The sequence below is a fragment of the Acidobacteriota bacterium genome, from assembly GCA_040756905.1.
Classification (GTDB): Bacteria; Acidobacteriota; Aminicenantia; order JBFLYD01; family JBFLYD01; genus JBFLYD01.
The window spans coordinates 1-54,468 of sequence record JBFLYD010000056.1 but is presented as its reverse complement, the minus strand read 5'-3'; the positions used below and the strand labels follow the sequence as shown (position 1 = coordinate 54,468).

The window sequence follows — 54,468 nt, the reverse complement described above, 5'->3', positions numbered from 1 at the left end:
TGAAGTTGCTTAGCCATAATTTAAACCTCCTTTATCGAAAGAAGGTTTAAATCATAGCGTGTCCAAAAAGTCCACTTTTAAACTTTAAATCATTGAATAATAGTCCATTTTTAATTTTTAGTTGACACATTTTTAATTTTTAGTTGACAGGGCGCATTGAGTTATATTAGCAGTTAAGGAAGTTCGAGAATTAGTTTTACAATTTCTGAGCGGGAAAAGAGCCTCATGGGTGGACCCCATGTTCCAGTTCCTGAGGTTGTGTAAAGATAAGAATTTTTGTAGGAATAAAGTCCATAAGGGTATTTAAATGATAAGAACACGATCAAATCCATAGGAGGAATTTGACCTGCATGGGAGTGGCCTGAAAGTTGAAGATCTACCCCTGATTTAGCTGCCAGTTCAAAGTTTTTAGGCCTGTGGGAGAGAAGGATAGAGAATCTATTTGAATCCACATCACTTAATAGATTTTGAATACCATGTCTTTCACCTTCAAATCTGCTTGAAGTATCGTCATCAACTCCAATAATCTCCAGATTATTAGACAATATAAGCTTTTCATTCCTTAAAATTTTTATATTGGATTTTTCAGTAATCTTTAAGAATTTATCGATTCCAGCATAAAACTCATGATTTCCCGTAACAGCTACTACTCCATGTTCAGCTTTAAGTCTTCTAAGAGACTTACTGAATCCATTAATATTAGAAATGTCCTGGTCAATGAGGTCTCCTGTTATTACTATAAGGTCAGGTTTCAGGTTGTTAGTTGTATCCACAACCTTCTCAAGCCATTTCAAGCGTGATGTGACCCCAAGATGTAAATCAGAAAGCTGGACTATGGTGAATTCTTTAGATTCCTTAGCTAAGTTTCTCGAACGAACCCTAATTTCTTTTACTTTGGGCGGAAGATGAGCGTTATAGGTTGAGAAGATTGTTAATACAATAATTAGAGATAACGAAATATATGAGATTAGAAGCTTTGAGGAAGGGAAAATAGCCCTGAAAATCTCAGAGACAAGAAATATGGAAAGGGTAATGGAGATTACTCCAAGCCAGATTAGTCCAAAATAGATTAAAGATTTAACAAGAATTGAGAATTGCCTGTTTAGAATTTCTCCTCCTATAAAAGATATAGACCCGATCAGGAAGAGAAAAAATAAGTATCCTTTTAATGGATAAGATATTGAAAAATCTCTGACTAACCTCGTAAAAATATAAAAATGCATTAAGAAGTAAATAGAAAGAGTAATTGAAAAAAATACGGCAAAATATATTCTATTCATTCAAGATTCAATCCAGTCTTTCAATGCTCACTTTTTCACATTTCTTCAAAAGTTCCAATACTCCGGAGGTCAATTGTTATGGGAAGAAAATCCCTTTTCATCGTGGAGATTATATCATCAGAAACTCAAGCCATTCAACAGAAATAGATTATCGGAAGCAAGTAAAGTTTTGTGACAGAGTTATCCAGGTAACAGATCGTGTAGAGTAATGAAATGAGGAATTCAGAAGCTGGTTTACTTATTTGGGTTAATTTATTGTTAACTTTTGTTTACTTTATTTCTAAATATTAGAAAAAAATATCGATAATTCAATGATTTCTAAAATGGCATCGGTATTGCTTATATTTTTTGGAATGGAGAATCTGGAAGAAATTTTAAAAAGGGTTTTGATATGGAGACTGAAATATTTCTGCCGTCCCGTTGTTTTTATGACAGAAGATGAAAAGGAATTAGAGGCAAATAGAGTTCTTTTTATTATTTTAACCAATTATGAAATTTGGAAATTTTTAACGGATAACATAGGGAAAGAGATTAAAGAGCTTGAGAAGGGATTTCTTTTTAATCTAGAACAGATAAAAAGAGATTACGAAATAAAAATCTATCCGATTGACGAAGCAATTTTATATGCTCTTTCCGATATGGGAAAAATCATGTTTGAAATGAAAAAAATTGTTAAATTTAACGCCTGATACTATTTTTTATTGAGAGGAATAGCTCTTTTTGAGTAACTGTTGCAGTTCCAAGCTTTCCCACGACAATACCAGCTCCATAATTTGCCAGATTAGAGGCTTCATAAATGTCTGCTCCTGAGAGCAAAGAGAGAGCTAAAATAGAAATTACTGTATCTCCTGCGCCGGTTACATCATAAACCTCTTTTGCCTTGGCCGGAAGATGATAAAATCGGGTTTCATCCTCGAGCACACTCATTCCTTTCTCTCCTCGGGTTATTACTACATATTTGCAGTTTAGTTCTTCTTTAATCTTAATAGCTGCTTTTTCAATGTCCCCTTCGTTTTTCAATCTAATTCTTGTTATTTCTTCTGCTTCCGTCTGGTTGGGCGTTATTAAATAAGTATCTCTATATAGCTCGATATTTTCAACTTTTGGGTCTACAAATATGGGGATGTCCTTTTCCTTGGAAAAATTTACGATTTTTTCCATTAAAGTTTTAGTTATTATGCCTTTATTATAGTCAGATACAATAATTCCATCAGTTTTATTTTCCTTAAGTTTCTTGAAAAGGCTACTCTCTATTTCTCCAGATATTTTTGTCGTTACTTCTCTGTCCACTCTTACGACCTGCTGTTGATGAGCTATAACTCTTGTTTTTAAAGTAGTTGGTCTTCTTAAGTCGGATACAAGGCCTTTATCTTCATTAACTAAATTCCTGAGTAATTTTCCGTCATCATCATTGCCAATTATGCCGTAGAGGATACATTTCCCACCAAGAGCTTTTACATTGAGAGAAACATTACCTGCTCCTCCAGCTCTTATTTCTTCTTTCTCTATTTCTACTACAGGCACTGGGGCCTCTGGTGAAATACGTGAAACCCTTCCAAAAATAAACCTGTCTAACATAACATCTCCGATTATTGACACGTTAACGTTAGAGTAATTCTTTATAAGTCTTTCAATCTTTTTTATTTCCATTTTCCCCGTTATATTTAATGGCAAGAGGTGCTGAGATAAGATAAAGAAAGAGCATTTTAACTTCTGAATCTCCGAAATTGTATTCGAAAAAGCCAGAAATAAAGAAGCCAAGAACTCCGCCAAGAATTCCTAAAGATAGATGTTTTAAATAAGGATCCTGGGATTTTTTCCATTTTTTATATAAAAGAATGAAAGAAAAAATAATGAATGAAAGCCAGGTTATTAGAGCGGGGATTCCTCTTTCAGCTGAGATCTGAATTATATTGTTGTGAAGATGAGGGTTTGTTTTTTTTGCTCCAGCAGGCCTGTATTTTTTATCAGCGTATAGATATTTAATTGTATTAGGTCCGCCCCCAAGAACAGGGGATGACTTAATTATTTTGATTCCTGCTTCAAGCATATAGATTCTGTCCCTGTTAGAAGCATCTTCAAGGGAGAATGTGCTCAGAGCTCTTTGTTTAATATTTTCAGGAGAAACCAGGAAAAATATCACGAGAGCCATAGGAATTGAGAGGGCAAATTTTGGTTTGTAAATTATGAATATTAAAAAAGCAGAAAATATGGCACCTATCCATGCCCCTCTTGTCATCGTAAAAATTAATGCAAGGGTAGATAGTATGAAAATAAAAAGCCAGTATATTTTTTTATTTTTCTTTTCCCCCAGGAAAAGTCCTAACGAAACAGAGAAGATAAGGAGCATGATGCCTGCCTGAGTCATGTAGTGACTTAGAAATCCAGTAGCTCTTTTTTCTATTGAAGGAAATACGTAAAATTGAAGGAAAGAAAGAATTGAACTTAAGATTATCGGTATTGAAATCGCATAATTTAAAATTTTTAATTCATATGTATCTTTAATACTGTTAAAAATAAGGATCACAATTAGAAACAGAAGAATTTCTTTTATGTCTTTAAGACTTTCATCCCTTCTAACTGAGAATATGGCAGAAAAAATGGTTAAAATTGCATAGATTCCAAGGGGAATAAAGAAGGCAGGGATTCTTATTTTCTTCTTGTTTTTTATTAAAATAATTATCAAAAGTAATGATGAGAGGGTATAGAAAACCTGAGACGATGCAATTGAAATGGGGATGAAGACAATGAAGAACAACAACGAAAAGAAAAAGAATATCTCTATAAAACTTCTATCTTTAATTTCCATTTATGTTTAAAGTATTTTTTACTTTCTCAAATACCTCTTCAGGGGAAATGCTTCTAATACATATGAATTCCTTTTCACACTTTTTCTGTTTGCATGGCCTGCAATCGAAATTTTTTTGAATAACGAAAGCATTTTCACTCCATGGCCCAAAGATTTCTGGGATTGTAGGACCAAATAAAGCTATTATCGGGGTTCTTGTGGTAGAGGCTAAATGCATTGGTCCACTATCCGGACCCACGAAGACATCAGATTTGATAATGATTTCTCTTAACTCCTTTAAATTTAATTTTCCCACAAGAGAATATACATTTTTTTCATTTTTTAAATAATCTACTCTATCTAAATCTTTTTCTGAACCAACAAGGATTACCTTCATCGATTCTTCCTGGGAGAGATACTTTATGAATTTTTTTATGTTATCAATTCCCCAATCCCTGAATTCATTTCCTGCAGATACATGAAGCAAAACTCTTTTGTAATTTTTTAGATAATTATCATTTAATATTTTTTCAATTCGAATTTTTTCTTCTGAATTTGCATCAGGAATATATACAGGAGGAATACTTTTTATATCTATTCCCATTGGTTTTAGAAGGTTTATCTGAGATTCAATGCTATGAATTGGCTTATCTGTTTTTCTTCTGACGTGTATATCATATAATAATTTTCTGTATGGTATATTATACCCGATTTTTAAATCTGCTCTTGAGAAGAATGCGATTAAGGAAGCTTTAGGTCCTCCATGGAAATCTATTGCCACATCATATCTTTCTTTTCTCAATGATTTTATAAATTTAAGAAATTCTATCAGGGAAGACTTTCTTTTTAACACAATTAATTTATCTATCGAAGGATTTCCTTCAATTATTTCTTTCTGTTCGGTTTCCACCACATAAGATATAAATGAATTGGGGAAGGTTTCTTTTAATATTCTTAGAGCAGGCGTTGTCATTATTACGTCTCCGATAAGTCTTAATCTTACGAGGAGAATTTTTTTGAGTTTTTTTTGTTCAACTTTGTTCAACTTTTTCTTCTTCGAAATAGGCCTCTTCTATAAGCATCACTGGTATCTCATCACGAATTGGATAAATTCTTTTGCATTTTACACATCTCAACCCTTTTCCTTCTTTTATCAATTCGACTGATTCTTTGCACAAAGGGCAGGCAAGTATTTCAAGGAGCTCTGGGTCTATGGTCATTCTCTCCTCCATATTACAAATTTTACATAACTTAAATATGATAAGAAAAATGAGAGAATAAATCAAATAAATTTGAATTATGTGATTATCTTTGATATAAATTTAAATCAAACATAACTTTGAATAATTAATAAAGGGAAAGGAATAAGGATGAATATTCTTGTGCTTGGCGCCCAGTGGGGAGATGAGGGCAAGGGGAAAATCGTTGATTTATTGAGCGAAAGATTTGATGTTGTTTGCAGATATCAGGGTGGCCATAATGCTGGCCATACTGTTGTTGTGAATAATCAAAGAATAGTGCTTCACTTGATTCCTTCGGGAATAATTCATGAGAATACGATTTGTATAATAGGTAATGGAGTTGTGGTGAATCCTGATTCCTTTTTGAAAGAGGTTGAGGATATTAAAAAATTTAAAGTAAATCCCGATGGAAGATTATTCATAAGTAAAGATTGTCATTTAATTTTTCCTTACCACGAATTGCTGGATAGGCTGAACGAAGAAAGCCTTGGAAAGAAAAAGATAGGAACAACATGCAAGGGAATTGGCCCCTGCTATGAAGATAAGATAGGAAGGAAAAGTATAAAAATATCAATGCTTTATTATCCTGATCTGTTTAGGGAAATTTTATTTGAAAGGATTGAAGAAAAAAATTTCATTTTAAAACATAAATTTAATCATCCAGAGCTGAATAAAAATGAAATATATGAAACTTATCTAAAATATGGTGAAAAAATCAAGTCTTACGTGATTGATACTGTGAAGTTTATCAACGATGAGATAGAAAAGGGTAAGAAAATATTATTTGAGGGAGCCCAGGGAGTGTTGCTCGATTTAGACCATGGAACTTATCCTTTTGTTTCAGCATCAAATCCTAATCCTGGAGGAATATTGACAGGAATGGGAATTAGCCCGTCAAAGATAGACTGCATAATTGGAGTCTCAAAAGCTTATACAACAAGAGTGGGAGCAGGTCCATTTCCCACTGAACTTCATGGAAAAATAGGCCATATTTTAAGAGATATAGGAAATGAGTATGGAGCTACAACAGGAAGACCCAGAAGATGCGGGTGGTTAGATGGGTTCAGCCTGAATTACGCATGCAGAATCACAGGAATAAATTATCTTGCTATCACTAAATTGGATGTTCTGGATGATTTTAAAGAAATAAAGATCTGTACTGGCTATAAGCATAAAGGTAAAAAGTTAGAGTTCTTTCCTACAGAGTGGTGGATATTGAATGAAGTTGAGCCTGAATACATGGTTTTTGAAGGGTGGATGGAGAAAACAAAGGGGATAAAAAGCCATCAAAAACTTCCAAAAAGAGCAAGTGTATATTTAGAGGCAATCGAGAAAATTACTGAAACAAAAATTTCTATTGTATCCACAGGTTCTGACAGGTATGAAACTATAATTCTGAACGAGAGCTTTCCTTTAACTTTCTAACATATTGGCTCTCTTCTTATACATCAAAAAAGATAATGAAATCCAAGGGATGCAGTGTGCTATTCTTCATACACTCTCATTTATAAGAATTTCAAATGAAAGGAATAGTAAGAGGATGTTTCTTAAAAACACACCCCAGCCTACTTTAACTCCAAAACCAAAACATCCACAATCTACACTAAGTCCTTTTTTTATAGCCATAAGCACTGCAGAAGAGAAAATTAAAAGAAGCACAAAAACGATCAATGCATTACTTTTTTTCCATATCCCAGCTAAAAGAAAAACTCCTGATGTTATCTCTATCCAGGGAAGTATAATTGAGAGAAGATTTATCATGAATTGATGATTGGATATTATCCCATAATTTATAATCGCTGATAAAAATTCCTCTTGATGATTTATCTTAAAAAGTCCTGCATAGAGAAAAAGTCCACCCAATAACAATCTAATTCCTGTAAGAATGTACTTATTTGAGATTTTCATCTACTTCTCTCAGAAGGGAAGGAAGATTTTATCCAATCATTCCATCCTCCGAAAAAAACCTCTATCTCTCTGTATCCTCTCTCCATTAGCTTTTTTGCCAAAGTGTAGCTTGATGAGCAATGAGAGCCACCACAGTATACAATGATTTTTTTACCCTTTGGGTATTCTCTCTCAAACTCTTCTATCATTTGGTTAAAGTTTCCTAGAGGAAGATTTACTGAGCCTTTTATATGACCTATTCTGTAGAGACTCTCTTCTCTTGCATCTAAAAATAAATGAGCACCTTTATCAAACCTTTCCTTTGCCAGAGAGAGGCTTATTTCTCTGTAGGATGGGCTTTTAGTAGAAAGGATAAAGAGGCTATCATTGGTTAAAAGATTAAAGAGAAAACCAATAAATGTGCTAAATGTTATTATAATCAAAGATTTTATTATTATACCTTTCCATCCTTTCATTTATTCCTTATTATTTCGTTTATGGGTCTTATTATTTTTGTGTTCAATCAATTAATTTTCCTTTAAAAAAATTTGATTTTAGTAACTCTTGAAGCTAAGACTTTTTTTCTCTAAATTCAATTTTAAACTTGGCAATGTGGGGATAAGGTTCTACGAAATTTAACCATATATATCCCTTACTATCTGATTCAATTTTTAAATTATATTTTCCTTGAACACCAAACTTCTTTTCTGGAATAGTGATCAAGTAATTTCCATGCATATCAAAAATGTCAAAAAATCTCTCAATATCTAAAGAGGGATACGTATGCCGGATAACGTTTACAATTTTACCATCGGGTAGACAAGTCATACATAAACTACCCCCCTCTGACAGCGAAAGCGGGGATTTTTTATTATTAGGATCACTTAAAACTTTGTGAAAAAATTCAGTTTTTCTTCCAAATCTTCTTAATAAACGGCTATCTTTTGAAAAAACTTCAATTTCATAAGGAGATGCATGAGAGATTACTATTCCATCATTTTTTTTGTTTATACAAATGGTATCTGCGCCCGTAAGAATTCTCCAATTTTTTTTTAACCAATCTGATCGACCCATAGAGCCAACATAATTTCCCTCTGGAAGGGAATACATTTGGAAAATTCCATCAAGCTCTTTATTCCAAAAATTTAATTGTGATATTCCGACAAATAAAATTGAGTTTTTGAAAACAGCAATGTCATTTAATGGTATTGTATTTTTTTCTGTTCTAAATGACTTAATAAATATATTCATTGGATCAAATATTGAGATTCTCCTATAAGAGGAATCACTTACATAGACATTTCCACGATTATCAACACATAGATTAGCCGGGCTTCCAAATTCGCCTGGTCCCTGTCCTTTTCCATAGCCATAATTTTTTATAAACACACCATTTGAATTATACTTGGATACTTTGAAATTCACATGATCCAAGATAAATACATTATTTTCCTTATCAATTGCGATATCTGAAATAAATCCAAATAAATACTCTGGATTGCCAAAATCATCAGTTCCAATAGTAAGGATCTTATGAATGATAACATCTACTTTGTTTTCCCAGATTGGCTTTTCATTAAGAACATACTTGGTTTTCTCTTTTGAACAATAAATTATAATAACAAAAGAGAGAAAAACACAGACTATCTGAATAAATGATATAAATTTAAATTTTCTAATAATCATTTTTATATAAATTATACCTCTTCCTTTTTAGATATCAAACACAATAAATAATGCTCTACTTCTTTTTCTAATTAATAAATAGGAACTTCATAGCACATGCAACATTTCGTGCCTGTACCTCTGCAAAGGGGAAGGCCTTGACCACAATACTCTTCTGCAACGCAACTTCCACTACAACTAGCATCACACTCACAGTAGTTAGTACATTGTGGACAACAATCACCTAAAATAGTAACATTTGCAAAAAGTTTGGAGTAATAAGAGGAAAATACGAGGAGAAAGCAAAATGACAATAAAACTGTTGTTGTTACAAGAACTGTTCGCCGCTTTAGCAGGTTTTTCATATCGACCTCCTTTTTTGATTTAATTAATTAAAAAATGTTACTAATATCATTTATTTATTTTTAGTTTTCATAATTAATGACTCTATCATGGAAGTGATATATTGCTGATGTTCAGTTGTAGTTAGAGTATATTCAATGTCAATAATACTATTATTTTGATCCAAAAGAATTCGTAAAGGAGATTGACGGAATTTCATATGGGTTTTAACTTTTCTTTCGGGATCCCAGATTACTGGAAATTTTATTCTTCTATCCTCAATAAAATTTATTATAGATTGTTTCTCTCTTGTGGTACATATTGCAAATATCGTTAATTTATTGGAGGGATAAGTTTCATACAATTTTTTCCACAGTCGATACTCATTTAGACATAAGCCACAATCATTTACGTCAAAAAAAATTATCATTTTTAATAAAGATTGAATGGAAGCTAATTGATAATATTTTCCATTTAAATCTTTCAAACTAAAATTAAAGAATGGAGTTCCTATAAGAGAGGTTCCATCGGGATTTAATGTTGGGTCTTTTAAAAGCTTTAAATATTGAATATTTTCTTCCAAGGTTTTTGAATTTGACTTATTTGTTTTATGAAGTGAAATTCCCCATAAAACTAAAATAAAGCAAAATGTGATTAATATTAATATTTTAATACTTTGTTTATCCATAGCAGATTAATCACCCGAAATTCTATTTTTAATTGTTATTTGAAGTTGTTCAATTTTTTTTTCGATATTTATTTTCTGAATGAGTAAATAAATATCTATTAAAAGAAATGTAAAACACAGCCATAAAAGAAAATATACAATTTTTTTCTTCATTTTAGATAAAGATCCAAATATAAATTCATGACTTGAGCCAAAACATCTGTAAAATATGTTTCTTGAATGGAGTATGAGCAAGAACGATAAAGACAATCACATGGTATTTGTGATTCAAACAATTTATTTACTTCCTCAATTAATATAATCATTTTTTCCTCAATTAAAAATAAGCAAATTATATGCCAAATTGATTTGTTAGATTTATCAATAACTTAGAATTTTTTAAAAATCGAAAATTGTAACATTTTAATACATATTTTGAGAAGATAATAAATCTTTTATTCACGAGCCTTCTTAGCTGGAAATTTGTAACAAAATGTGACACTTATTTATATTAAGTTTAAATCCTTTATTTAAAAGGTTCTTTAGAGCAATTAAATTAACAAAATGTTACATATTTTTAAATGTTTTTATTTATTCTATAAAATATTAGAGGATATCTATGTGAAATCTCTTTATTTTTCTATAAAGGGTCATCCTGCTTATCCCAAGAACCCTTGCTGCTTCTCTGATACTATTTGTTCTATTAAGGACATATCGAATATGTTCCTCTATTATTTCATCTAAGGATTTTATTTTCTCTTCTCTGAGAAGAATCTTTATCTCTTTTTGAAGAATCTCTTTTCTTTTTTTGTAATTTTTTTCTAATGAAGAATATAAATGGACTCTGCTTAAGAAATTTTTAAGTTCTCTTACATTTCCTGGGAAGTTGTATTTTAAGATTTGAGATACTTCATGTTTGGAGGGTGGATCAATGGTTGTATTTCTCTCTTCATTTAATTTCATCCAGTAGTAATCTACTATTTTAGGAATCTCTTTTTTCTTCTCCCTTAGGGGAGGTATATAAAAAAAGAAGGAGTTTATTCGGAAGAGAAGGTCTTCTCTGAATTTTCCTTCTTTTCTTAATTTATCTAAGTTTTTGTTTGTTGAGAGAATAAACCTCCCATTGAATTTTCTTTCTTTATTTTCTCCAACTCTTGAGAATCTCTTTGTCTCCAGAACTCTTAGAAGTTTTGCCTGGGATTCTAAAGGAAGTTCAGAGATTTCATCTAAAAATATAGTTCCTCCATCTGCATATTCAATTTTTCCTTCTTTATCTTCATGAGCATCTGTGAATGAGCCTTTTTTATGTCCGAAGAGTTCTGATTCGAATAGTTTCTCTGGAATTGATGTACAGTCAACTACTACAAATCTTTTCTCTTTCCTTTTACTTTCATTGTGAATTGCTTCTGCAAACATTTCTTTTCCTACACCTGTTTCACCCTGGAGGAGAATATCTACATCCGCTTTTGAGAGAAATTGAGCTTTCGCCTTTATATCATCATATCCAACGATATCTTCAAATGTGTATTCTGCTGATTTTATTTTTTCTTTGGATTTAAATATTTCTTTTTCCTTACTCACCCCTCACCTCCAATTTACCTTTTTAGTATATTAATAATTATTAAATTAAAATTCAAGTAATTTTTAACATCGTGACAGAAAAAGCTTAAAAGTAAAATTAGCACTATTAATTTTTTATCTCCCAGAAATTTAGAAATGAAGAAAAAGAGTTTGTGACCTACATTTAGGGCACGTTGTCATAAGAAGCCCTCCATTTGGTGGGAAGTATTGCAAGCACGAGAACATATAATACGGACGTGCTGTGAGGCAATTTGAAAATTTGACATTCTATGAAAATGGTGATAAAAAATAGACCCTATTGTTCCGCTAGGATAGAGAAAGATGGATAAAATTAATTCTGTAATTAAATCCGACCCTCGATGCCATAAAGGTGTTTAGATGGAAGAGGATAAAGAATATTTCAATCAGGATTTGCTTAAAATAGAGATATCCCCGATAGTTGCAATAAGTGAGGCGATGAAGGGGAGAAATGACGTTTTCCATTTTTATAGAGGAGAGATAAACCTGAACACACCCCAACAGATAATAAACAATATTAAAAAAGCGCTTGATGAGGGAAAAACAAAATATCCAAAAAGTGCTGGTGAGCCGCCCCTAAAACAGCACATCCTTGAGAAATTAAAAAAATATAACAAAATAAATGGTCTGATTACTGATAATATAATTGTAACAGCAGGAGGCCAGGAGGCACTCAACATTTTATTCCACCTTTTTTATGGTAGAGAATGTGCTTCCTTCTCGCCTGTATGGAGTGTTGTTGTAGAGGATTTCAATCAATATTCCCATCAAAATATAAATGAGATCCCTTTTAACAAAGATATGTCTATTAACTGGGAAAGGACAGAAAATGCCTTAGCAAAAAGCAGGTTTTTATATCTCAATAGTCCCCATAACCCTACAGGAAAGGTATTCTCAGAAGACGAACTGAGAAAAATCCTTGAATTGTGTAAAAAGAATAATACATTTATTATCTCAGACGAGGCATATGAACATATTGTATTTGATGACAAAGAACATATAAGCATTGCGTCCCTACCTGAAGCAAAGGACTATGAAAATTCCATTGCAACTGTCTATACTTTTTCAAAGACATTCGCCCTGACTGGCGGCCGCGTAGGTTATATTGTAACCAAGAATGAAAAATTAAACAAAGTAATAAAAAACACCCAATATACCCATACTGCAGGCATATCGACTTTCATACAATATGGACTTGTGGGCGCATATGATCTTGAAGATGAAATAAAAAATAGAAGAAATGAACTACAGAAAAGAAGGGATATGATATATGAAACAATTGCTAGAATAGATAAAATCTCATGTTCAAAACCAGAGGGCGCCTTCTATTTCTGGCTCGACCTCTCAAAAATTGCAGAGGATGGTTACAATTATATGCTTGAAAAAACACGGATATGTGGCGTCCCCGGTACTGCCTTTACAAAACAATATATGGCTGAGTATAAGCCCTGCGTACGGCTCTCTTACTCTGCAGTAGATAGTGAAATAATAGAAGAGATGATAGATAATCTTTATAATAAGATGGTTGTATAGGGAATTATTCCATTTTTTTCTTTCAAAATTTATTTTTCGAGAAAAACTGCAAATATATTCATCCAGGTCTAAAATAAATGGATATTTTTTCATAATAAGTGCAGAGAAATTGTTCCACCTTAGATCGATTCTTGGATTGTGAAAAAGCCTAAAAACAATATTAATTTTTTATCTCCCAGAAATTTAGAAATGAAGAAAAAGAGTTTGTTGAACCAATAATTTCCGGGGTTATTTTTAAATCCAATTTTTTACTACTTCCCATAATGTAGAATGGAGAAAAAAGAGGAAAGATTGGCATCTCATCCCAGAGTATTTCCTGAACTTTATCATATATTTTTTTTCTCTGACTTAATTCAATTGTAAATTTTCCCATGATCAAGAGTTTATCGAGCTCTCTGCTTTTAAAAGATGAATAATTCATAACTCCTTCTGAATGAAATACATCGGAAATGTTTGGATCAAGATCGAAGAGAACTGAGGAGATTGCCATATCGAAGTTGCCTTTTTTTAACTTTTGAAGGAATGTTCGATATTCAATAAATTCAAGTTTTACAATAATTCCAATATCTTCCAGGCATTTTGCAATCGAAGTTGATACATTTTTTCTCAATAAGCTTTCTGAATTTGTTAAAAGAGTTAATTTAATTTCTTTTCCATATTTTTCGATTTCTTTTTTTGAATTAATCGGGTCAAATTTGTATCTTTTTAAATTTTTATTTTTCCAGTCTTTTAAGATTATATGGGAATAAGGAATCTCTCCATAATTCCTCAGAATATTTTTTAAAAGAGAATCCCGATTAATTGATTTTACGATTGCCATTCTGATTTCTCTTAAATTCAAAGGGTGTTTTTCCAGATTAAAAACAAGATATGTGTAAGAATTTTTTTTGTAGAAATTAAAATTAATTTTTTTAAAAAATTCAGTTTTGTTCATAATTGAGAGAGCAACTTCTGGTTCAATTTCTCCCAAATTAATCTCTTCGTTGAGTAACTTGAGTGGAGTTAGGAGAGAGTCTGTATTCAATACGAGTGTGTATTTTTTTATATTTGGTTCACCCCCAAAATATTTTGAAAAAGAACTTAATACAATTTTATTCTCTGGAATTATCTTTTCAAACTTATATGGACCTGTGCCGATGGGATTTTCTCCGAATTTTTCGATGGAATTTATTTTTCTAAGGATATGGGAAGGAAGAATTTTAAAAGTAAGATATGTGAGATAGGGTGCAAATTTATTTTTAAAAGTTATCTTCAGAGTGTTTTTATTTATTTGTTCAATTCTGTCTATAAATTCAATGTCAGACTTATATGGAAATGGAGAATCAGGGTCTTTCATTAGATTAAATGTAAAAATTACATCTTCTGATGAAAATGGTTTTCCATCGTGCCAGAGAATGTTTTCTTTAAGGTTGATTGATAATTCATTTTCATTGAGTTTGTAAGAGGAAGCTAAGTCCATTTCTGGAAAACCCTTTCTGTCGAACCTGAACAACCCACTGAATATTTTATCCACAATTCCTGCAGATATTTCGTCTGTAGCAAGAATTGGATTAAGGGTTATGGGAAATGACCTTGCTGATTCTACAACTTCATTTTTTATGCTTTGACGGCAGGAAATGATAAATAAGAATATAGCACCTATTACTATTTTCAGTCTTTTCATTTTAATAGGCATTCGAGTCCCCTTTGCTTAATTTTTTCTTTGGAATTACGAGACCAACCATCCCCTTCGCTCAAATAATCTCCTATCTCTCAGAGTCTTATCTTCTCTTATCTTTTAAATCCTCTCTCGCTCTCGTTCGTTTCATCATTTCTCTTTCGGAAATCTTAAATATAGGAGATTATTCTCACTCCCTTCGCAGATTTTTAGATGCTCGTCGATATGTCGCTCAGAAGATGCTTGGTCTCTCAATTTAAACTAATGTTTTCGGATCACCCAATATATCAATAAGAAACTTTGCTCGCTTACTTTTCTCTCAGCTGAAATCTTTTGTCTAAAGAATTGAGGATATTCACAATACCTCCATATTCTAACTCTGAATATGGAAGCATCGCAGGCCCTGAAAAACCCTGTTTTCTTATAGAAACAGCCTTTTCTGATATCTGGGTTCTGACATAGTCCCAGAATGGATGGTCAAAAACATCTATCGGTCCTGTAAGTTTTCCATCCTTCATGGAGAATGCTGCTCCAGTTACAAGAGGAGGTCCATCGAAGAAAGAAACAGTTGTTCCAAGTTTACATGGCATAAGTGGTCCTGCATGGCTTCCCCTCATAAAACCTGCAACAAAATGGCCAATCTCATAAGGAGCTAATACTTCTCCTGTTGCAGGGAAAGCTCCCTGGACTCTAACTATTGCTATCGGATCATCTTTTCCAGTATACTTCCCTGCAATGTGATGAAGTCTTGTTGTGCTTATTGATACAGCTGGCTCTCCGGTTGACCTGCTGTGAATGCTTTCTATGGCAAATCTTTCATTATCCCTTAGAAGTGCTGCAATGCTGTATAAATCTTCTGGAGAGTTTAATTCAATAACTTTATCTTTTTCAATATAGTCAACATCAATTATCGTGAATTTAAACCCATTTGTCATCTGAGGACTTAATATAAGGCCTGAGCAGTACATGGGGTCGGCAAAGGCTAAGTAAAAAGGTAAGTTAAAAGCACCTGGATCTGTTTTATCAGCTGCGAAAAAGATAAATGGTTCATTAGGTCTTTCTTCAAACTCCATCTCTGCGACACCAGGCCCTAGTCCCTTTACATTTCCCGAGAATGCATCTTTTAAAAGATCCTGTCCAGCACCATAAAGTCCCAATTTTTTTGCAACTTCAGTCCCTGTTTTAAAAGCATCCCATGCAAGTTTGTGAATTTCTGGGTTTGCAACCCCTCTTTTATGTGTCATCAATATTGCAATATCATCCCCGGTGAAGCTGATATAGCTATCGATTATAAGATCTTTTCCATTTTTTTTCACAAAATTTTTTATTTCATTAAATAATTCCTGACCGGGTGTTATATGTCCTCCAATACTTCCTATATCTGCTTTTAAGACGCTTACAGTAATTTTCATTTTCATCATCCTCCTAAAATAAAAATTGATTTCATATATTTACATAAAAAGAAAAAAATAACAACTATTTTCAAAATTTGTAGGGAAAATAAGTTAAGAAAAAAACCAAAATTTTCTGCAGTTGAAAAATGCAACACTAAATATATTATATATGGAAATATAAATAAAAGAGGATATAATAAGGAGGGAAGATGAAAAATAAAGCTAAAATGAAGAAGTTGTCTTTTGTTATCATTCTTTCTATCATCTTAACTTTTCTTCTCCTTAATTCAATTGGAGAATTAAAAAAGAGATTCTCTTCGAGCACAAAGTGGTATAACAGTTAGCGCTCATTACTATCCGTGGTATAGAACATGGAATTTCCAGCTTGGTCAAACAGTTAGAGCAATGCCCATGATTGGTGCCTATGACACATCTAACCCTTCAGTAGCTTCTCAGCATTTAGATCAAGCAGCAATAGGAGGAATAGATGTTTTCTCATTAGAATGGACAGGACCTAATCCTTCTGATACTGGATACACAGAGACAGAGTATGATATAGATAATGGATTTTTACCTGCATGGTGGCAGAAGGCTTATGTTATGTTCTATATGTTCTATGATCAGGCTATAAGGATGAATAGAAAGTTTGGAATAACCATACCTGAAGAAGCTTATAATTTTAACGATTCCAGAGTATACAACCAATTCATATCAGATATAGACCATATCAGGGAGAAATATTTCGGTCATCTTGGATATTTTAAGATGGATTATAGTCCTGTTATATTCTGGTATCTTTCGAGAATTACTTCTGGTCCTTGGTGGGTAGCGCTTCAAACTGTAAGAGATCATGCAGGAGGAAATATCTTTTTTATAGGAGATGAGATATTCAATACTAAACTATTTCGCCCAAGAAGGATAGAGAAATTTGATGCTATAAGCTGTTATGGAGTTGGGTTGGATCCTACTTATTATTCTGACGGAGCTAATGTGAGAGATGTAGCTGACATTGCAATACCTGTTTATGAATATTGGCAATATCAAGCTTCTGACTTAGGAGTCTGGTTTGTATGGCCGTTGGAAGCAGAATATGATGATGATCATATCTCTGGAAGACCATGGAATGGGGAATTTTACTCTTTCTCTAAATCTGACTTCTCCTACTTTGCCCAGAGAATAAAAAACTCCATTTCATCAAGGGGAAATCCTTATGTCTCTACTACATCATTCAATGAATGGTATGAAACAACCTCAGTTGAAGCCTGCTCAACACCTGGAGAGCCATATATATACAACTGGGGATGGGATTTCTTAAATGTAATAAAAGAAATATTTTTTTAAGGAGTGAATAAAATGAAAAGACTATTTGTAATATTAATTTCAATTTTTTTAACAATTAATATTTCATCCTGTAAATCTCCTACCTCTCCTGATGAAAACAACCCTGTAACTCTAACAATCTATGTTGATATAAACAACAAAACAGGAATAGAGGATGGAACAATTACCTACCCTTACACATCCATCGTAAAAGCTGTAACAAAGGGAACACAAAATACACTCATAATTGTAAAACAAGGCCATTACAGAGAGCCAGAGCTTTATCTAAAAGAAGGGATGAAGCTACAGGGAGCTGGCTCTGAGACAACAACAATTGAAAGATCAAAGTATGGACTTATAACACTTAGCTCTGGATGTGAGATATCAGGGTTTACGATAATGTCTCAATGGTCAGGAACAGTTTTAGATCCAGCAATCAAAGGAGGCGGTGTTAAAAATATAAGAATTTCAAACAATAGATTTAAGTATCCTGACCACAGAGCAATTTTTTTAGAAGGTTCAAGTGGGTCGATTTCAAATAATCAAATCTCAGGATCGAATAAAGTAGGAGGAGGGATAAGCATTAACGTATCTGACGAGATTGTTATAGAAAATAACTTAATATTTTCATCAGGTTATGCTTTAAGTATCATCGGTTCTTCTCCAATAATAAGAAATAATACTATTCGAGATTGCCGATTAGGAATAGATATTTCCATGGCAGTAGGAAATGTTATCTCTTCTCCTTTAATTTCCAATAATACAATTGAAAATAATGATGATTATGGAATAAGGATTGCAATGTTTCCCTGCAATGCAGACTTAGGAGGTGGAGGAAGGGGAAGTCCAGGAGAAAATATAATAAGAAATAACAGAAAGTATGATCTCCTTAATCAATCTCCATCCTCAATCTATGCTAAGAATAACTGGTGGACTCATTCAACAGAATTTGAAATAGACAAATCCGATATCTCAGATGATGATGAAGGAACAGGAGGCCAGGTAATATTTCTTCCTTTTAAGAAATAAAAATGTAGAGATTTTAAGGATTAAAACATTTAACATAGGAAACCCTGACTTTAAGAAAAACATCCCTTTCTAAATTTATATCTTTTACTCTTTTTGTATGCTCTTTTTTTGTGAAATCTTTACTTCATTACACATGAAGGACATACACAGTACTTTCTTATCCTTGGACTTATTACTTTGATTATATTTTTCTTCATTGATAGATACTCTTGTTGAAAAATCTACCAATTTAATTTCTTTAATACTAACATATTTCATATTTTTTTAGCCTCAAATTCGGGACAGATTCAAAAATTTTGCTTGACAATGAAAAAAAATTAAAATAATATTTTTGAAAATGGGAAAAAATGGGAAAAAATGGGAAAAATAAAACCAGCTTCTGATTCTCGGTTAAGAGGAAAAGAGATAGTTAAAATTGATGACGGAGGGAGACTGAAAATTCCAAAAAGATTTTTAGACATTATCAGAGAGAAATTTGATGATCAGGTATACATTACATCCGTTAACGGTGATTGTGTGTGGGTTTATCCTATGAGGAGATGGCAGGAGATTGAGGAAAGATTTAGGGCTGATATGCCTTTTAATACCAAAGCTCGGCAATTTTCCCAGAGAACAAGTTATTGGGGGAAGCCGGAAAGAATCGACAGTAAGGGAAGAATATTATTGCCATCTGACTTAAGAAAGATTGCCAAACTGGATAATGAAATTATCGTTATCGGAAATGTGGATTATTTAGAAATATGGAACAAGGAAGTAATGGATCAAAAGATATTGAATGAACCATTTGATGAAAATGAAATGCTGGAAATAATTTATCGAAAAGATTGATTATGGAACATGTACCTGTAATGGTTGAAGAAACCTTGAAACATCTAAATCCTGAAAGGGGAGGGATATATTTAGATTGTACAGTAGGGTTGGGAGGTCATTCTAAAAAAATTCTTGAAGCTTCTTCTCCGGATGGAAAATTGATCGGGATCGAGAAGGATGAGGAATCTTTGTTGATTGCCAAGAAAAATTTAGAAAATTTTGGAGATAGGGCAACGCTTTTTAGAGGAGATTTCAGGGATGTATTCAATTTAAATCTAAATCTTTCAAAAATAAAAGGCGTTCTTTTCGATCTGGGAATCTCTTCATATCAACTTTCAGTTTCAGAGAGAGGATTCAGTCATACTTTCAATGGACCCCTTGATATGAGAATAGACAGGAATCAAAAAAAAACTGCCTATGAAATTGTTAACCATTATTCAGAAAAGGATTTGAAAAAAATTTTTGAAGGATTCATGGAAAGAAGATGGATATATAAAGTTGTCAGGGAAATTTTAAAAAAGAGAAAGGAAAAAAGAATAGAAAGTACTGAAGAATTAAGGCTTATAATAGAAAAAGTTTTTCACTGGAAACCAAAAAGAGGAAGGACCCATCCAGCTCAAAAAGTATTCCTGGCAATAAGAAATGAAGTAAACGGAGAACTTGATAGTTTAGGAAAATTTTTTATTGATTTTTTTAGAGCTTTACAAGAAGGTTGCAGGATAGTAATAATTTCTTTCCATTCTCTTGAGGATAGAATCGTTAAAAATGCTTTTAAAGAGCTTAGTAGTAATTACTTGTCTATACTTACGAAAAAACCTGTATGTCCATCAAAGGAGGAAGTTATCAGAAATCCAAGAGCAAGGTCATCAAAGTTAAGGGCAGCAGTCAGGATATAAGATTGATGAAAAATTCCATGAATTTAAAAATAACGATAGTCACATTATTTTTGATATTTTTAATAGCAATTTTTTATATATATACTCATGTAGAGATAATAAGGCTTGGATATAAAATTGAAGATTTGAAGAAGAAGAAGGATGAATTGGAAAAAGAAATAAAGAGATTGGAAATTGTAAAAACTAATTTATTGAATTTAGAAAATGTTGAAAAAATCGCAAAAGAAAAACTTGGCATGGTTCCAGTAGACTCATCCAACATATTTATATGGGATTTTAAAATTGATAGTAAATATTTAAATAAAAATGATTAAAGTATTGATGAGTATTTCTAAGAGAAGGTTAGAAAATGTTTTTATTCTGTGTTTAATATGGACCTTCCTGATAGTAATAAGGTTGGCTGAGCTTCAGATATTCAAGCATAAAGAATTCAAATCGAAAGTTTTATCCCAGAATCAGAGAGTTGTTGAAGTAAATTCGAAGAGAGGTTCAATATTTGATAGGAATGAGAGAATCCTCGGAGAAAGTATTGAAACTGATTCAGTTTATATAATTCCCTCTCAGATTGAAGATTTAAATAGAGTAATTTCTATTCTCAGGAATACTTTAGAAATTTCTAAAGACCAGGAAAGAAGTATTTATGAAAAAATAAAGCAGGGAAAGCCGTTTATCTGGGTGAAGAGGAAATTTCAAAGTGAGAGAATTTATGAATTGAAAAATATGAAACTCAGAGGGGTTGGTGTCTTAAAAGAATACAAAAGAATATACCCCAACGATAACTTGGCTTCTCATGTCCTGGGTGGTGTTGGAGTAGATGAGCAAGGTCTCGATGGAGTGGAGAAGGAATACGACAGACATGTTTTGGGAAAGCCTGGCAAGATGATTCTTTATCTTGATGCTTTACAAAAAGAATATTTAGTTTCTTTAATGGATGAGCCTGAGGAAGGAAGAGATTTATATCTTACAATTGATGAGGTAATCCAGTTTATCCTTGAAAAAGAGCTCAAGGAAGGAGTGAATAGGTTCAGGGCAAAAGAAGGAATTGCAATAGCAATGAATCCATACTCAGGGGAAATTCTTGGATTGGCAAATTTTCCTGACTATAATCCAAATAATTATTCCCAGACTGACTCACGATTCATCAGAAATAGAGCAATCCAGAAGGTATTTGAGCCAGGATCAACGTTTAAAATTATAACTGCCTGCGCAGCGCTTGAGGAAAGACTTGTTAAACCTACTGATGAATTTGACTGTAGAGGAGGAGGCATTGAGTTGAGCGGGATATTTATCAGAGATCATAAAAATTTTTCTATACTTTCTTTTTCTGAGATTTTGAAATATTCCTCAAATAGCGGAATAATTCAGGTCGGATCTCTTTTAGGTAAAGAGAATTTTTTCAGATACATCAAAAATGTATTTCAATTTGGAGAAAAAACTGGAATAGACCTTCCTGGAGAGGAAAGAGGGATCTTAAGAGATATTTCTAAATGGTCGAATATATCATTAGGAGAAATATCGATGGGTCAGGAAATTGGAGTAACAGCCATTCAGATGATAAGAGCTTTCTCTTCAATTGCAAATGGAGGATATCTTGTTAAACCAAGAATTGTAAAGAAAATATCTGGATGGAATTCTGAAGAGTTAATCAAATCCGATTCTTCTAAAAAAATTCTTACAGATTATACGGTAAACATAATGAAAGGAATTCTTGAAAAAATTCCAGAGGATGGCACAGGAACTCTGGCTTCTTTAAAGGGATTTAGAGTTGCAGGAAAAACTGGAACTGCCCAGAAGATTGGAGAAGATGGGAAATACTCAACAGAAAATTTTATCTCATCTTTTATAGGCTATGTGCCTGCTGAGAATCCGATTTTTTCTCTAATAGTTGTAATCGATGAACCAGAAGGTGAGCATTACGGAGGTAAAGTTTCAGCACCTATCTTTAGAAGTATGACAGAGAAGATTTTAATGTATTTAGGCGTGTTCTCTAATTCTCAGGAAAGAATTAACATCCATTTAGTTTCATTGAGAAGAAGCTATGAAAATTAAAAAATTATTGGAAGAGTTAAGTTTTATAAGCTTTAAAGGAAATTTAGAGCAGGAAGTTACCGGAATCACCCATAACTCAAAAGAAGTAAAGCAGGGTTTTATATTCATAGCTATAAAGGGAATGAATTTTGATGGAAATAATTTCATAGAAGAAGCAATCAATCGAGGAGCTGGATGTATAGTTAGTGAAATGCCTCCCAAGGCTAATATGACATGGGTTCAGGTAAATGATTCCCGGTCAGCTCTATCAAGAATGAGTAAAATTTTCTTCGAGAACCCAAGCGAAAAGTTAAATCTGATCGGTGTAACTGGAACTAATGGGAAAACTTCTGTCACATTTATGATGAAAGACATTCTTGAAGAAGCAGGACTTTTACCAGGAATTATCGGAACTTTATCCTATCAATGGCTCGATAAGGAAATAGTTGCGGATAGAACCACTCCAGAGGCTGACCAGATAACCAAGATTTTAAACGAAATGGTCTCAGATGGAATAACTCATTGTGCTATGGAAGTATCTTCCCATTCGCTGGAACTAAAAAGAGTTGAAGATTTGAATTTCAAGATTGCCATATTTACAAACCTGACAGGAGATCATCTGGACTATCATGGGACGATGGAAAATTATTACAGAGCAAAAAAGAAGCTTTTTTCTCTGCTGGATGAAAAAAATGGTTGGGCAATCATAAATGTGGATGACCAATATGGTAAAAGATTAATTACTGAACTAAATTCTTGCTATTTATTATATTCAGTAAATGAAAAATCTGATGTTTATCCTGTAAAATATAATTTAGGAAAAGATGGAATCAAATCTTTAGTTTATACCCCTTTAGGAGAATTTGAGATTGAGAGTTCTTTACTGGGAAAACCAAATCTTTATAACTTGCTGGCCTGTATTGGAGCCTGCCTTTCGTTGAAAATTCCCCTGGAAAAAATTTCTTATGGAATAAGGAAAATTGGAGATATAAAGGGAAGATTGGAACTTGTGCCCAATGATCTCGGACTTAACGTATTTGTAGATTATGCTCACTCTGATGATTCTTTAAGAAATATTCTGGAAACTGTAAGAGAATTGAAACCAAAAAGAATAATCCTTGTTTTTGGAGCTGGCGGCGATAGAGATCGTTTAAAAAGACCGAGAATGGGAGAGGTAGCTGCGAAATCGGCTGATTTCACAATTATCACTTCAGATAATCCGAGGTCTGAAAATCCAATCGATATCATAAAGGATATTGAGGTTGGGTTTAATAAAATAAAAAGTACTGATTACACAATTCTTCCAGATAGAGAAGAGGCCATTTTTAAAGCGATTGAGATGGCAGAAGATGGAGATGCAGTAATTATAGCAGGAAAAGGCCATGAGAATTATCAGGTTTTCAAGGATAAAATTTTACCGTTTAGTGATAGAGAAGTAGCTGAGAGAGCATTGAAGGTTAAGAGAGAAAATGTGTGAGCTGACACTTTATGAAGCTGCAGAATACATGGAAGGGAAAATTTTGCAAGGTGATAGGAACATGAGGTTTCGAAAGTTCAATGTGGATACAAGAAAGACAGTAGAAGGAGAGCTCTTTTTTGCAATCAGAGGAAAAAGAGATGGGCACCAGTTCTTAAGGGATGGCCTTGAAAAGGGAGCTTCAGGAGTTGTCGTATCTCAAAAGATTTTTTTAAATGATTTTAAAGATAGAGGCGTTATTTTTGTGGATGATACTCTTGTATCCTTGCAGAAACTTGCAAAGAAAATAATTGAGAAATTTAATCCTTTGGTGATTGCTATTACAGGAAGCATAGGGAAGACTACTACAAAGGAATTTACCCATGAACTTATATCATCGCGGTTAAGAGCAAAAAAGTCATATGCAAATTACAACAATCATATTGGAGTTCCTCTTTCAATAATGGAGCTTGATGAAAAAGATGAAGCTATTGTTCTTGAAATGGCAATGAGTTCTCCTGGAGAGATAAGGAAATTGATAGAAATTGCTCCTCCCGATGTTTCCGTCATTACAAATGTGAATCCAGTGCACTTAGAATTTTTTCCTTCAATCGAACAGATTGCTTTAGCTAAAAAGGAAATTCTTGAAGGAACCAAAATCAACGGCAAAGCAGTTTTGAATGGAGATGATATTCTTGTAAAAAAAATATCCAATGATTTCAGAGGAGAAAGGATATTTTTTGGAGAAGGCGAAAAAAACGATATCTGTATAGAAAATATAAGATCTTGGATGCCATACAGTTATTCTTTTTCCATAAGATATGGCTCGAGAGGAGAATATCCCTTGAACCTGAATAATTTCAGTTATTCAATGGTATTGAATTTAGCCGCTGCTCTCGGAGTGAGTTACATTCTTGGAATAGAATTTCCTTCATTGAAAAAAAAGATCGAAAGATTAAGACCATTTGAGATGAGGGGTAATATAATCGAACTGGAGAATGGTATTCTTTTAATAGATGAAAGTTATAATTCAAACCCGAAAGCTCTGGAGATGGCCCTTAATGAGTTCTCAAAGATGAAAAATAAAAAAAAGATTGCAGTTCTGGGAGATATGCTTGAACTCGGTAAAGATTCTGAAAAATATCACCGAGAAATAGGTAAACTGATAAGTAATCTCCATATCTCCATGCTTATCACAGTAGGAGAAACATCGATGCTTATTTCAGAAGAAGCTGTTAAGAATGGATTAACCCCTAATAGAACAGTTCATTTTTTAAATTCAGATGAAGCCAGTAATGAAATTGAAAAATTTTTGGAATCCGATTCGTTCATTCTCATAAAGGGTTCGCGAGCAATTGGAATGGATAAAATAGTAGAAAGACTGGTTAAGAAGTTTGGAAAGACAGAGTCTGAGGAATTCTGAAATGTTATATTTTTTACTAGTTCCCCTCTATAAATATTTCTTTTTCTTTAACGTATTCAGGTATATCACAGTAAGGACTGCAATAGCTTCCCTTTCAGCACTTGTAATGACGTTAATTCTTGTTCCATGGCTGATAAATAAATTAAAAAAGTTCCACGTAGGACAGCAAATTCGAGAAGAAGGTCCACCCACTCATATCTCAAAAAAAGATACTCCCACGATGGGAGGGACTATAATCATTTTTTCCACAATTATTCAGACCTTGTTGTGGGCAAATCTGAAAAATCCTTACATCTGGATATCTCTTTTCTCCCTTGTTTCTTTTGGAATGATAGGGTTCTGGGATGATTTTATGAAAATTAAAAGGAGGAATTCAAAAGGAATTTCAAAAAGAACAAAGTTAATTTTAGAAATTTTCATGGCATTTATTATTGGCCTGGTGCTTTTAATCTTAGCAAAATATGGTCTTTTTAACCTTCATTTGAGTTTTCCATTTTTTAAAAAATGGGCTCCTTATTTAGGATGGGTTTATCTCCCTTTTATTATTTTAATAATCGCTGGTTCGTCAAATGCAGTAAACCTGACCGATGGTCTTGATGGACTGGCTACAGGAACAACATTAATTGCTGCAAGTGCCATCACTGCTCTTTCTTATGTCTCAGGCCATGCAGTTTTCGCCACATATCTAAATATTCCAAAAGTTCCCCTGGGAGGAGAATTAACAATAATGGTTGGCTCTATGGTTGGAGCTTCTCTCGGGTTTCTCTGGTATAATTGTTTTCCAGCAAAGATTTTTATGGGAGACGTTGGTGCTCTTTCAATGGGTGCTTTACTTGGGACGGTAGCAATATTGATTAAACAAGAATTGCTCCTTTTGTTCGTCGGAGGATTGTTTATAGTAGAGGCACTTTCTGTAATTTTTCAGGTTCTATATTTCAAAATTTCTGGAGGAAAGAGAGTTTTCAGGATGTCACCTCTCCATCATCATTTTGAAATGATTGGCTGGTCTGAACCTCAAATTGTAGTAAGGTTCTGGATTGTAGCCATCGTTTTTGCATTGTTCAGTTTAACAACTCTAAAGTTAAGATGAAAGACTATAAAGGAATGAATGTTTTAATCCTTGGTTTTGGGAAATCAGGAGAAGAATCTTTCAAATTCCTTTTAAAAAGAGGAGCTACAATAACAGTATCTGATGTAAATGAGAATATTATAGTTCCAGATGAATATTTAAAAGAAAATGTAAAATTTGTCTTTGGGCCTCACAAGGTTGAGGATTTTATAAATAAGGATATGATTGTGGTAAGCCCTGGTGTTTCCTGGGATGTAGAGCCATTGAGAGTGGCAAGAGAAAAAGGAATTAGAGTTATCCCTGAAGTTCAACTTGCTTATGAAAATATCAAGGGAAATATAATAGGAATCACTGGTTCAAATGGAAAGTCCACAACCGCAGCTCTTGTACATAAAATATTAAACTATTCAGGAATTCCAGCGTTTTTGGCGGGAAATATCGGATATCCCCTTGTATCTTTTGTAGATAAATCTAGTGAAAAAGATTTAATCGTAACAGAACTCAGCTCTTTTCAACTCGAAGGAATTGAAAATTTTCGGATAAAACTATCATCAATTTTAAATATAACCCCTGACCATTTAGACAGACATCGATCCTTTGAAGAATATGTAATGGCAAAGAAAAGAATTTTTCTCTTCCAGACAAAAGAGGATTTTTCTTTGTTCAACTCAGATGATCCAGTTTCTTTCAGTCTTTCTAAAGAATCCAGGGCTAAATTGATGATGTTTTCAAGAGAAAGAGTTGTTGAGTATGGTAGCTTTGTAAGGAAAGAAAAGATAATTTTTTCCGATGGGATAAAAGAAAGAGAAATAATAACAATTAAAGAGATTCCTTTAAAGGGGATTCATAATTTAGAAAATGTACTCGCTGCTGTTCCAATCTCAGCGCTTTTTGTAGATGACGATGAAAAGATAAGAAATGCAATAGCAGATTTTAGAGGACTTGAGCATAGGATGGAATTTGTGGACGAAATAAATGGAGTTGAATTCTATAATGATTCCAAAGCAACCAATGTAGATGCAGCTCTGAAGTCTTTGCAGAGCTTCGAGAAGAAAGTTGTAGCAATCTTAGGTGGAAGAGATAAAGCTGGGGATTTTACTAAATTAAGAGAGACTGTGAGAGGAAGTACTAAAGCAATAATACTGATAGGAGAAGCAAGGGATAAGATACGGAAAGCATTAAACGGTACAACTTCATTTTTTGAAGGAACATCGATGGATGAGGCAGTGGAAAAAGCTTATGAGTTAAGTTTACCTGGAGATGTAGTACTTTTAGCACCTGCCTGTGCCAGTTTTGATATGTTTAAAAATTTTGAAGATAGAGGAATGAAATTTAAGGAATCTGTTTTTAAATTAAAAAGAAGAGGGAAGACTTTTTAATGGAAGGAAAGATCGATCGCCTTTTTCTTATCTGTATCATACTTTTAGTTTTAATTGGATTGATTATGGTTTTCAGTTCCTCTGGTGTTATTTCTGGAAATCCTTTTAAGTTTTTTATCAAGCAGTTATTTTTTAATGTATTCGGATTCATCATTTTATTCTACATTGTTTCCAAGAAAAAACCTTTTTACAGTAACGTAATTTTTATTCATGTTCTTCTGTTCCTTTCCTTTATTCTGCTCATCCTTGCTCTTTTTTCAAAGCCAATAAATGGAACCCGCCGATGGATAGAATTTTTTGGTTTCACATTCCAGCCCTCAGAATTAGCCAAATTGAGTATCATTCTTTTCTTATCCTATTATTTTTCTCTGAAAAGAGTAGAAAAAATCTCTTTTTATGCAGTGCCCGCTGTGATTGTGATTGTTTTTTCATTCCTTATCATTTCTGAACCAGATTTTGGGTCAGGGGTATTGATTTTAGCAATTGCTGCGGGAATGTTTTATTTTTCTGGGATAAAAATAAGATATCTTGGGATTGGCTTAGCTGCAATTTTACCTTTTTTAGTATTTTCAGCTGTTAGTTCAGAGTACAGGCTTGATAGAATATTGTCATTTTTGTTCCCTTTTACTGATATAAGAGGAAGAGATTTTCAAATTTATCAATCTTTACTTGCTGTGGGGTCTGGAGGATTTACTGGAGTGGGTTTGGGTAAGAGTGTCCAGAAGCTATTCTATCTTCCCCAGGCGCAAACAGATTTTATATTTGCTGTGATAGGTGAGGAGCTCGGCTTTGTCGGGTGTATATCAGTTTTAAGTTTAATTTTTATAGTTCTCTGGAGAATATTTCTTATCTCAAAGAAATCAAGAGAGTTTTTTTTCATGCTGCTCTCAGCAGGAATAGGGATTCATGTAGCTTTGCAGGCTTTTTTGAACATTTCAATGGTTTTAAAATTATTACCAACGAAAGGTCTTCCATTACCTTTTGTAGGATATGGTGGATCATCGCTTCTCGTATTATTAATAGAATCAGGGATTGTATTAAGCACTTCAAAAAGAAGGTATTGAGATGGTATTCGTTATCGCTGGAGGAAAAACAGGAGGACATATCTATCCTTCAATAATGATAGCTAAAGAAATGTTAAGAGCAAATAAAAACACAAAAATACATTTTGTCGGCGAGGGAAGAGAGTTGGAAAGGAGAATTCTGGAAAAAGAGGGCTTCTACCAGGAAAAAATTCATACTACTCCGCTAAAGGGAATGGGAATTAAATCTCTTGTTTCTACATTAATTCTACCTGTTACATTTATTGAATCGTTAAAAATTATAATTCGAGTTAAGCCGGATGGAGTACTTGGAGTCGGAGGTTATTCATCAGGGATGTTTGTTTTAACAGCTGCTTTGCTTGGTATCCCGTGTTTCATCCATGAGCAGAATTTCACACCCGGCTTTGCCAATAAATTGTTGAAATTTTCTGTTAAAAAAGCATTTCTTTCTTATCCATCTTCCAGAATCTTCTGCGGGAAAAAAGGGCTGATCACAGGCAATCCAGTAAGAAAAGAATTTTTAAATATAATAAAAAAGAAGAGAAATTCAGAAAGATTTTCTCTTCTTATTTTTGGAGGGAGTCAAGGTTCATCTGTTTTGAACAATAATCTTCTTAATTCTCTGGAGTTTTTAAAAGAATATTTTCAAATACTTTATTTTTATCATCAGACAGGTGAAAGGGAATTTCAAATTGTAAAAGATAAGTATGAAAAACTTGGAATTAAATCAGAGGTAAAGTCCTACTTCTGGAATATATGGGAATATTTTGAAAAAGCAGATCTATTGATAACTAGAGCAGGAGCTTCAACAATATCTGAAATAATGGGAGCAGGGAAAGCATCGATTCTTATCCCTTTTTCCAAGTCAGCTTCCCAGCATCAGGTGGAAAATGCCTTAAACATGAAAAAATCAGGAGCTGCGGATTTACTCTTTGAGGAAGAACTGAACGGCAAAAAATTAGCTGAAAAGATAATTTTTTATCTCTTAAATCCATCAGAAATAACCAGACTGGAGGAGAATTCGAAGAAAATGTTTATCGAGGGTGCAGAGAAAAGAATGGTTGATGAAATATTAAGATATATAAAGAGATATAAAATTGAGAATAGGAAAAATTAAAAAGGTTCATTTTGTTGGAATCGGAGGAACTGGAATGTGTGGCATTGCAGAAGTACTTTTGAACTTAGGGTATAAAATCTCCGGTTCAGACCTGAAAGAGAATGAAGCGATTAAAAGGCTTAAAAGTCTTGGCGCAGATATAAAAATAGGACATAAAGAAGAAAATGTCCATGATGCAGATCTGATTGTGTTCTCCTCAGCTATTTCAGAAGCAAATTGTGAAATTCTTGAAGCCAAGAAGAGAAAAATAACGATTATTCCAAGAGCTGAGATGCTGGGCGAACTTATGAGAATGAAATACTCAATAGCCATCGCAGGTGCCCATGGGAAGACATCGACAACATCGATGATAGCTCTTATTCTCGAAAATGCCGGTCTTGACCCTACTATTATTATCGGAGGAAGGCTAAAGACCCTTGGTTCATCTGCAAAGCTGGGAAAAGGAGAGTTTATGATAGCAGAGGCTGACGAAAGCGATAGATCTTTTCTAAAATTATTTCCTTCGATTTCAGTTATAACAAATATAGATGCTGAACATTTAGATCAATATAAGGATATTGAAGATATAGAAAAAACATTTATTGAATTTGCAAATAGAATCCCATTTTTTGGCTCTGTAATTGTCTGTCTTGATGATTTTCATACTCAAAACATAATACCAGAACTTGAGAGAAAAGTTATAACTTATGGCATGAGTTCCCAATCCGATGTCTTTGCAACAAAAATATCTTTCAATAAATTCAATTCTGATTATGTCGTTTGTTTTGGAGGAAAGGAAGTCGAAGAGATAAACCTTCAGGTTCCAGGATATCACAGCATATACAATTCCCTTGCGGCGATATGCGTGGCTATGGAACTTGAAATTTCTCTTTCCGTGATAAAAGATTCGTTGAGAAATTTTCCAGGAGCAGACAGAAGATTTCAATTAAAAGGGATGATTGATGATATTACTGTGATAGATGATTATGCTCATCATCCTACTGAAATAAGAGTCACTCTTGATGCTCTGAAAAAAGGGTGGGGAAATAGAGTGATTGCAGTATTTCAGCCCCATAGATACACAAGGCTTCAGAAATTGATGGATGATTTTCCACGCTCATTTTATCAAGCCGACGAGGTAATAATTACATCTATTTATCCTGCAGGAGAAAACTCAATAGAAGGTGTAAGCTCTCAAGTTCTTTATGAAAAATTTCAGAAATACGGAGTCAAAAATGTTCATTTAATTGAAGACATGGAAGAAATTCCAAATATGCTGAAATTAATAGCAAAACCTGGAGATATAGTTATTACCCTTGGAGCAGGAAATATAAATATAGTTGCAGAAAAGTTCATGGAATTTCTCGAGAAAGGAAAATGATTATTAAAGAGAGAAATTTTTTAAATGGAAATCCGGCTTTATTTAGAGATGAATTTTATTATTGGAGAAAAAAGAGAAACATTTCGGTTAGAAAGAAGAGAATATCCAGAATAATTATTACAAAGTTGTTCTTTTTATTAACGATCTCAGCAATGGCATCTTTACTTGTTTTTGGCACTCATAGTCTGTACACCCTCATAAAAGGATGGGAGAAATTGGGTGTAAAGGAAATAAGAATATACACTGATAAAGAAGACCTTATCCCAGTGGTTGAGAGTGCAATTGAAGAAATGAAAATAAAAAATATTTTATTTCTACAGTTGAATGATTTGAAGAAAAGAATCGAAAAAATGAATTGGGTAAAAGAAGCAAAAATAAGAAGAATTCTTCCTTCAACATTGGAAGTCAGCATTGTTGAAAAAGAGCCATTTTGTATTCTAAAAAAAGAAGGATATCTCCTTCTGAATAATGAAGGTGCTGTTTTAGAACAAATGGAAAATCCAGAAATATTTAATCTGCCCATCATTTCTGGAATAAAGGAAGATAACTTTTTAGATTCATTACATTTTAAAGTTAGTTTTTCTGCATTGGTTGAAATTTCAAAGGAAAAAGACATATTCAAAAAAATCGTATACATTGATGCGACAAACCCGAATAATCTCTGCATAAGATTAAAAGACTTGAAAACTCTCCTGTATGCAGGAACAGAAAATTATGTTTCTAAAATTAAGCTTTTCTATGAAATTGAAAAAGGACTGGTAACAAATTTTGGCGAATTAGAATTTGTGGATTTACAGATAATAGGCCGAATTTATATTAAGAAAAAAGGATGAAAAGGAGGTGATGAAGGTTGGCTAAGAAAGATGATTGCATAGTAGGACTTGATGTGGGTACAAAAAAGGTTTGTGCTGTTGTTGGCAAAGTGGATGAGAATAATGAAATTGAAATAGTAGGGGTAGGAACCTCAGATTCTCAGGGTCTTTACATGGGTTCAGTGGTAAATTTGCAAAAGACCCAGTCATCAATAAAAGAGGCAATAAGAAACGCTGAAATTATGTCAGCGGTTGATATAGATTCGGCATGGGTTGGAATTTCAGGTAATCATATTAGAAGTTTTAACAGCAGGGGAGTTGTAGCAATTTCTGGAAAGGATAGAGAAATTTCATATGATGATATCAATAGAGTTGTAGAGGCAGCAAAAGCCCTTTCCGTCCCTCCTGATATTGAGATAATTCAATTTCTTCCTCAGGAATTTATCGTGGATAACCAGGCAGGCATCAGAGATCCATTAGGAATGACTGGAATAAGGCTGGAAGTTAATGTTCATATAATCACAAATTTAATAACTTCCACCACTAACCTTCTGAAATGTGTTAATGAGGCAGAAATTGAAGTAAAAGGACTGGTATTGAATTCAGTCGCTTCCTCAGATGCTACTTTGACTGAGGATGAAAAAGAATTGGGAGTGGCCCTTTTGGATATTGGAGCAGGAATTACTGATTGCGCTATATTTGATAGAGGGTCCCTTTGGCATACATTTGTTCTTCCGGTAGGAGGAAATCATTTTACGAATGATATTGCAATTGGTTTGAGGACTCCAATTCCTGAGGCTGAAAAGATAAAGAGAAGATGGGGATGTCCTATCGCAATCTCAGAGGAAGACGAGAGTATAGAAATTCCAAAAGTCGGTGGAGGTAAACCAAGAGTTCTTTCAAGAAGGATTTTATGCGATATTATTCAACCCAGGGCTGAGGAGATTTTTAAACTTGTTCTTTCTGAGATAAAAAAAATGGGGTTAGAAAAATCTTTAAATACAGGAGTTGTTATAACTGGAGGTTGTTCATTACTGGAAGGAATCATAGAAATTGCTGAAGAAGTCTTTGATCTTCCGGTAAGAAGAGGAACTCCGATAGGAGTTAAAGGGTTGTATGAATCTGTTAATTTACCTGAATTTGCAACTTCAGTAGGACTGATTCTATATGGAAATTCTATCACAAAAAGAAAAGAGATTATAAAAGCTGGAATTTTTGAGAAATTTAAGGAATTTATTGGAATAAAAAAAAATAAAAATAAATGACGATATTTGAGCAGGAGGTTAAATGAACAGAGAGGAGTCTTCAAAAGATATAAAATTTTCTTTTGTAGATGAAGAATATAGAGGTCCATTGATTAAAGTGATTGGAGTAGGAGGAGGAGGAGGAAATGCAGTAAATAATCTAATTGAGGAGGGAATTGAAGGTGTTGAATTAATTGGAATAAATACAGATTCTCAGGATTTATCGGAATGTAAAGCTCCTATTAAATATCAAATTGGGAAAAAAATAACTCGAGGGCTCGGGGCTGGTTCTGACCCCGAAATTGGCAGAAAAGCTGCAGAAGAGGATACCGATAGGTTAACCGAGCTTATAGCTGGGGCTGACCTTGTTTTTGTAACTGCATGCCTTGGTGGAGGAACTGGTTCTGGAGCAGCTCCTTACATAGCAAATCTTTCAACTCAAATGGAGATCTTAACCATATCAATTGTGATAAAACCCCTTGAGACTGAAGGGATTGAGAAAGCTAAGATAGCTGAGAAAGCTTTAAGAGAACTCAAAGAGAGTTCAGATATTCTAATCCCTATTTCAAATCAAAATCTTGTGGATGTGTGCAATGAAAAAGAAAATTTAACCGTTGAAGAAGCATTTAAACTGGCTGACGATGTGCTGATGCAAGCTGTGAATGGGATATCGGAAATAATGAGAAAGAAAGGAAGAATTAATTTAGATTTTGCAGATTTAAAAACAATAGTAAAGAAAAGAGGAATAGGTTTAATTAGCAAGGGATTCGGTTCAGGAGAGAGGAGAGTGGAATTAGCAGTTGAATCAGCTCTGAAGAATCCAATGCTTGAGGATATAACAATAAACGGAGCCAAATCTCTGTTGTTAAACATCAAGGGAGGGAAAAATCTTTCATTCCAGGAGATGAATTATGCTGCAAAATTAATTAGAGATTATGCAGATCCTAACGCATTTTTTATCTTTGGCCTTATGATAGATGAAAAACTTGAAGATGAGGTTGTCATTCTTGTTATCGCTGCTGGTTTTGACCCGGTTATGGAAGAGAGAATACTGGTTCAATCTTTGAATTTTGAAAGAACTCAACATCCATTTTTTATCCACCCTTCTGTAGTTTCTTCAACCCCCAACTATCTCACCACTCCTTCTGACCTAGCAAACATGAACACTCCATCTTATCGGAGAAAACCTAAATAGTGTGCTGTTCCGAAAGGGAAAAAAATTTAGTCTTCAAGCTTTATAAATGTTATGAATCGGATTTTAAATGATTAAATCGGATTTAGTAATTTCAAATTGTGAGCAGGTTTTAACGCTGAGGGGCAAAATCCCAAGGCGAGGAGCTGAACTGAGTGACCTTGGAATAATTGAAAAAGGGTGGATTTCCTCTTTGAATGGAAAAATAAATTTTATCGGAAAAGAAAAAGATTTTCTTAAGAATGTTAAGGAATTAAGAAATTGCACTTTTATCGATTGTAAGGGTAAAGTTTGTATGCCCGGATTTGTTGATCCCCATAATCATCTTCCTTTTGGAGGTACAAGGGAAGATGAGTTTTTGATGAGATTAAACGGTAAAAGCTACCAGGAGATTGCAGAAGCAGGTGGTGGAATAAAAAGGACAGTCACGCAGACCCGGGAGATTTCAGAAAAGAAGTTAACTGAATTATGTATAAAAAGATTAACCAGAATGCTTGAATCTGGAACTACAACATCTGAAGCAAAAAGTGGATATGGATTGAATTTTAAGGATGAGATTAAACAACTCAGGATAATAAAAAAATTAAACAATGTTCATCCCTTAGATTTAATTCCTACCTTTATGGGAGCCCATGTGATTCCAGATGAATATAAGGATAAAAGGGAAGAATATTTAAGTCTTCTTATGAATAAATTATTCCCTGAAGTGAGGGAGAGAAATCTGGCAAGATTTTTTGATGTTTTCTGTGAAGAAAATGCTTTCAATTTAAAAGAAACTGAAGAACTTATAAAAGAAGCAAAAAAGTACGGGTTTTTAATAAGGGTACATTCTGATGAGTTTTCTTCAATGGGAGCAACAGAATTGGCGATTGAAGAGGGTGCAATTTCGGTTGACCATTTAATTAATATCAAAGATGAGACTGTGGATTTACTTTCAAAAAGTAATACAACAGCGATTTTGATGCCATCAGTTTCTTTTTCTCTCAAACTTAGAAGATATGCTCCTGCAAGAAAATTAATCGACAGAGGTGCAATTGTAGCCCTTGGAACAGATTTTAACCCAGGAAGCTCGATGAACTGTTCCATGTTGTTTACGATCCAACTTGCTGTGTATGAGATGGATATGAAGATAGAAGAAGCTATTACAGCATCAACTGTAAATTCAGCTTACAGCCTTCAAGAAGAAACTGATGTGGGAAGTCTGGAGCTGAATAAAAAAATGGACCTTTTAATTCTTGATGTACCGAAATATATACATTTAGTATATCAACTTGGATTAAATCCAGTAGAAAAAGTTGTAAAAAATGGAAAATTGGTTTTCGATAGAGGTCTAGTCAAAAAAACAAATTGACCACTTGTTCCCTTCGCTCAGTGAACAATTGGTCAATATAATAAGAGGTCTCTGAGAAAGTAATTATGTATCAATAAAATAACTTTTTAGAATTTGATACTTTATATTGTGGATATATAAGAGACCTCTCAAAAAGCTCCAGATGCAAGGCGCAGTGAAGCTTTGAGTGAAGGAGTACTTCCTGTACGTTGGAGCGATAAAGTTGAGACTGCAACGCAGCAGATGGACTTTTTCAGAGGTCTCAATAAAATTTGTTGACAGGAAAAAGGGTGAGATGTATTATTTAATTTAATTTTTTAGGAGGTGTGCCTTGTTAAGGCAAATTGGGAGTAAAAAATCCTCCCAGATAATTGATGATTGGTAGCAAATTTTTTAAGGAGGTAAGGAGGTGAAAAAAGCCTTAGGTACCCATATTTTGGTAGAGATGTATGGGTGTAACCCGGGGAGTTTGAAAGATAAAAATTGGATTGAGGAGTTAATGAGAAGAGCTGCTATTGAATCAAAAGCAAAGATTGTAAAAACATTTTTTCATCAATTTAAACCATTCGGAGTATCAGGAGTTGTAGTGATTGAAGAGAGTCATTTTACGATTCATACGTGGCCGGAACACAAATTTGCAGCCATTGACTTTTTTTATTGTAGTAATGAAGTTAAGATTGAAAAAGCAGTTGATGTTCTTCAGAATGGTTTCAAGCCTGAAAATGTATCAATGGTTGAGATTAAAAGAGGAATTCTTGGCTCTGTTGAAGAGGATGAGATAAAAGAGGTAGCGGCTCATTGAGAACATGAATGAAGATGGATTATGGTATTTAGAAAAATTTACAGATAACCAGATTCATTCATTCAAGGTTAAGGAAATTATTTTCAGGGGGGAAACAGAATATCAGAAAGTTGATATTCTGAATCTTGAGATATTTAAAAAAACTCTTTTTCTTAATCAAAAAATTCAATCAGCTGAAATAGATGAATACATCTATCATGAATGCTTGGTTTTTCCGGCATTATTTTCTCATCCAGATGTAAAAGCAGCATTGATTCTTGGAGGTGGGGAAGGAGCTACTTTAAGAGAAACCCTTAAAGTTAAAACTATCGAATATGTGGATATGGTTGACATAGACAGGGAACTTGTAAATCTTTGTAAAAAATACTTACCTGAATGGTCAGATGGAGCTTTTGATAATCCAAAGGCTAAAATTTATTATGAAGATGGGAAAAAATTTTTAGAGAATTCAAAAAAGAAATATGATCTAATTATTTCAGATCTGTCTGAGCCCGTTCAAGAAAGCCCTTCTCTTCAATTATTCACAAGAGAAACCTTTAAGAAGATATACGATAAGCTTGAAGAGGATGGTATTTTTGTTTTACAGTCAGGTTCTGCTGACCCATTTTATTGTAAATTTTTTGCATCCATCATAAAAACTTTAAAAGAATTATTTCCTGTTATTAGGCCATACTGGACTTTCATTTCTTCTTTCAGAGTTCCATGGGGGTTTACGATTGCATCTAAAATACATGACCCATTAAAATTAAAAGAAGATGAATTAAAGGAAAGCATCGAAGAAAAATTAATAAAAAAAATAAATTTTTACAGCCATACAATTCATAAATCTTTGTTTGCCATTCCCGGTTATCTCTCTAAAGCAGTTGAAAGTACAAATATTATAACAGAGACAAGCCCTTTTATCTGGGAATTCTAGTGTCATGTCACTTAAATACCTTTCGTTATATTATTGTGACACGACACTTTCCTTATGGGAGAAAGATCTCCTTAGACGCTTCGCTGAGCACCCCCCAGACATGGGGAAGATACCTTCCCCATACCCCTTCAGCGTGCTTTATGAGAAATTGTTTGTTTATGAAGATATTTATGGGACAGCACACTAGGAAGGAAATGAAAAAAAATGTCTTTTATGAGTATCATACTAAAGAAAGTGGACTTTTTATAAAACCCTCTAAAGTTTTATATTCAAAAAAATCAAAATTTCAGAAAATTGAAATAATTGAAACAAAAAACCTGGGTAAGATTTTACTCTTGGATGGACTGATTATGACCACTGAGAGAGATGAGCATTTTTATCATGAGATGATGGTTCATCCTGCAATGGTTTCCCATCCTGAACCTGAAGAAATTCTTATAATCGGTGGTGGAGATGGTGGAGCATTGAAAGAAGTTTTGAAATATAAAGATGTGAAAAGCATAGTTATTGTCGAGATAGATAAAGATGTGATAGATACATGTAAAAAGTTCTTTTCCTCCGTATCTTTCGGTTTCAATGATTCAAAAGTCGAGATAGTGAATGAAGATGGAGCGAAGTTTATCAAAAGGAGTAAAAAATTTGATGTAATTTTTGTTGATTCTTCTGACCCAATAGGTCCAGCAAAAACACTCTATGGGGAGGATTTTTTTGGTAATTTGAAAAATTCTCTAAGGAACCTAGGTATTCTCATCTTACAGTCAGAATCTCCTGTGTACCATTTAGATTTGATTAAAAAAATGCATTCTATTTCAAGGAAAAGGTTTAAAATTGCCAAACTATATCTTTCTCCTGTACCCACATATCCTGGAGGATTATGGTCTTTTATGTTTTGTTCGGATTCAATCGAACCAGGTAGAGTTGAGAGAAAGCTCCCTGAAAATCTTAAATATTTCAATTTAGAAATTTATAATTCCTGCTTCATCCTTCCCAATTTCATGAAAGAATTAAATTGAAAAGCGATAACCTTAAACTTAAAAATAAAAAGGCTTTTGTTACAGGAAGCAGTCGTGGAATTGGAAAAGAAATTGCTTTATCTCTTGCAGAGAATGGAGCTAATGTAGGAATCCATTTTTACCAAGACTTTGAATCTGCAAAGGAGACATCAAAAAGAATAAAAGAACTTGGAAGAAATTCCTCTGTTTTTATGGCTGACCTTTTGAAAGCAGAAGAGATTGATTTGCTTGCGGAGAATGTAAAGAAAAAATTCGGAAATGTAGATATTCTTGTAAATAATTTTGGTCCTTTGGTGTTTAGGGAATGGGAGGAAATTGACTATAATGAGTGGGAAAATCTATTTCGGGCTAACCTCTTGAGTGCTGTTTTTCTTACAAAAAAATTTCTCCCTGACATGAGAAAGAATAAATGGGGGAGAATAATTAACATAGGATACAGCAGAGTCGAAAATCTTGTTGGGTTTCAGAAAATTCTTCCTTACTCAATAGCAAAAGTGGGTCTATTATTATTTACAAGATCTGTTGCCCAATCAGAGGCTCGGTATGGAATTACTTCAAACATGGTTTCTCCAGGCATCGTGGAAAGTGATTCGACTTTCAATCAGGTTCGGATTCCAGCAGGAAGAAAGGCAAGGTTTAAAGATATATCTGAAGCTGTGATATTTCTATGTTCTGATTCATCCTCATACATTACAGGAACAAACCTGATTGTTGGAGGGGGGTGGAAAGTATAAATACCGTGAACTGTAAGCTGTTACCAGTGAACTGTAACAAGTGTGCTGTCACATAAATTTTTTTACAAACAATAGATTTCTCTTAAAGCACACTGAAGAGGTATGGGGAAGGGACTTGAGGCTGTCTAAAAAGTCTGGACAGCCTCTCTTAAAAGGGGATTTAAAATACTCCCTTTATAACCTAAAAAGAAAATTAAATTCTTTATCTTTATACTCAAATTTTATCTTTGGAGATTTTGAGAGGAAATCCTCTCAAAGGAGGGGCTGTCTCCTCTTTAGACAGCCCCTTTGCTCAGAGAAGCGTCTAAGGAGATCTTTCTCCCATAGGGAAAGGTTATGACACAAATAAATAACAAAGACAATTTTGAGTGTCACAACACTAAGTGTGCTGTCGCATAAATATCTTCGTAAATAAAGAATTTCTCTTAAAGCACACTGAAGGGGATATGGGGAAGGTATCTTCCCCATGTCTGGGGGGGTGCTCAGCGGAGCGTCTAAGGGGGGCTTGCCCCCATAGGGAAAGTGTCATGTCACAATAATATAACAAAATGTATTTAAGTGACATGACACTAAAGAAGAGATTTTGGGGTTTTTTCAAGATGATAAAATAGCATCTGTTTTAAAATATTTTCAATTATTTTTAATCTCTCTTCAGAATAATTTAAATTTTTCATGTGTTCAGGGGAATTCTTTTTTATAAAATCAATAAACTGGTTGAAATCTGAATTTATTTTAAATTTCTTCATAGTAGAACACCCTGAACAATAGATTCCATCCATTTTTTGGGAAAGCCATCCTTCTTCTATCAGAGTCTTGCAATTTCTACATTTAGTGAAATTAGGAAGAAAGCCGCTTAATTTGAGAATCCATCCTTCAAAATATCTCAAAATGAGTGGCAATGGAACTTCATTTTTTAAAGCCCTGAGAATTGAAAGAAGCAGTCTAAATACAAGGTCTTCTTTTAGATGGTGAGGGATAAATCCTTCGATTACTTCGGAAATATAGGAAAGTCCTTTAATTGTATCAAAATCCTTCTGAATCTCAAAGAAGCTTTCTATTAAGTCAGCAGTTTTTAGAACGAGTAAGTCTCTGGTTTCTTTCTCGTAATAGACAATTTTTATGTAAGACATCGGTTCAAGGGAAGAACCAAATCTATTTTTAAATTTTTTCGCTCCTTTTGCTATGACCCTGATTATTCCTTTTTCTTTGGTAAAAAGTACAACAATTTTATCAAGCTCAGCAAAGTTGAAGCTTCTTAAAACGATTGCTTCAGATGATTGAATTGACACAGCTATTTAACAAGTTAAACTATTACAAGCTTTTTTACAACTTTTTCCCAATCATTTTCTTTCGAAAATTTATATCCCTTACCTCCCATTCTCTCAGCCTCATCTCTGTTTTCAGCAAAATAATCTATTTTCTCTGCGATTCTCTCAGGATCTGGCTCAACAACAAATCCATTTTCTCCATCTTCCACGATTTCAGAAGGTCCACCAGAATCAAAAGTTGTTATAACTGGTTTTCTTGATGAGAAAGCTTCTATAGTAACAAATCCAAAATCTTCAAGATATGGAGCATAAAATATTGCTCTCGATTTAGAATAATAATTTAGAAGTTCTTCCTCTGAGATTTCACCGAGTAAAAAAACTCTATTTTCAAGTTTTTTTTGCTTTATTTTATTTTTTAAATTTTCTCTTTCTTCTCCGTCTCCTGCAATGTATGCTTTGATTTCTTTATTCTTTAAGTAAGAAAAGCTTTCAATCAAAAGGTCATTTCTTTTTAAAAAATAAAGTCTTGATGCTGTAAAAATAAAATTTTCATAGGTCTCAGTTCTGTATTTTCTTTTTGGAGCTGGGGGATAGAGAACTTCAGAGTAAATGTTTCCCCATTTTCTTAGTCTGCTTTGGACAGTCTTACTCTGGGCAAAAATTTTTGTAACTTTCTTCTTGAGGAAAAAATTGTCAAACCTGTGAATCAGAAACCTTCTGAGCATTTCTTTTATTTTGTTCTTTGTTGAAAGATTCTTTTTAAACAATTCCCATAGGTCATAATATTCTCTCATCCTGTGATTGAGCCACACAACATTTGTTTTATGGCGGAGGACATAAGAGGGAAACCTGAGTGTTATAAGCTGGTCGATTTTTCTTCCTCTTCCATCCTCGGAGACGTCAGTGAGATAAGTGGCTAAATAGGCACTAATCTGTTTTCCAAAGGGATTCTGGGGCGTAAGCATTAAATCTGAATCAAATCCATGTTCTTTTAGAGCTTGGACAAGATTCTCTGCGATAACAAGATGGCCTCCCCTTACAAAAGGAACATGAGAAGTGCAGACAAGGATTCTTTTCATTAAGCTCTTTTTATTTTATTTGAAGTCTCCTCTGCTTCGGAGAATAATTTTTCCTTGAAAAGACTGAAACTCTTTGAAAGGATTAAATCTCCTCCGTATCCTCCAAGGAATGAGATCAAATAAATCATGAATTCTCTTTTTTCAGAATTTATTTTTAAATTTATGAATCCTGAATTTATAAGAAAATAAAGAACAAGTGCACTTGCTCCTCCAAGGGTCCCACGGTATAAAAAACTAAAGATCACAAATCCCCGAGAAAATCCTCTTGGAATTTGTTTTCCATTTTTTTTCGAAAGAGAGCTTATTATTCCTCCACACCATCCAAGAAGGAATATTGAGATAATATTAAAAATTGTGTCATTGAAGAATGAAGAGAATTCCACGAAGGCCCATAAAACTAAAGAAAGTATAAATATCAAAGTTCCAGTGGAATTAAATAAATGAATTGATTTCAACCTGTAGAATATATCATCATTTTTCTCATCCAAAACTTTTCTTGCAATCCTGAGAGTCCACCTTGTTTCTCTTTCAGCTTCAGGGTCTTCATTTTTGAGGTTGGATAAAAACGAAATGCTACTCTGTATTTTTTTTCCCCATTCTGTATCTTTTATCGACCTGAACCTTGCCAGCAATTCCTCACTCATTGGAAGGAGAATATTTTTTGGTGAGAAAAGAAAAAAGAGCTGTTTTGCTTTATGAAGATAATACCAGAAAAAACTGAAGTCTTTTGAGGAAAGAAAATTTCTTCTTTTATTAATTTCAGATTTTGCTTTCTCTAAAAATTCACCTGCTTCTTTTATTGATTCACTATAAAATTTTTTCTTTTCATCAGAGATCTCGGAAAGAATTTCTCTGTATAAAAACTCTGCTTCTTCAGCCTCAATTCTCAATGCCTCATAGGAAATGCCCTTCATCATTCTCTCCTTTTTTCGGATATTATCATTGAATCCCTAAATTTTCAATTTTCTACCTATTCTTTTTATTTAAAATTTTATAATGAGATTAAGAAAAATGGGACGGTTCTATTTTCAAACCTCCTATTCCATTTATTTAAAATTTTAGATAAAATTGTGTCATGAAATAATAGATTTAAAAGAATTTTTAATCAGAGTAAAATGAGGAGTTTTAAAGGCAGGTTAAACTTATTGAAGGGAGTGCACCCCTTTATATAATAAGGAACATATTTTTCATTAACAGCCGATTTGGAGACAAGATAGCTTTGAAAGTCATTTAAATTATTGCTTTTCATAACTTATAATGCCTACGCATATTAATAAATATTTATCATTATATTGAATTATAATCTTATGGTTAAGACAAAAATTAAGGTTTTCATCACATTTTGCTTGACTATCTCTGCACTATTAAATATAATTTTTCCAGAATGCGGAATAAATATAAAAATGAATGTTATACGCTATTGATGCGGGTAAAGACAATGACTTAAAAGGAGGTGTTCAAAATGGCTGAAGAAGGCAAAACGTATGTGTGTGAAGTGTGTGGGGCTGAAGTCAAAGTTATCAAGAAGCCTGTCCCCGATCCAAGATGCCCAACTCTCACATGCTGCGGAAAAGCAATGAAGGAAAAGGATTGAAAAGAAAGGGGGTGCAAAAACATGAACATTGCGGAAATCAAAGAGATCGTCAAGGAACGCTATAGCAAGTGCGCTGAGGCTGGTGGCGGGGAGGAGCCCTGTTGTCCCAGCATGGCTCCCACAGCTAAGAGCTTTGCTGCTGAACACGGACTTTACGGGCAGGAAGAACTCTCCTTCGTCCCTGAAACCGCTCTCAAACTTTCTAAAGGATGTGGTAACCCCACAGGTTTCGCTAATCTTCAACCTGGTGAGGTGGTTGTGGATTTCGGTTGTGGGGCAGGAATAGATGTCATTCTTGCTGCTCACAAGATAAAGCCCAGTGGAAAAGTGGTTGGAGTGGATTTCTCTCCCTGTATGATCATGCGTGCAAAGCAGGCCGTCGCTGACGCGGGCTTGAAAGATGCCGTTGAGCTTCTTGTTGCCGACATGGAGCAACTTGAGCTTCCCGATGGCTTTGCCGACGTGGTGATGTCCAATTGCGTCATCAACCTGTGTCAAGATAAGGAGGCTGTGTATCGAGAAGCCTTTCGCATCCTGAAACCCGGTGGGCGTCTGGCCATCTCTGATATTGTCTATACAGAAAGGGTTGATCCCCAGGTGCAGGAGCGCTTCCAATCAACCTGGGCAGGATGTGTTGGCGGAGCGATAGATGATGATAGTTACTTCGAGATAGTCCGGAAGGCCGGTTTCAGGAAGGTTGAGGTTGTGGCCCGTCATCAATTGCCTCCGAAGGAACTGGAAGCGATGGCATGTTGTCCTGGGCCTGAATTTACTCCTGCTCCTGCAAAAGAGGATCTTGATGTGGTTCAAGGGAAAGTGACAAGCATTAAATTCATAGCCATAAAGCCGTAGATTAGTTAATATAAGGTAACAATCTGCTCAAGAAGCGTATAACAAATCGCTGCACCTGACCGCTATTCTGCTGCGCTTCATAGCGGCAGGTGAGCTCGACCGTTAGACATACGAGGAAAATCACAATGGACCAGGAGGAATCTAGAATTCTGGAAGCGCTTGATATCGCGGTCACAGCCAAAGTGATCACGCTCAGAATCGATGAGCTTGTGGCTCGCGTGGAGCAGAAGTTGCGCGAAAGACCTAATGACGTGTTGGCCTGGGAGCCGATACCCCTCGACTTCTACACGTCTCCCCTGCCGGAGACAATCCGGTCCAGTTGGGTTTTCATCTTGCGGGCCAATACGATCACCGGAGCGGAGAGGCACCCCAATAGCCATCAGCGGATGGTGTCTTACCGGGGGCACGGCGATTTTCAGACCAAGACAGAGGGCGATTGGCGTTCGCACTTTCTCAAGAGTGACCAAACGTTGCCGATTGAACAGCGGTGGATCTCGATTCCCCCGAATGTATGGCACCAGGGCATAGTGCCAGGGGAGAATTGGGTTGTGGTTTCATTTCATACTGCCGCTGAACACGAGCTTATCGAAGAACGAGCGGCTACCGACACCGAGGATGCGGTTCGGCAGAGAAAGTACGCTGAGGATCGGTCTTGAGCGTGGAGAGGAAAATTCGGATGTCTAACAAACGGTTGGAGACCGGCGCTCGCTCCGCTTACGCGGCTCAACCGGGGCGTTATGTGGAAGCAAGAAAATGAAGAAAAGACCAATCATTACTGCATTTGTCACAGCTTTGGCCTTGACCTTCGTGCTACCGTTAGCGATACACTCCGAATGGGTACGCGTGGACCGAGTGATTGACGGTGATACTTTTGTTACTTCAGATGGTACGAAGGTCCGAATCAGAAACATCGATACGCCCGAAACGAAGCACCCCACCAAGGGAAAAGAGCCAGGCGGCGAGGCGGCTACGCAGATCGCTAAGTTCTTCCTTGAGGGGAACTACGTGTGGCTTGAGGGGAAAGCCAAGGATAAGTACGGCCGTCGCCTTGCAACTGTCACACTTCCAGGTGGCGGATCATATGCCGATATTGTTCGATCCCACGGGTACGACAAGAAATCCAACAGCCTCTATTCATACTCGGGCTCGTCTCGTTACTACTTAGGTGGAAGTTCCTCACAACCCAAGTCCTTAAACCCATACAGTTACCCTTCATCGGGGATGACTTGGGTCAATGGGTATTATAGGAAAGACGGAACGTGGGTCTCAGGACACTGGCGTCGCAAATCGTCTTCTTCCTCTTCGTCCTCATCATCATATACTGTACCTTCATATTCATTTGGCTCGTCAAATTTAGGAAGCGGCAAAGTGCGTGTGAGAGGCTACTATCGGAAGGACGGAACATATGTCAAACCGCACTATCGAAGCAAACCCAAGAGATGAAACCCACATAACAAGGCGCTCCAGCGGACGGGCTACCGCCCGCCGCTGAGCTTCGTAGTTAAGCGACATTGCTAAAGAAGGAGGCAAATGTGTGAAAAACCTTGAGAATGTCAGGAAATATAGAAAAGATATTTGCGAAGCCTTAGATGTTGAGTTTAAGGAAGAGGATATGAATACCGATTATTTTCTCGGTAGGTTTATGGGTCAACAAAGGGATTATCTTGATTCTTTAGGTTTGATTAATCGTGGTTTTTGCCCTTTATGTGGTGACGAGCCAATAGGTAATGAATATTACAGAGGTATGGCATTTTCAAAAGCTGTCCAATACTTGTGTAAGGATTGTTATGAGAGAACTAACCCGCACTTGACTGTCCCTGGATATACACGAAGGTATTACACTGCAAAATTTCTTATGTGGGTTGTCGGTATCGGTATTTTGATAGGAGCATTCTTATTAATTAGAGGATGTTTTCGACTTTTATTCTAAGTGGAGATGTTAAGATCTATGACTAATGAGGAACGACATTACACTTTTATCTTTAAATATGGTGGGTACATCGTCTATCTTGTGTTCTTGATAGGGTTATTTCTAAATGGAGGCGTGGCTATTTTATATTTCAAAAATGGCCAATGGCTATTCGGCATTTGGGCGCTATCTTCAATTATCCTTTTGCCTAAGGTTACTTTGGGCTTGATTCTAATATTGGGCCGTAAATCCATCGTGTTTATGAATATGCCTATGATAATATGGAAAATATTTCCGGGCACGATGCAAAAATATAGGAGTGATTCCCTAATTTCTATTTTTGGAAATCCAGTATTGAAAGGGTTTATCAAACAGATAATTTGGCTTGTTATCAGCCTTGTCCCGATTATTGCTTTTATATGCCAGAGTTGATAGGTAAAGGAACGTCGCTTAACAAGGCGCGGCACCTGACCGCTATTCCGCTGCGCTCCATAGCGGCAGGTGAGCTTGGTCGTTATGTGGCATAGCAATACGATAATTTAAGGGACTTCCGAAATGAAACAATGGCATGATCAAGATCCTACAGTTAAGTGGAGACTCGCAGCAGCTTATTTATACGCAAAGGAAAAGTTAAAGCTATCGGAAGAAGAAGCCCGTAACTTTGCACGTACAAGTGCGTTGCGTGATAGATTCTTTTTCGAGGCTTTTAGATTGCGTCACAATGTAGGTATTGAGTTAATATATTATGTGCCAGTTCTGATCCTCCTTATTTTTCTAGGCCTTGGGTTCATTATTAAAACTAATTGGTGGCTGTATAGTATTGGTTTGTTGTTTCTTGCCCTTTGGGTAAACGCGCGCAAATGGAGTTCTTTTTGGACGCCTTTCCTATACTGGTTCAAACCATTTGTTGTGAGACCGGTTATCGCTGAAGGTGATTTAGATCCCACCGATTGGCGATCTTATTATTTTTTGCCCTATCCTCATGGTAGAGCTAATCTAAAGCAACTGATAAATGCTTGTTATGAGGAGGTCCAAGAAAGTGGCATCGGATTCCTTGCCCGTTCCATTCTTTACCCTCACGCAATACTTTTAGGAGCATTCCTTATTATTTCCTACTATGCATGGTGATCATAATGAATATTGCCACATAACAAATCACTACAGCGGACGGCGTGAATGCCGCCGCTGATTTCAGGCGTTATGCGTATACAAATGGATAAAATGGTGAATACAAAAGTCCAGTTCCTTTCGCTCATAGAGATTGGAATTGTTATTCTATCCGGGTTTGTTGCGAGTTTCGCGATGAAAACCATCGGTATTAGCTTTTTTGCTTTGCCACATATTATCTTTCTGATGGTGGCAGTTTTTTTCAGAAGCATCGTTTCAAAATGGAAGCCATCTGATTACGGATTCAGTGGAAGTGTAGGTCAGCAAATCAAGCTTGGTATCCTCGTCTGGATAGTTGTCCAGACTTATTATTCTCTTCTCCACCTCTTTACGCCCATGTTCCCCCAGGCTGCGAAAATAGGCGCGACCGTTTTCAAAATCACCACTCCCAATAGTCTAACGGATGCAATCCTGTCGATAGCTTTTTTCAAAGCAGGCATCCTTGAATCGCTGAGATATTTCTCTTATGCAGAAGCCCTGTTGATGCAGGCTTTTGGTGCGCTGCTCGGTGCATTAATGACCTTTGCCTAGGGATAGGAATTTCCTTTTTTGGGTTGCATCGATTTTCTGCATTTTTTGTCTGAATTTCCCTTTTTAACACCCTCAGAGTTTATATCATGGTAAAAATGAATGTCAAATTTTTAGGAAAAAGAGAATAAATAAAAAAAGAAAGAAAAATTATAAAAAAAGATAACAAAGGTCTTATCATGTACTTGCCAACTCTCTCTTCTTCTTTCTTTGTTCTTTCTCGAACTTTTGAGTGAACATTGAAACCACTGTGTCGCCAGAGAAGAATCTCTCGCACCAGCTCCAGGTTGATAAAGCCTTCTTTAAGGGATAGTAAGAAGACCTCTCGGGAAAAGAACTGAGCTAATATGGCATCATCAAAGTGTGAAACTTTATGAAACCTGCCATCTTTATCTCGCCCTCCCTCAGTAGTGAGAAAATGAAGATGAGGATGGAAGTTTATTCTCTCTCCGAAGGTCTGGATGACTGCAATAGCTCCAGGAGTAAGCCCTTCTCCTGTTATGGCTCTGAAATATTTTAATGACCTTGCAAAAGCAAATGAAGAAAGACGCCTTGAAAGTAGACTGAAGTTTTACTCTCAGATGAGACTTTTAATCGTTGACGAGATAGGTTATGTACCAATTGACCGATATGGAGCAAACTTATTCTTTCAATTAATCTCTCAAAGATATGAGAAAGGTTCGATGATACTCACATCTAATCAGAGTTTTTCTCATTGGGGAGAGATTTTCTCAGACAATGTCATAGCCTCAGCTATTTTAGACAGATTATTACACCATAGCACAGTTATAAACATAAAAGGTGAAAGTTATAGACTCAGGGAGAAGAGAAAAGCTGGGTTTTTTAAAAAAGAATCCAATGAAGAGCATGTTTAATTTAAAAACAGGGTGGGGGAATTTTATTTTCCCATACTTGAGGAATTTTCAATTCCCCTTGACAGAGAAAAAGAAATGCTTGAGATAACCATCCCTGGAACTCCGCTTAAGCTTGATTTAAATTCCCAAACTGTCGTTATTTCCCCAAGGCGACATTTTCGCTACGAAGCAAAAAATCCCCCAGGAGCAAAATACATTATTTACGCCCATAAGATAGGGCAGAAGAAGATTAAAATTCCGAAGGACAACCGGGCTGTATTCAAAGCGGTTACAAGTTATGAGAAATATTGTCAAGAGATAAAGGATCAATGTTTCACTCTCTTTCTCAAATATACTAACGATGAAGATATGGCCGAACTCCTTACAAAAGAAGTGGAACAGAAGCTTGATCTGAGAGCTAAAAGGAATTAGGTATGAGCGAGGGCATTAGCGATAAAGATAAAAGTATCTTTTGGAAATTATTAGAGAGGTTGTTGGCTTTTCTCCTTTGCACTCCATAGAGATGTTGCCTCAAAATCAAAACATCTTTTTAGGTCGGCAAATCTATCTAAGCTTTATAACAAGAAAGAATTTCTGAAGATGAAAGGAAGATAAAAAGGGAGAGGAGATAAATGAAATGAGATGAACCCTGCCTATCCATCTGAAAATCGATCGAAAATAGTCTCAAAAACACAAGAACTAAGAATTTGAATGTGTAGTTTATATGGAGAAATTATAATTGTGCTTTTATAAACTCTGGTACTACTCAGGAAAACATCAGGAATAAATAGCTGGATAAAAACGTTAGCATTTATTATAATATGTATACGCATTTATCCAGAGGTGTGTTATGAATGGGAAGGATAAAAGAATAAGTAAAATATTTAGAGCTCATAATGGTTTTGCCAGAACAAAAGATATTCTGGAAGGTGGCATTCATCCTCGCGATATCAGAAGAATGGCAGATGAAGGGCGAATAATACGGGTCAAGAGAGGACTCTATCGCCTGATAGAAGTGCCTTTGATTTCTAATCAAGGCTTTGTTGATCTTTCCCGTGCCGATCCAGAAGGGGTTATATGTTTGCTTTCAGCACTATCTTATTTTGAACTGACCACTTTCAATCCTTCAGTTATATCAATGGCTATCCCTCGGGGATCGAGACAACCAAAAATCCAATACCCTCCTGTGGAATTTTATTATTTTTCCCCAAAGCAATTTGAAGCAGGTATTGAAGAGATAAAGATGGAAACATTTAAAGTCCGTATATATTGCCCTGAAAAAACGATATGTGATTGTTTCCGCTACCGTAATAAACTGGGACTGGATGTAGCCAAAGAAGGACTGTCGGAATATCTCAAACGCAAGGATCGGAATCTAGAAAAGCTTCTTGAATATGCAGAAATTTGCCGAGTCAAACCTCTAATACAGACTTGGCTTAATGCTATGATTTAGGAAAAAAAATGGGTGGGGAAACTAAGAATAAAGCGGCTTCAGTAAGAGCAAAACTTTTGAATTTTGCAAGAGCCGAGAAGACAGATTTTGATGCCCTTCTGTTGCGTTATTTTCAGGAAAGATTTTTATATCGCATAACGATCTCCAAATTTTCCGACAGTTTTATTTTGAAAGGAGGTCTTCTTTTAATCTGTTTAAATGTGCCAAAGTCACGTCCAACCAGAGATATAGATTTTTTAGCAGAGGGGCTAAAAAATGACTCTGCTGAACTTGAGCATATTTTTAGAGTTATCGCTGGATTGTTCTGTGATGATGGGGTTAATTTTGAACCCTCATCTATTGTATCAGAAAAGATCAAAGAAGACACAGACTATGAAGGAATACGTCTCAAGATAAACGCTACACTTGGTAATGCAAGAAAAAAATTACAATTGGACATAGGTTTTGGTGGTGTAATCTGGCCCAAGGCTAACTTAATGGAATTTCCAACTTTGCTGGAGGAAGAACCACCAAGAATAAAAGTTTATTCAATTGAAAGCATTATTTCAGAGAAATTTGAAGCTATGATCAAATTGGCTATGGCTAACAGTCGGATGAAAGATTTCTACGATATTTATACACTTTCTGTCAGTCATAATTTTCAAGGCAACATACTTAAAAAAGCAATTGAGAATACCTTTGAGAGGAGAAAAACTCCTATACCTGATGATCCATTGGTTTTTCGATTAGAATTCCACAAGAACAAAGGAAGACAACAGCAATGGATTGCTTTTCTGCGCAAGTCGAGGCTTGATAATGTAAATCGAGAATTTAATGAGATAATGAGAAAGATTACCGCATTCCTTAAACCTGTAGTAATCTCAATCAAAGATAAGACCAGAATGGATGAAGTATGGGATGCTGTGGCAGGCTACTGGAAATTGAAATAAGGAATCAATTACAAAAAAGTAAAGTTATAGTTGAAATAAAAGATTCTTAGAGGGATAAGATAATTATTTTGAAAGAATTTTATTTTTTAGTTTGAGGGGGAGTTTTTCGCAAGAATAGCGGAGGACGAGCCTTGAAAAATTATTTCTATGCTTTAAAAGAAAATCAGCAACTCTTTCAGGAAATTTTCCTCCTGCTTCTTTAAGAAGCCAGCCAACTCCTTTCTGCACCATATCTTCTTTGTCATACATCAATTTTTTTGCTAACTTGAAAGTTTCTTCTAAGTATCTTCCTTTTTTGACTGAATATATAAGCGAGACAGCAGAAGCTCTTCTTCTCCATAGATTTTCTGATTCAGCCCATCTCATCAAATCCTCTATGGTTGAGTTATAATAAAAAATTATCGGGCCAATTAGAGCCATACAGAGAGAATCACACTGAGCCCAGTTAGATATATAGTCTATCCATTTATCAAGAGATTTAAAAACATTAAGGTCAAATTTCTTTTGAAATCCTTTCAGCATATCAACAGCCACAGTGGCTTCCTCCATTATTCCCGTGGAGAATAATTTTTCAGACATTTTGAAGGCTTCTGAAAAATCATCATTCTTTTTGTAATATCTATATGATTCTTTTGCAATTTGTGCAATATCTTTTCTTTCGACTCCATAATAAAAAACATCTTCTTTAAAAAACCTTTTCATTTTTTGAGCCTTTTTCGGGTTTTCTTTCTCTTTTAGAGCTTTTCTTATTCCATTGAAAGTATGTCTACCTTCTTCTTTCATCTAATTTTATTTCTCCTGAAGTAAATCTTTCTGAGAAGGGAGGTCTGTTTCTCATCTCATCATTCCTGTTCAAAATATTCATTTATGAATACTTTTATTATTAATAAAAAATCCTAACCCATAGGCAATCTGGCCAAGAGATATGCTTTCGTCATTTGGGGAGAATTTTTCAGGTCTTATGACTTTAATCCCATTGTCTGAAAGCAATTTTATCGTTCTTTCAAGCAATATTCGGTTTAGAAAAACACCGCCTCCCAATAAAACTTTTTTGATTTTCTCTTGGTTCACTGCGATTTTTGAAATCTCTAAAACAGTTTTTGCTAAAGTGTTGTGAAATTTTGATGCAATTCGGGCTGCGTTTATTTTATTTAAATCTGAAATTATTCCCTGGATAGTTTTTTTAAAAGAAATTGAAATTGCTTTTCTTTTTATTATTTCAAAGTCATAACTTTCAAAAAAATTATTTTCCACGATGGACTCCATTCTCATGGGTGCTTCTGCTTCATAATCAGTTGTTTCTGGTGATGTTCCTATAAGGAAAGAAACTGCATCGAATAATCTTCCAGCACTTGATGTAAGAGGAGAATAAATTTCTTTTTTTAATATTTCAAGGACTGATTTAATTTTTGAATCTTCAATGTATCTAAAGGATTCGATAGCTTTTATAAAATCTAAATTTAGATTTTTATCAGGACTGTTATGAAATAGATAACTCAGTGCCATCCGCCATGGCTCTTTTGTTGCCTTATCTCCACCTGGCTGCGGGACGTATTCAAAATGGGCAAATCTATTAAAGTTTCGATAATCACAGATGAGGAATTCACCTCCCCAGATTCTGTTGTCGGTTCCGAATCCCACGCCATCAAGAGCTACTCCCAGTATTTTTTCATCTGGAGAGATTTGATTTTCTACCATCGTTGCAAGGATATGGGCAAAATGATGTTGAACTTTTAAGTGCCTTATTCCCATCTTTTCTGCGTAGTTCGTTGTGAAAAAATCAGGGTGAAGGTCTGTGATTACAACTTCTGGATTTACCTCAAATAATTTCTTTATATGATTAAGAGCTTCTCTTAAATATTTCTGATTTCTCCAATCCTTTAAATCTCCCAGATACTGGGATGGGATTATATATCCATTTTTATAAAAAGATATCGTATTTTTCAGCTCCCCTCCGAGAGCAATTAAGTGTTTTTCAATTTTCAATTCTTCAGGGACTTCAAGAGGTTCAGAAACATAACCCCTTGCTCTTCTTAAGAAAAGTGGCTTACCATTTGATATTTTTAAAACTGAATCATCCACTCTCATATGAATTGGACGATTGTGAGTTAGCACAAAGTCTGAAATTTCATAGAGCTCTTTTTCTTTATCATCTTTTATGATAGGACTTTCAGCAAAATTGGATGAGGTTGCAATTAACAGGTCTAAATTGTTGATCAGGAGATGATGAAGAGGGGTATACGGTAGCATGATGCCAAGTTCGTCAAGAAAAGGAGCAATTTTTTCAATGTCTCTTTTCTTTTTTAAAAGAACTATCGGTCTTCTCGGAGAGAGAAGAAATTTTTCTTCTTCAGGAGAGACATAGCAGTATTTTTTTATCGTGTATATATCCTTTGCCATCAATGCAAAGGGCTTTCTTTCTCTTTTTTTAAATCGTCTCATTCTATTAGTTGTTTCAAGATTAAAAGGGTTTGAAAAAAGATGAAAACCTCCAAGGCCTTTTACAGCTAAAATAAACCCTTCCCTTAAAAATTGTTGAGCTTTAAAGATTGAGGAATCTTTTTCATAAAGAATCGAGCGATCTTTTGAATTGATAAGGGAAACATGAGGACCACATTCATCACAGGCAACTGGTTGGGCATGGAACCTTCTGTCTTCAGGAGATGAATATTCTTTGCTACATTTTTCGCATAACTTAAAGTTCTCCATTGTTGTCTTTGACCTGTCATAGGGAAGTTTTTTTATAATAGTGTATCGAGGTCCACAATTTGTGCAATTTATAAAGGGATACCTGTAACGCCTGTCATCGGGATTAAACAATTCTCTGAGACAATCTTCGCATACAGAAATATCCGGTGATATAAAAACAAAAGATTCTTCTTCCTTAGAAGGAAGGATGGTGAAATCATCAAAATGTTTTATGTTTTCATTGTATATTTTTATTGATTTTATTTCCGCTAAAGGAGGCTTTTCGTTTTCAAGGGCAGAAAGAAAATCATTGAAATCTTTATAATTTTTATTTTCTCTTTCTAAAAATATTTCTACTCCTTTACCAAAATTCTTTACCCATCCATGATATCCAAATCTTTTCGCGATTCTGAATATGAAAGGTCTGAATCCAACTCCCTGCACAACTCCAAATACTCTGATTCTCAGAGCCTTTTTTTCGACACTATAATTCATTTGAAATTTTTTTCATCGATTAACGAAATTTTGTCAACCCTTCTTTCGTGTCTCCCACCTAAAAAAGGCGTTTTAAGCCAGATATCAACAATTTTTAATGCTTTCTCCTCATCAACAACTCTTCCACCAATTGTCAAAACATTTGAATCATTGTGTTCTCTGCTCATTTTTGCAGTAAATTCATCATGGCATAATGCTGCTTTAACTCCCTTGAATTTATTGGCAACAATGCTCATTCCGATTCCGGTCCCGCATATTAGAATTCCTCTGCTAAAATTACCAGTTGAGACACTCTTGGCCACAAATTCTCCAAAATCAACATAATCAACTGGTTGTTCATCATGGGTTCCGAAGTCATAGAATTTATAGTTGTGGTTTTGTAGATATTTTTTTATGGCTTCTTTTATTCTATACCCTGCATGATCCGAACCAACTGCTATTTTCATTTAAACATTTATTATCATTATATCTTCCTTTTATGTCAACAGCTCAAAAGGAATATGTCAACTAAAAATTAAAAATGGACTATTATTCAATGATTTAAAGTTTAAAAGTGGACTTTTTGGACACGCTATGATTTAAACCTTCTTTCGATAAAGGAGGTTTAAATTATGGCTAAGCAACTT

56 protein-coding genes are annotated in these 54,468 nt (G+C 34.7%); 37 read left to right on the top strand and 19 right to left on the bottom strand.

The window, feature by feature from the left end; translation table 11 throughout:
- Positions 1 to 173: 173 nt before the first annotated feature.
- Positions 174 to 1,280, bottom strand: a complete 1,107-nt coding sequence (locus tag AB1410_09755; GenBank protein MEW6456980.1) for a metallophosphoesterase — start codon at positions 1,278 to 1,280, stop codon at positions 174 to 176.
- Positions 1,281 to 1,603: 323 nt separating this feature from the next.
- Here AB1410_09755 and AB1410_09750 point away from each other — a divergent pair, with 323 nt between their 5' ends.
- Positions 1,604 to 1,969 (top strand): hypothetical protein, encoded by a 366-nt coding sequence (locus AB1410_09750; GenBank protein ID MEW6456979.1) that lies wholly within the window; start codon positions 1,604 to 1,606, stop codon positions 1,967 to 1,969.
- Here AB1410_09750 and rfaE1 read toward each other — a convergent pair.
- Genes rfaE1 through AB1410_09730 form a run of 4 tightly spaced genes read right to left on the bottom strand, consistent with a single transcriptional unit; the run spans position 1,959 to position 5,288 of the window.
- Positions 1,959 to 2,930 (bottom strand): D-glycero-beta-D-manno-heptose-7-phosphate kinase, encoded by a 972-nt coding sequence (gene rfaE1, locus AB1410_09745; protein ID MEW6456978.1) that lies wholly within the window; start codon positions 2,928 to 2,930, stop codon positions 1,959 to 1,961. The two genes, AB1410_09750 and rfaE1, sit on opposite strands and share 11 nt — an antisense overlap.
- Complete coding sequence (locus tag AB1410_09740) at positions 2,911 to 4,089, bottom strand: O-antigen ligase family protein (protein ID MEW6456977.1); 1,179 nt, start codon at positions 4,087 to 4,089, stop codon at positions 2,911 to 2,913. Before AB1410_09740 ends, rfaE1 begins: the two co-directional genes overlap by 20 nt.
- Complete coding sequence (locus tag AB1410_09735; protein MEW6456976.1) at positions 4,079 to 5,113, bottom strand: glycosyltransferase family 9 protein; 1,035 nt, start codon at positions 5,111 to 5,113, stop codon at positions 4,079 to 4,081. Before AB1410_09735 ends, AB1410_09740 begins: the two co-directional genes overlap by 11 nt.
- Positions 5,100 to 5,288 (bottom strand): Trm112 family protein, encoded by a 189-nt coding sequence (locus AB1410_09730; protein MEW6456975.1) that lies wholly within the window; start codon positions 5,286 to 5,288, stop codon positions 5,100 to 5,102. The genes AB1410_09735 and AB1410_09730 overlap by 14 nt, the downstream gene beginning before the upstream one ends.
- A 150-nt stretch (positions 5,289 to 5,438) precedes the next feature.
- On the opposite strand from AB1410_09730, the gene AB1410_09725 reads away from it, so the two are divergent.
- Positions 5,439 to 6,734 (top strand): adenylosuccinate synthase, encoded by a 1,296-nt coding sequence (locus AB1410_09725; GenBank protein ID MEW6456974.1) that lies wholly within the window; start codon positions 5,439 to 5,441, stop codon positions 6,732 to 6,734.
- 66 nt (positions 6,735 to 6,800) lie between these two features.
- Here AB1410_09725 and AB1410_09720 read toward each other — a convergent pair whose 3' ends face one another.
- From AB1410_09720 to AB1410_09700, 5 genes are all read right to left on the bottom strand, one after another.
- Positions 6,801 to 7,217: a MauE/DoxX family redox-associated membrane protein gene (locus tag AB1410_09720; GenBank protein MEW6456973.1), complete on the bottom strand. Its 417-nt coding sequence runs from the start codon at positions 7,215 to 7,217 to the stop codon at positions 6,801 to 6,803.
- The gene (locus tag AB1410_09715) at positions 7,214 to 7,672 is read right to left on the bottom strand and encodes a rhodanese-like domain-containing protein (GenBank protein ID MEW6456972.1); all 459 of its coding nucleotides are present in this window, start codon (positions 7,670 to 7,672) and stop codon (positions 7,214 to 7,216) included. Before AB1410_09715 ends, AB1410_09720 begins: the two co-directional genes overlap by 4 nt.
- Before the next feature lie 94 nt (positions 7,673 to 7,766).
- Entirely contained in the window at positions 7,767 to 8,882 is a 1,116-nt protein-coding gene (locus AB1410_09710) for a hypothetical protein (protein ID MEW6456971.1), read from the bottom strand.
- A gap of 394 nt (positions 8,883 to 9,276) precedes the next feature.
- Positions 9,277 to 9,891, bottom strand: coding sequence for a redoxin domain-containing protein (locus AB1410_09705; GenBank protein MEW6456970.1), 615 nt, complete (start codon positions 9,889 to 9,891; stop codon positions 9,277 to 9,279).
- Between the two features lie 585 nt (positions 9,892 to 10,476).
- Positions 10,477 to 11,451, bottom strand: coding sequence for a sigma-54 dependent transcriptional regulator (locus AB1410_09700; protein MEW6456969.1), 975 nt, complete (start codon positions 11,449 to 11,451; stop codon positions 10,477 to 10,479).
- A 378-nt stretch (positions 11,452 to 11,829) separates the two neighbouring features.
- On the opposite strand from AB1410_09700, the gene AB1410_09695 reads away from it, so the two are divergent.
- Positions 11,830 to 13,002, top strand: a complete 1,173-nt coding sequence (locus AB1410_09695) for a pyridoxal phosphate-dependent aminotransferase (protein MEW6456968.1) — start codon at positions 11,830 to 11,832, stop codon at positions 13,000 to 13,002.
- A gap of 160 nt (positions 13,003 to 13,162) precedes the next feature.
- Here the strand turns inward: AB1410_09695 and AB1410_09690 are convergent, their stop codons facing one another.
- Complete coding sequence (locus AB1410_09690) at positions 13,163 to 14,677, bottom strand: ABC transporter substrate-binding protein (protein MEW6456967.1); 1,515 nt, start codon at positions 14,675 to 14,677, stop codon at positions 13,163 to 13,165.
- Positions 14,678 to 14,967: 290 nt separating this feature from the next.
- A complete protein-coding gene (gene fbp / locus AB1410_09685; GenBank protein MEW6456966.1) occupies positions 14,968 to 16,071 on the bottom strand; it encodes a fructose-1,6-bisphosphate aldolase/phosphatase in 1,104 nt (367 codons plus the stop codon).
- 191 nt (positions 16,072 to 16,262) lie between these two features.
- Here fbp and AB1410_09680 point away from each other — a divergent pair, with 191 nt between their 5' ends.
- From AB1410_09680 to AB1410_09575, 22 genes are all read left to right on the top strand, one after another.
- Positions 16,263 to 16,397 carry a hypothetical protein gene (locus AB1410_09680; GenBank protein ID MEW6456965.1) on the top strand — a complete coding sequence of 45 codons (135 nt, stop codon included), beginning with the start codon at positions 16,263 to 16,265 and terminating at the stop codon, positions 16,395 to 16,397.
- A gap of 61 nt (positions 16,398 to 16,458) precedes the next feature.
- Positions 16,459 to 17,394: a hypothetical protein gene (locus AB1410_09675; GenBank protein MEW6456964.1), complete on the top strand. Its 936-nt coding sequence runs from the start codon at positions 16,459 to 16,461 to the stop codon at positions 17,392 to 17,394.
- Positions 17,395 to 17,406: 12 nt separating this feature from the next.
- Positions 17,407 to 18,402, top strand: a complete 996-nt coding sequence (locus tag AB1410_09670) for a DUF1565 domain-containing protein (protein MEW6456963.1) — start codon at positions 17,407 to 17,409, stop codon at positions 18,400 to 18,402.
- Positions 18,403 to 18,759: 357 nt separating this feature from the next.
- Complete coding sequence (locus AB1410_09665; protein MEW6456962.1) at positions 18,760 to 19,230, top strand: hypothetical protein; 471 nt, start codon at positions 18,760 to 18,762, stop codon at positions 19,228 to 19,230.
- A gap of 2 nt (positions 19,231 to 19,232) precedes the next feature.
- The gene (gene rsmH / locus AB1410_09660) at positions 19,233 to 20,108 is read left to right on the top strand and encodes a 16S rRNA (cytosine(1402)-N(4))-methyltransferase RsmH (GenBank protein MEW6456961.1); all 876 of its coding nucleotides are present in this window, start codon (positions 19,233 to 19,235) and stop codon (positions 20,106 to 20,108) included.
- Positions 20,109 to 20,113: 5 nt separating this feature from the next.
- On the top strand, positions 20,114 to 20,422 hold the full coding sequence (gene ftsL, locus AB1410_09655; GenBank protein ID MEW6456960.1) for a cell division protein FtsL: 309 nt from the start codon (positions 20,114 to 20,116) through the stop codon (positions 20,420 to 20,422).
- Positions 20,415 to 22,157 carry a penicillin-binding transpeptidase domain-containing protein gene (locus AB1410_09650; GenBank protein MEW6456959.1) on the top strand — a complete coding sequence of 581 codons (1,743 nt, stop codon included), beginning with the start codon at positions 20,415 to 20,417 and terminating at the stop codon, positions 22,155 to 22,157. The genes ftsL and AB1410_09650 overlap by 8 nt, the downstream gene beginning before the upstream one ends.
- Positions 22,147 to 23,613, top strand: a complete 1,467-nt coding sequence (locus AB1410_09645) for a UDP-N-acetylmuramoyl-L-alanyl-D-glutamate--2,6-diaminopimelate ligase (protein MEW6456958.1) — start codon at positions 22,147 to 22,149, stop codon at positions 23,611 to 23,613. The genes AB1410_09650 and AB1410_09645 overlap by 11 nt, the downstream gene beginning before the upstream one ends.
- Positions 23,606 to 25,015, top strand: a complete 1,410-nt coding sequence (gene murF, locus AB1410_09640; protein MEW6456957.1) for a UDP-N-acetylmuramoyl-tripeptide--D-alanyl-D-alanine ligase — start codon at positions 23,606 to 23,608, stop codon at positions 25,013 to 25,015. Before AB1410_09645 ends, murF begins: the two co-directional genes overlap by 8 nt.
- Position 25,016: 1 nt before the next feature.
- On the top strand, positions 25,017 to 26,105 hold the full coding sequence (gene mraY / locus AB1410_09635; GenBank protein MEW6456956.1) for a phospho-N-acetylmuramoyl-pentapeptide-transferase: 1,089 nt from the start codon (positions 25,017 to 25,019) through the stop codon (positions 26,103 to 26,105).
- Positions 26,102 to 27,463 (top strand): UDP-N-acetylmuramoyl-L-alanine--D-glutamate ligase, encoded by a 1,362-nt coding sequence (gene murD, locus AB1410_09630; protein MEW6456955.1) that lies wholly within the window; start codon positions 26,102 to 26,104, stop codon positions 27,461 to 27,463. The genes mraY and murD overlap by 4 nt, the downstream gene beginning before the upstream one ends.
- The gene (gene ftsW, locus AB1410_09625) at positions 27,463 to 28,527 is read left to right on the top strand and encodes a putative lipid II flippase FtsW (GenBank protein MEW6456954.1); all 1,065 of its coding nucleotides are present in this window, start codon (positions 27,463 to 27,465) and stop codon (positions 28,525 to 28,527) included. The genes murD and ftsW overlap by 1 nt, the downstream gene beginning before the upstream one ends.
- Position 28,528: 1 nt before the next feature.
- Positions 28,529 to 29,623: a UDP-N-acetylglucosamine--N-acetylmuramyl-(pentapeptide) pyrophosphoryl-undecaprenol N-acetylglucosamine transferase gene (locus AB1410_09620; protein MEW6456953.1), complete on the top strand. Its 1,095-nt coding sequence runs from the start codon at positions 28,529 to 28,531 to the stop codon at positions 29,621 to 29,623.
- Complete coding sequence (gene murC, locus AB1410_09615; GenBank protein ID MEW6456952.1) at positions 29,610 to 30,983, top strand: UDP-N-acetylmuramate--L-alanine ligase; 1,374 nt, start codon at positions 29,610 to 29,612, stop codon at positions 30,981 to 30,983. The genes AB1410_09620 and murC overlap by 14 nt, the downstream gene beginning before the upstream one ends.
- Positions 30,980 to 31,816: an FtsQ-type POTRA domain-containing protein gene (locus AB1410_09610; GenBank protein MEW6456951.1), complete on the top strand. Its 837-nt coding sequence runs from the start codon at positions 30,980 to 30,982 to the stop codon at positions 31,814 to 31,816. Before murC ends, AB1410_09610 begins: the two co-directional genes overlap by 4 nt.
- A gap of 17 nt (positions 31,817 to 31,833) precedes the next feature.
- Positions 31,834 to 33,060 (top strand): cell division protein FtsA, encoded by a 1,227-nt coding sequence (gene ftsA, locus AB1410_09605; protein MEW6456950.1) that lies wholly within the window; start codon positions 31,834 to 31,836, stop codon positions 33,058 to 33,060.
- 22 nt (positions 33,061 to 33,082) lie between these two features.
- Positions 33,083 to 34,234 carry a cell division protein FtsZ gene (gene ftsZ, locus AB1410_09600; protein MEW6456949.1) on the top strand — a complete coding sequence of 384 codons (1,152 nt, stop codon included), beginning with the start codon at positions 33,083 to 33,085 and terminating at the stop codon, positions 34,232 to 34,234.
- A 67-nt stretch (positions 34,235 to 34,301) separates the two neighbouring features.
- A complete protein-coding gene (hutI, locus tag AB1410_09595; protein MEW6456948.1) occupies positions 34,302 to 35,582 on the top strand; it encodes an imidazolonepropionase in 1,281 nt (426 codons plus the stop codon).
- Between the two features lie 388 nt (positions 35,583 to 35,970).
- Positions 35,971 to 36,363 carry an adenosylmethionine decarboxylase gene (gene speD / locus AB1410_09590; GenBank protein ID MEW6456947.1) on the top strand — a complete coding sequence of 131 codons (393 nt, stop codon included), beginning with the start codon at positions 35,971 to 35,973 and terminating at the stop codon, positions 36,361 to 36,363.
- Between the two features lie 4 nt (positions 36,364 to 36,367).
- Positions 36,368 to 37,279 (top strand): spermidine synthase, encoded by a 912-nt coding sequence (locus tag AB1410_09585; GenBank protein MEW6456946.1) that lies wholly within the window; start codon positions 36,368 to 36,370, stop codon positions 37,277 to 37,279.
- A 194-nt stretch (positions 37,280 to 37,473) separates the two neighbouring features.
- Complete coding sequence (gene speE, locus AB1410_09580) at positions 37,474 to 38,292, top strand: polyamine aminopropyltransferase (protein MEW6456945.1); 819 nt, start codon at positions 37,474 to 37,476, stop codon at positions 38,290 to 38,292.
- A complete protein-coding gene (locus tag AB1410_09575; protein ID MEW6456944.1) occupies positions 38,289 to 39,026 on the top strand; it encodes an SDR family oxidoreductase in 738 nt (245 codons plus the stop codon). Before speE ends, AB1410_09575 begins: the two co-directional genes overlap by 4 nt.
- 569 nt (positions 39,027 to 39,595) lie before the next feature.
- Here the strand turns inward: AB1410_09575 and recO are convergent.
- From recO to AB1410_09560, 3 genes are read right to left on the bottom strand one after another with little or no spacing between them, the layout of a single operon-like run.
- Positions 39,596 to 40,315 carry a DNA repair protein RecO gene (recO, locus tag AB1410_09570; protein ID MEW6456943.1) on the bottom strand — a complete coding sequence of 240 codons (720 nt, stop codon included), beginning with the start codon at positions 40,313 to 40,315 and terminating at the stop codon, positions 39,596 to 39,598.
- Between the two features lie 14 nt (positions 40,316 to 40,329).
- Positions 40,330 to 41,373 carry a glycosyltransferase family 4 protein gene (locus AB1410_09565; protein MEW6456942.1) on the bottom strand — a complete coding sequence of 348 codons (1,044 nt, stop codon included), beginning with the start codon at positions 41,371 to 41,373 and terminating at the stop codon, positions 40,330 to 40,332.
- Positions 41,373 to 42,290 (bottom strand): hypothetical protein, encoded by a 918-nt coding sequence (locus AB1410_09560; protein ID MEW6456941.1) that lies wholly within the window; start codon positions 42,288 to 42,290, stop codon positions 41,373 to 41,375. Before AB1410_09560 ends, AB1410_09565 begins: the two co-directional genes overlap by 1 nt.
- 545 nt (positions 42,291 to 42,835) lie before the next feature.
- Here AB1410_09560 and AB1410_09555 point away from each other — a divergent pair.
- The 8 genes from AB1410_09555 (at position 42,836) to AB1410_09520 (ending at position 47,426) form a co-directional block, all read left to right on the top strand.
- Entirely contained in the window at positions 42,836 to 42,967 is a 132-nt protein-coding gene (locus AB1410_09555; protein ID MEW6456940.1) for a desulforedoxin, read from the top strand.
- A 21-nt stretch (positions 42,968 to 42,988) separates the two neighbouring features.
- A complete protein-coding gene (locus AB1410_09550; protein MEW6456939.1) occupies positions 42,989 to 43,819 on the top strand; it encodes a methyltransferase domain-containing protein in 831 nt (276 codons plus the stop codon).
- Positions 43,820 to 43,944: 125 nt separating this feature from the next.
- Positions 43,945 to 44,475: a hypothetical protein gene (locus AB1410_09545; GenBank protein ID MEW6456938.1), complete on the top strand. Its 531-nt coding sequence runs from the start codon at positions 43,945 to 43,947 to the stop codon at positions 44,473 to 44,475.
- 97 nt (positions 44,476 to 44,572) lie between these two features.
- Positions 44,573 to 45,262 carry a thermonuclease family protein gene (locus AB1410_09540; protein MEW6456937.1) on the top strand — a complete coding sequence of 230 codons (690 nt, stop codon included), beginning with the start codon at positions 44,573 to 44,575 and terminating at the stop codon, positions 45,260 to 45,262.
- 91 nt (positions 45,263 to 45,353) lie between these two features.
- Entirely contained in the window at positions 45,354 to 45,749 is a 396-nt protein-coding gene (locus tag AB1410_09535) for a hypothetical protein (protein MEW6456936.1), read from the top strand.
- 18 nt (positions 45,750 to 45,767) lie between these two features.
- Entirely contained in the window at positions 45,768 to 46,160 is a 393-nt protein-coding gene (locus AB1410_09530; GenBank protein ID MEW6456935.1) for a hypothetical protein, read from the top strand.
- A gap of 123 nt (positions 46,161 to 46,283) precedes the next feature.
- Positions 46,284 to 46,856 (top strand): hypothetical protein, encoded by a 573-nt coding sequence (locus tag AB1410_09525; GenBank protein ID MEW6456934.1) that lies wholly within the window; start codon positions 46,284 to 46,286, stop codon positions 46,854 to 46,856.
- 48 nt (positions 46,857 to 46,904) lie between these two features.
- Entirely contained in the window at positions 46,905 to 47,426 is a 522-nt protein-coding gene (locus AB1410_09520; protein MEW6456933.1) for a hypothetical protein, read from the top strand.
- A 79-nt stretch (positions 47,427 to 47,505) separates the two neighbouring features.
- On the opposite strand, the gene AB1410_09515 is transcribed toward AB1410_09520, so the two are convergent.
- A complete protein-coding gene (locus tag AB1410_09515) occupies positions 47,506 to 47,865 on the bottom strand; it encodes a transposase (GenBank protein MEW6456932.1) in 360 nt (119 codons plus the stop codon).
- Between the two features lie 19 nt (positions 47,866 to 47,884).
- Here AB1410_09515 and AB1410_09510 point away from each other — a divergent pair, with 19 nt between their 5' ends.
- From AB1410_09510 to AB1410_09495, 4 genes are all read left to right on the top strand, one after another.
- Positions 47,885 to 48,298: an ATP-binding protein gene (locus AB1410_09510; GenBank protein ID MEW6456931.1), complete on the top strand. Its 414-nt coding sequence runs from the start codon at positions 47,885 to 47,887 to the stop codon at positions 48,296 to 48,298.
- A gap of 12 nt (positions 48,299 to 48,310) precedes the next feature.
- On the top strand, positions 48,311 to 48,709 hold the full coding sequence (locus AB1410_09505) for a hypothetical protein (protein ID MEW6456930.1): 399 nt from the start codon (positions 48,311 to 48,313) through the stop codon (positions 48,707 to 48,709).
- A gap of 418 nt (positions 48,710 to 49,127) precedes the next feature.
- Positions 49,128 to 49,730 (top strand): type IV toxin-antitoxin system AbiEi family antitoxin domain-containing protein, encoded by a 603-nt coding sequence (locus tag AB1410_09500; GenBank protein ID MEW6456929.1) that lies wholly within the window; start codon positions 49,128 to 49,130, stop codon positions 49,728 to 49,730.
- Positions 49,731 to 49,738: 8 nt separating this feature from the next.
- Positions 49,739 to 50,659 (top strand): nucleotidyl transferase AbiEii/AbiGii toxin family protein, encoded by a 921-nt coding sequence (locus AB1410_09495; GenBank protein MEW6456928.1) that lies wholly within the window; start codon positions 49,739 to 49,741, stop codon positions 50,657 to 50,659.
- Positions 50,660 to 50,722: 63 nt separating this feature from the next.
- On the opposite strand, the gene AB1410_09490 is transcribed toward AB1410_09495, so the two are convergent.
- The 3 genes from AB1410_09490 to rpiB form a co-directional block, all read right to left on the bottom strand.
- Positions 50,723 to 51,442 (bottom strand): DNA alkylation repair protein, encoded by a 720-nt coding sequence (locus AB1410_09490; GenBank protein MEW6456927.1) that lies wholly within the window; start codon positions 51,440 to 51,442, stop codon positions 50,723 to 50,725.
- Positions 51,443 to 51,520: 78 nt separating this feature from the next.
- Positions 51,521 to 53,842 carry a carbamoyltransferase HypF gene (gene hypF / locus AB1410_09485; protein ID MEW6456926.1) on the bottom strand — a complete coding sequence of 774 codons (2,322 nt, stop codon included), beginning with the start codon at positions 53,840 to 53,842 and terminating at the stop codon, positions 51,521 to 51,523.
- The gene (gene rpiB / locus AB1410_09480) at positions 53,839 to 54,288 is read right to left on the bottom strand and encodes a ribose 5-phosphate isomerase B (protein MEW6456925.1); all 450 of its coding nucleotides are present in this window, start codon (positions 54,286 to 54,288) and stop codon (positions 53,839 to 53,841) included. The genes hypF and rpiB overlap by 4 nt, the downstream gene beginning before the upstream one ends.
- Positions 54,289 to 54,468 lie beyond the last annotated feature (180 nt).

What these genes read in the sequence shown, in the direction of transcription:
- AB1410_09755 (MEW6456980.1), bottom strand. Translation starts at nt 1,280, where the DNA reads ATGAATAGAATATATTTTGCCGTATTTTTTTCAATTACTCTTTCTATT.
- AB1410_09750 (MEW6456979.1), top strand. Translation starts at nt 1,604, where the DNA reads ATGGCATCGGTATTGCTTATATTTTTTGGAATGGAGAATCTGGAAGAA.
- rfaE1 (MEW6456978.1), bottom strand. Translation starts at nt 2,930, where the DNA reads ATGGAAATAAAAAAGATTGAAAGACTTATAAAGAATTACTCTAACGTT.
- AB1410_09740 (MEW6456977.1), bottom strand. Translation starts at nt 4,089, where the DNA reads ATGGAAATTAAAGATAGAAGTTTTATAGAGATATTCTTTTTCTTTTCG.
- AB1410_09730 (MEW6456975.1), bottom strand. Translation starts at nt 5,288, where the DNA reads ATGACCATAGACCCAGAGCTCCTTGAAATACTTGCCTGCCCTTTGTGC.
- AB1410_09725 (MEW6456974.1), top strand. Translation starts at nt 5,439, where the DNA reads ATGAATATTCTTGTGCTTGGCGCCCAGTGGGGAGATGAGGGCAAGGGG.
- AB1410_09720 (MEW6456973.1), bottom strand. Translation starts at nt 7,217, where the DNA reads ATGAAAATCTCAAATAAGTACATTCTTACAGGAATTAGATTGTTATTG.
- AB1410_09715 (MEW6456972.1), bottom strand. Translation starts at nt 7,672, where the DNA reads ATGAAAGGATGGAAAGGTATAATAATAAAATCTTTGATTATAATAACA.
- AB1410_09710 (MEW6456971.1), bottom strand. Translation starts at nt 8,882, where the DNA reads ATGATTATTAGAAAATTTAAATTTATATCATTTATTCAGATAGTCTGT.
- AB1410_09705 (MEW6456970.1), bottom strand. Translation starts at nt 9,891, where the DNA reads ATGGATAAACAAAGTATTAAAATATTAATATTAATCACATTTTGCTTT.
- AB1410_09695 (MEW6456968.1), top strand. Translation starts at nt 11,830, where the DNA reads ATGGAAGAGGATAAAGAATATTTCAATCAGGATTTGCTTAAAATAGAG.
- AB1410_09690 (MEW6456967.1), bottom strand. Translation starts at nt 14,677, where the DNA reads ATGCCTATTAAAATGAAAAGACTGAAAATAGTAATAGGTGCTATATTC.
- fbp (MEW6456966.1), bottom strand. Translation starts at nt 16,071, where the DNA reads ATGAAAATTACTGTAAGCGTCTTAAAAGCAGATATAGGAAGTATTGGA.
- AB1410_09680 (MEW6456965.1), top strand. Translation starts at nt 16,263, where the DNA reads ATGAAAAATAAAGCTAAAATGAAGAAGTTGTCTTTTGTTATCATTCTT.
- AB1410_09675 (MEW6456964.1), top strand. Translation starts at nt 16,459, where the DNA reads ATGCCCATGATTGGTGCCTATGACACATCTAACCCTTCAGTAGCTTCT.
- AB1410_09670 (MEW6456963.1), top strand. Translation starts at nt 17,407, where the DNA reads ATGAAAAGACTATTTGTAATATTAATTTCAATTTTTTTAACAATTAAT.
- AB1410_09665 (MEW6456962.1), top strand. Translation starts at nt 18,760, where the DNA reads ATGGGAAAAATAAAACCAGCTTCTGATTCTCGGTTAAGAGGAAAAGAG.
- rsmH (MEW6456961.1), top strand. Translation starts at nt 19,233, where the DNA reads ATGGAACATGTACCTGTAATGGTTGAAGAAACCTTGAAACATCTAAAT.
- ftsL (MEW6456960.1), top strand. Translation starts at nt 20,114, where the DNA reads ATGAAAAATTCCATGAATTTAAAAATAACGATAGTCACATTATTTTTG.
- AB1410_09650 (MEW6456959.1), top strand. Translation starts at nt 20,415, where the DNA reads ATGATTAAAGTATTGATGAGTATTTCTAAGAGAAGGTTAGAAAATGTT.
- AB1410_09645 (MEW6456958.1), top strand. Translation starts at nt 22,147, where the DNA reads ATGAAAATTAAAAAATTATTGGAAGAGTTAAGTTTTATAAGCTTTAAA.
- murF (MEW6456957.1), top strand. Translation starts at nt 23,606, where the DNA reads ATGTGTGAGCTGACACTTTATGAAGCTGCAGAATACATGGAAGGGAAA.
- mraY (MEW6456956.1), top strand. Translation starts at nt 25,017, where the DNA reads ATGTTATATTTTTTACTAGTTCCCCTCTATAAATATTTCTTTTTCTTT.
- murD (MEW6456955.1), top strand. Translation starts at nt 26,102, where the DNA reads ATGAAAGACTATAAAGGAATGAATGTTTTAATCCTTGGTTTTGGGAAA.
- ftsW (MEW6456954.1), top strand. Translation starts at nt 27,463, where the DNA reads ATGGAAGGAAAGATCGATCGCCTTTTTCTTATCTGTATCATACTTTTA.
- AB1410_09620 (MEW6456953.1), top strand. Translation starts at nt 28,529, where the DNA reads ATGGTATTCGTTATCGCTGGAGGAAAAACAGGAGGACATATCTATCCT.
- AB1410_09610 (MEW6456951.1), top strand. Translation starts at nt 30,980, where the DNA reads ATGATTATTAAAGAGAGAAATTTTTTAAATGGAAATCCGGCTTTATTT.
- ftsZ (MEW6456949.1), top strand. Translation starts at nt 33,083, where the DNA reads ATGAACAGAGAGGAGTCTTCAAAAGATATAAAATTTTCTTTTGTAGAT.
- hutI (MEW6456948.1), top strand. Translation starts at nt 34,302, where the DNA reads ATGATTAAATCGGATTTAGTAATTTCAAATTGTGAGCAGGTTTTAACG.
- AB1410_09585 (MEW6456946.1), top strand. Translation starts at nt 36,368, where the DNA reads ATGAATGAAGATGGATTATGGTATTTAGAAAAATTTACAGATAACCAG.
- speE (MEW6456945.1), top strand. Translation starts at nt 37,474, where the DNA reads ATGAAAAAAAATGTCTTTTATGAGTATCATACTAAAGAAAGTGGACTT.
- AB1410_09565 (MEW6456942.1), bottom strand. Translation starts at nt 41,373, where the DNA reads ATGAAAAGAATCCTTGTCTGCACTTCTCATGTTCCTTTTGTAAGGGGA.
- AB1410_09560 (MEW6456941.1), bottom strand. Translation starts at nt 42,290, where the DNA reads ATGATGAAGGGCATTTCCTATGAGGCATTGAGAATTGAGGCTGAAGAA.
- AB1410_09555 (MEW6456940.1), top strand. Translation starts at nt 42,836, where the DNA reads ATGGCTGAAGAAGGCAAAACGTATGTGTGTGAAGTGTGTGGGGCTGAA.
- AB1410_09550 (MEW6456939.1), top strand. Translation starts at nt 42,989, where the DNA reads ATGAACATTGCGGAAATCAAAGAGATCGTCAAGGAACGCTATAGCAAG.
- AB1410_09545 (MEW6456938.1), top strand. Translation starts at nt 43,945, where the DNA reads ATGGACCAGGAGGAATCTAGAATTCTGGAAGCGCTTGATATCGCGGTC.
- AB1410_09540 (MEW6456937.1), top strand. Translation starts at nt 44,573, where the DNA reads ATGAAGAAAAGACCAATCATTACTGCATTTGTCACAGCTTTGGCCTTG.
- AB1410_09530 (MEW6456935.1), top strand. Translation starts at nt 45,768, where the DNA reads ATGACTAATGAGGAACGACATTACACTTTTATCTTTAAATATGGTGGG.
- AB1410_09525 (MEW6456934.1), top strand. Translation starts at nt 46,284, where the DNA reads ATGAAACAATGGCATGATCAAGATCCTACAGTTAAGTGGAGACTCGCA.
- AB1410_09520 (MEW6456933.1), top strand. Translation starts at nt 46,905, where the DNA reads ATGCCGCCGCTGATTTCAGGCGTTATGCGTATACAAATGGATAAAATG.
- AB1410_09510 (MEW6456931.1), top strand. Translation starts at nt 47,885, where the DNA reads ATGACTGCAATAGCTCCAGGAGTAAGCCCTTCTCCTGTTATGGCTCTG.
- AB1410_09500 (MEW6456929.1), top strand. Translation starts at nt 49,128, where the DNA reads ATGAATGGGAAGGATAAAAGAATAAGTAAAATATTTAGAGCTCATAAT.
- AB1410_09495 (MEW6456928.1), top strand. Translation starts at nt 49,739, where the DNA reads ATGGGTGGGGAAACTAAGAATAAAGCGGCTTCAGTAAGAGCAAAACTT.
- AB1410_09490 (MEW6456927.1), bottom strand. Translation starts at nt 51,442, where the DNA reads ATGAAAGAAGAAGGTAGACATACTTTCAATGGAATAAGAAAAGCTCTA.
- hypF (MEW6456926.1), bottom strand. Translation starts at nt 53,842, where the DNA reads ATGAATTATAGTGTCGAAAAAAAGGCTCTGAGAATCAGAGTATTTGGA.
- rpiB (MEW6456925.1), bottom strand. Translation starts at nt 54,288, where the DNA reads ATGAAAATAGCAGTTGGTTCGGATCATGCAGGGTATAGAATAAAAGAA.